Here is a 57671-nt window from a genome sequence, read left to right on the forward strand (position 1 = left end):
AATTGACCGAAGTCGCCCGAATTCCGTCAACTGGTTTCTAAGCGGTCGTCGTTACCGCTGTCGTTCCGGGTCCCTCCGGCAAGTTGACAATGCCCTGCTCCTCACCGATTTGCATACGCCCTGTCCTTTTTCGGCAATGCCGGTGGTGTTGCAAGGGTTTGCACCTGGCTTGTGATAAACGAATGGAATGGCTTTAGCGCGAGATTTGATTGGATTTTTGGGGGAAGCGATCCTATTTTGTAGGTTGCTAATGCAGCGGCACCCGCGCTTGTGAATCGCGAAGAGACGAAGCCGAAACAGACATCGCCGATGCCTGGCGCGCGCGCTTCATTAGTGCGTCATTTCGATTCAGGCGGGATGCCCGGCGCATTCATCACTTCGAGCTCTTCTTCGATAGAAGGTGTGCGGAGTGCAAGTGATATGCGCTGTTTTTCTCAAACGAAGAAGCGTACTTCGCCAACCGCGAAAGAGACGCTATAAGGCGATACATCGACAGGAGACAATAAATGGAGCAATCATCCCCCCTCGTCCGTCCATTAGAGCAGGACGCCGGTGTCGGACAGAACGTCGTAGGCGGTGAGGCGTCACCGAGAGTCCGGCGCATTCAGCGTACCGCGCTTGCCCTGCTCCTGCTGAGCGGAATCGTGAACTACATCGATCGGGCAACGCTATCGATTGCGAACCCGCTCATTCGGCACGACCTTGGACTCTCGGTTGGAGAAATGGGCCTGCTGCTTTCGGCCTTTCTGTGGGCCTATGCATTCGCGCAACTGCCGGCAGGTGCACTGATCGACCGCTTCGGGGCGCGGGTCATGTTGGCGGTGAGTCTCGCCATGTGGTCGGTTGCGCAGGCATTTGGCGGTGCCGTCAACAGCTTCGGACAATTCTTCGCCGCCCGCATGGTCCTCGGCGTGGGAGAAGCGCCGCAGTTCCCGACTAGTGCCAAGGTCGTTCGCGACTGGTTCGGCAAGAAGGAACGGGGCGCCGCGACTGGTATCTGGAACAGTTCGTCGACCCTAGGCACGGCAATATCCGCGCCGCTACTGACGGTCATCATGCTGACTGTTGGCTGGCGATGGATGTTCGGCATTATGGGGATCGCCGGGCTCGCGCTGGCAGTACTCTTCTACCTCGTGCATCGTGATCCGCATCAGGTCAAGCTGACACAGTGGGAGCGTGAGTATCTGTCCGACGGCGAGGAGGAAGTCACAGCCCGGCCGACGCTGCGCGACTGGCGCCGCCTGTTCGGATTCGGAACCACATGGGGCATGGTTTTAGGCTTTTTCGGCACGATCTACGTCCTCTGGCTCTACAACGCGTGGTTACCCACGTATCTCCAGATGGAGCACCATCTGACCATCGCAAAGACGGGCTGGGTCGCCGCGGTGCCATATCTCTTCGGCGTGGTGGGCAGTCTCTCTGGCGGCAAGGTGTGCGATGTACTCGCGAGAAGGGGCGTCTCCGCGATCAATAGCCGCAAGTATCCCATGGCAATTTCGTTGCTCGGAACGTCCATCTTCACCGTACTGACCGCTCTGACACACAGCGCTACACTGGCCGTTACCTTCATCTCGATCTCGATGTTTCTGGTCTACGTATCGACGAGCGCGGCTTGGGCGATGGCATCCGTTGCGGCGCCAGCCAACTGCACCGCGTCAATCGGGGCGATGCAGAATTTCGGCGGCTACTTCGGTGGCGCGCTGGCGCCGGTGATCACCGGCTTCATCGTGCAAAAGTCCCAATCCTTTCAACCTGCGCTGTTCGTGGGTGCGGCGGTCGCCGTAGTGGCGGTGATCGGCTACTGGATTCTTGTGCGTGAGCCGATACCGCCGATGGCACTTGAGGGCGACGAATAAGCGCGAACGGTTTGCGTTGACCACAGCGTCACGAATATCTCGTACGGATGGCATGTGGTGCCGGGACTTGCGGGGGAAGCGCCACTTTCCCTTGGCCCGGAAGCGGTGTCAGACTGAAGTCCGGCACCGCTACTCTGAGAGGAGCTTCCATCATGGACATTGCGACGATCGGGCTGGATCCGGCCAAGAACATTGTCCAGCTGCACGCACTGGATCGGACCGGCGAGACAGTGCTTCGCAAGCGCCTGCGACGCGCGGACGTGCTGTCCTTCTTTGCGCGGCAAGCACGGCGACCCGCATCTCAGAACGCTGCCGATTCATGGCGCGAGATCGATACTGATGCCTACTGAGGCGCGCCATCCCGATCCCGATAGCGGGCTAGGCCGGCGCCTCTCACGCAAGCACCGCGATGTGACTATGGTTGCACTCGCCAACAAGAATGCCAGACGGGCATGGGCGCTTCTCAGGCAAGATGGAGGTCGGTTTCACTCGCGCCGCGATCGGAGATCACACCGGGCTTGCCCGAGCAGGCCATCGTGCCACGTTCGATCTCGTTGACGTAGGGGCAAGCAATGCGAGACCATGCGTATCGTGCCCCATCAGGTCGCCGTCGATCGGCGTGCTAGTGACGCTTTCCGCCAGCCTATCTGTCCGGCCCGCGGCGCACAGCAAACCCTGCGGGAACGTTGCAGTTCGGCTGCGGAAAATCGGACGTTTGTGTTCATCAGTCCGAGTTCCATACGTAAAAAGATTGAATGGCACACGTTGCGGCGGGAGTCCGGAAGACTGCCATGCGACTGCAATCGCCCCAACGGTTTTCTTGCCGCTATGTGATCGCGCCGATCTGCCACGGTACAAATTCGTTTTGCCCGTACCCGTGAAGTTCGCTCTTGGATGCCGCACCCGAAGCGGTGGCAAGCATCAGATCAAAGATTTCGCGCCCCAGCTCGTCGACGGTTTTCTCGCCGTTCAGTATGGAGCCGCAATTGACGTCGATGTCTTCTTCCTGCCGCTTCCACAGCGCGGTGTTGGTCCCCAGTTTCAACGATGGCGACGGTGCGCAGCCGTACGCCGAACCGCGGCCGGTGGTAAAGCAGATCAGGTTCGCACCGCCCGCTACCTGACCAGTCGCTGAGACCGGGTCGTACCCGGGCGTATCCATGAAGACGAGGCCGCGCGCGCGGACCTGCCCAGCATAGAGATAGACGTCAACAAGATCGGTCGTCCCGCCTTTCGCCACCGCGCCCAGCGACTTCTCGAGGATGGTCGTGAGACCGCCCGCCTTGTTGCCCGCCGAAGGATTGTTATTCAGATCCGCGTTCGAGCGGGCGCAATACGCCTCCCACCAATGGATGCGCTCTATCAGCTTCTCCCCGATGGCACGCGATACTGCCCTGCGCGTTAACAGATGTTCGGCACCATAGATTTCCGGCGTTTCTGAAAGAATCGCCGTACCACCGTGTGCGACTAGCCGATCGACGGCTGCGCCGAGCGCGGGTTTGGCCGTGATGCCCGAATACCCGTCCGAGCCGCCGCATTGCAAGCCGACCGTCAGATGCTTCGCGTCAACCGGTTCGCGCCGAACGTCATTCGCCTCTACGAGCATTGCCTTCACGGCATCGATGCCCGCAGCGACGGTCTTTGCCGTGCCGCCGGTTGCCTAGATCGTCATCGTTTTAAGCGTCTCGCCAGCCGTAAGCCTGGTTCTTCACGAGTGCATCGATCTGGTTGGTTTCGCAGCCGAGCCCGACGATCAACACACCCGCGAAGTTCGGGTGACGAGCGTACCCGCTCAGCGTGCGCCGAAGCAATTCGAGCGCCTCGCCCTCCGAATCAATTGCGCAGCCCTGTCCGTGCGTGAGCGCCACCACCACATCCACGTTCGGAAACGCCTCCAGCGCTTGCGGACGGACATCGCGGCGGAAATAATCGGCGATAGCGCGAGCCGCAGTCGCCGAGCAATTCACGGAGGTCAGCACGCCGATGTAGTTACGCGTGGCAACACGGCCATCAGCCCGCACAATGCCCATAAAATGTACGGTCGCACAGAGCTTCGGCGAGCCCTTCGCATCGGGGCTGAACGCATAGTCGCGATCGAAATTGCCCATCGAAAGGTTGTGAGTGTGAACATGTTCGCCAACCTCGACCGCACGCGACGCCGATGACCTGTCCATAGCGCCGCACCGGTGCGCCCGCGGCGACAGACCGTCGCGCCACCTTGTGACCGGCCGGAATCAGCCCACGCACGGAAAGGTTGTCACCGATACGCATGCCAGCCACGAGCTGATGGCGTGCGATGACGACATCGTCGTCCGGATGCAGCCGCACAATCGGCTCTGCCGCCGAGCCAGTACCTCCCGGGACGGCTACCGCCGCATTATCAGGGTCGAACGTCATGATGTTGCCTTATGGATGGATCACCGTTCAGCTCGCGTCGTGCGTCATAACGCCATCGATCGCAGAAAACAAGCCTCCAGGATTGCGTTGCTTCAGTTGAAGTGAGCGTTGGCGCCGCCGTGTTCGCTGCGCGACGATGCCGGTTCACCCGATTGTCGTTGACGTCCGCGGCGCGAACCCATACCGACGCTCATGAGCAGCAGCACACCAGCCACGCCCGCGAGCGCGAGCGCAAACATGCCGGCGCGCTGACTGTGAAAGCTCGTCTCGACTGCCGTCTTCAATGTGGGAGCGATAAATCCCCCGAGGTTGCCAAGCGAGCCGATCAATGCGATACCGCTCGCCGCCGCCGGGCCGCTCAGATACGCCGTCGGCAATGTCCAGAACAGCGGCTGAACGACGACAAAGCCTACCGTCGCGATAGAGAACGCGACGAGCGCGGGCGCCAGGTGATGCCCGAGCGTCGACAATGCGATGCCCGCTGCGGCGATCGCCAGCATGGCAATCGCCAACTGCCGATGTTTGCCCTTCGCGTCCGCATACCCAGTGATGAAGCGCAGAGCAACAAGCGCACAGAACCATGGAATGGCTGCCAGCAGGCCGACCTTCGCGCCGATTGCGGCGCCGGTCAATTCCGAAATCCGGGTCGGCAGATAGAAGATGACGCCGTACACGCTCACCTGTATCGCGAAATAGATTGCGACAAAGCGCAAGACGTTCCAATTGCGCAGCGCCTTGAGCGCCGTCGATGGGCCGTGAGCGACTTTGTGGCCGTCTTCCTCAGCGATGGCACTTTCCAATGCCGCTTTCTCGTCAGGCGTCAGCCATTTCGCGTCGCGCGGCTTGCTGACCAGATAGAAGAATGCGATGACGCCAATGACAGAAGCCGCGAGCCCTTCGATCACGAACATCCACTGCCAGTTGCGCAGCCCGAGCAAGCCGCCCATCGCCTCCATCAGAAAACCGGACAGCGGGCTGCCGAGTACAAGGGCAACAGGTAGTCCGAAGTAGTAAATTCCCAATGCCTTGCCGCGTTCGCGTGCAGGAAACCAGTACGTCGTGTAAAGAATCACGCCCGGTGAGAAACCTGCTTCGGCAACCCCAAGAATAAAGCGCAGCAGGTAGAACGAGGTTTCGTTGTGCGCGAACATCATCGCGGCAGACGCGAGCCCCCACGTCACCATGATGCGGCTCATCCAGATCTTTGCGCCGACCCGGTGCAGGATCAGGTTGCTCGGAATTTCGAACAGTGCGTAGCCCACAAAGAAAATCCCAGCCCCCAGCGCGAACGCCGCGCTACCTATGTTCGAGTCGACCTGAAGGGCTTGCTTGACGAAGCCGACGTTTGAACGGTCGAGCATCGAGATCGCGAACATCAGCGCGAGAAATGGCGCCAGTCGCAAACGCGACTTGCGCACTGCACTCGCCAACGACTCCGACGTTGCGGGTTGAGTCTGCAGCATTGGCTTGTCTCCTGTAGAAGCCGCATGCGCCACGCCACGACTGCGAGGCTCTTGCGGCCTGACGCGGACTGGCACTGATCCCGGCGACGCGGCTTCGAACGCCACGCATTCGATACGGGGGGCGCATGCGTCGATCGGGTCAGCCAATACTCTAAGAGGACTTCCGATAAGCGTCTAATTGCAAATTGGGTACAATCAATTCCATCTGGTTATGAGGCGATCTGCGTTTACCCTTATGTCCCAACACCCCGTCGTCTCTGCCACAAACGTATTGACGAGGCTGCGCTTCAGACATCTGCAACTGCTCGATCTGCTTGGCCGCACCCACAATTTGCGCATGGCAGCCGAACAGATGCATATCACGCAGCCGGCGGCGACGAAGATTTTGAGCGACGTAGAGGCAATGCTGGGCGCCCAGCTCTTCGAGCGGTTGCCGCGCGAAATGCGACCAACCGATCTCGGCGCGCTGTCCGTGCGCTACGCGAGCACCACGATGGCCGACTTGGGCAAGTTCGCGAGCGAGTTCGCAACGCTGCAAAGCGGCGGCTACGGTCGTCTCACTGTGGGTGCGATTTCGGCTTCGGCCGCACAGGTGGTCATCTCCGGCGTCAAGGAAATCCAGCGTCGGCGGCCGCGGTTGATCATCAAGCTGGTCGAACAGAGCAGCGATCAACTGGCGATGTGGCTGGAAGAGAAGCGGGTCGATGTGATGGTGGGCCGCCTGACGGAACCGCGCCAACGGGCGCTCTTCGACGTAGTGGATCTGTCCGCGGAACCGGTACGCGTGGTCGTCGGACGGCACCATCCGTTGCTGCGACAACGCCGCGTTGAGATCGCTGATCTGGGCACATGGCCGTGGATTCTTTATCCGCAAGCCACAGCGATCCGGCAACTGTTCGAGGAGACATTCGCTGCCGCGGGTATGGTCGCCCCGGTCGGCATGGTGGAGACATCTTCGATCTTTTCGACTCTGGAACTCTTGCAGGCCACCGACATGATTTCGCTGCAACCTCGTGCCGCGGTGGAAAAGTACGTCAACAATGACCTGCTCGGCTATCTTCCGGTGACGATCCGGCGCAGCATGACGAACTACAGCGTCATCACTCGCAAGAATGAATTGGCGTCTCAGCCGATGGAGGAATTCATCGCGATCCTGCGCGCGATCGCCGGACAACTTGACGATCGCGCGCTGCCTACGTCCACGGATCACAGCGCCGAAGGCGGCCTGTGACGCGGTTCTCATGATCGGGCACTCGAAAGTTCAGCACCCGACCAGACAGCGCGTGACGCGCTGATTCAGGTGTTTATCAAGGGTTCACATAGGCCGACAGCCATCGGCATCCCACCGCCGGAAGGCGCTATAAATGCGCGTGTGGTGAATTTCAGGACGACCTTCGTCGTCCTTTTCGATCGGCAGCTCCTTCGACTGACACCCCATATAGAGCAGTCGCAAAATGTAGTTGAAGATCTTATGCAAACCCAGCTTCGGTGCGGGACGACGGCTGCCTCGGGAAAGATGCGGCAAGACAAATGCTTCGAACTGCGCAAGGCTCAATTGCGTTGGAATCGCTTGCCTGCGTTGACTTCCAGCCATTCTGGCCATCCAGAAAACTGGACAATAACCTATTCGGTGTCAGCGGCTGAAAATCCAGGCCTGTAGCGGCTTGCAGACAAATTCGCCGGTCTTGAAAAACCCGCAACCGGTGGAGGCAAGAGCAACTGCATCACCCCCCGTGCTTACAGCGGCTTGATACTGGCCGCCTGCTTGCCTTTTGCTCCCTGTTTGACTTCGAAGCTGACCTTTTGGCCGTCCTTAAGAGACTTGAAGCCCTCTGCCTTCACTTCCGAAAAATGAGCAAACAGGTCTTCTCCGGCATCGTCCGGGGTGATGAAGCCAAAGCCCTTCGCATCGTTAAACCACTTCACAGTACCGGTTGCCATGCTCATTCCTGATTGATTGGTTGGACATCGCGCGAGACCCTTCGCGCGCACGGAAATTCACGAAAGGTGGAAGAACAACTGGAGAAGTATCGCCGGAAAGTCGAATACACAAACAGCCAATACTTGCAACTTGAAGCTTGAATTGACGCTATCGAAATTTATACGACGGCACGCCGTGAAGGTCAATCAGCGTTTGTCCATTCTGGCTCCCACTGCGAGGCGAAGTCCTCCGCCATCCCCCCAGAGCCACCGTCCGTCCAGGCAACTGCAGTGACCCGACTGCCAACGGCGTTGTCAGGTTGTTTGTGTCGGTCGCGTAAGATGACGTGATGAAGAAATCGAAATCGCTCTATCACGGTCACCGTTTTGCAGCCGGAGTCATTAGCTGCGCAGTGCGCTGGTACTTCCGCTTCCAGTTGAGCTTGCGCGACATCGAGGAACTGCTCCTGGAGCGTCAGCCAGCATTCGCTGTGGAGGAAGTCTGTCCCCGGCTTGAACCGAACCCGCCCGGATGGCTAGTTCGATGGCATCGACCAAAGCCAGGTACGCGGGGCCGGCCCACGGGGCGAGCTGGAAAATGGATTTGTTCATGCTGGCCTTCCAGGAATAACGACTCACTATCGTTTTATGCCTACGGGCATAACGGATTTTCTCGACGATCGCCACGGTGGTGAACGCTCCCAGTCGCCGATCGCCACACTGTTCTTGCCGTCAAGCAAAACCCGTTCGCAGTATGTCCACTGGAACGGGTTCCTCGAATCGACGGATTGCCGCGCGCGGCGATGCGTGGCCTACCGCCACGCGCAGCTCATGCCGATCAGAACGGCATCGCCCCTTTGGCGCCGCTCGGCTCGTCAGCATTCGCGTTGCCGTTTTGCTGGTTATCGCCGCCGTGACCATGACCCAAATCGAAATTAAACATGTCGAACAGGTCGCCGAGCGCCGGCGCATTGACAGGCACGTACGGGTTGTTGTTCCGCTGGACCGGGTTCGGCAGGTTGTCGCGGCTGCGGTCAGTGATCGGCGGCAGTCCCCAGTTGCGTTCGATGAACTTCGCCAGCGATGCGTGGTCGGCATAGCCGTGCGCGACGCGCCCGCCCTGCGAATATGGCGACACCGCGATCATCGGAATGCGTGGGCCATCGCCGAAGAAGTCAACTGGCTGGATATAACCCGAGTCGTAGTAGCCGCCGCCTTCGTCCACGGTAATCAGGATCGCGGTACTGGCCCAAAGCTTCGGATTGCTCTGCACTGCATCGACGATCTTATGCACGAACGCCTCATACAGGCCGAACTTTGACGATGTCGGATGCCCGTCGAGCTTGCCACCCGGCTTGACGAACGATACTGCCGGCAGGTTGCCCGCGCTGATGTCCGCATACAGGTCGGTTGTGTCGGCAAGGTGCGTATCGCGGACGTCCTTGTTCGTCATAATTGACGTTTCGTAGAGGAACGGATTGCAGATGTTGCAATAGACGCTCTTCTGCGGATTGCTGACGAACGTGTTCCAGCCTTCGCCATAGTACTTCCAGGGAATGTGACGTTCGAGCAAAGTGTCTCCGATCGTGCGAACCGGTGACGGCGGGATCGTGAACGGCGACTTCGTCCTGTCGAGCACGGTGCCGTCGCCGTTGTAGCCCGGGTTGTAGTTGTTCAGCAGGTAGTAGTGTTGCGGCGCGCAGTTCATCTTCGGATGGTACGAGAGCGACGCCAGATACTTGCTGATCGGCCAGACACCCGCCTGGCTCGTGTCCGAGCAGTCGCTGTAGCTACCGCCCGAATAGCCGTCCTGCGTGTACCAGTTGTTCGTGCCTGCCAACGGGTTCGGATTCTCGATCTGGTTCGACGGCGGGACCGTCGCGTGGCCGTTGCCGTCGGTGTAATAGTAGGCATCGGCGGCGCCGACCATGATGCTATTCGCGCCCGTGCCGCCCATCACCGGCTGATGATAGTTGTCGCTGATCGTATAGGTGCGTGCGAGCTGCATGAAATACGGCATGTCGCCCTTGCTCGCGTTGTGAAAGCCCAGCGCGTTTGAACCTTCCTTCGTGGTCTGTTCGCTGAACGGCGTGGGTTGCGCACTGCCGTTGCTGCCCGCGCCGATGGTGGTCTCGACCCACGCGAACAGGTCCATCAGACAGCCGCTCGGATTATCGCGGGTGGCGTGGGACACGTCGCAGTCGGACTGCTGCCAGTTTTGATAGAAGCGGTGCACTGGACCGCCCAAGTACGCGTCATACAGCGATGATTGCTGCGGCGTTTGCAGCGGGTAAGGGCCGTTTTGCAGTGCGTTGTAGTTCGCGACGCGCGTATCCTTCGCGCCCGCTGGCAAGCCGGAGGCACCGGTCAGCAACTGACCGATATCGGCCGTCTCGAGTTCTGCGCCCTCGGCCTGTGCGGCCGCGTTGTACGTTGCGTACGGAGCACCGGTCGTGTCGCTCGCCGCGGTAGCCGTGCCACCGGTGTTCGGCGAAGGCAGCGTGCTGTAGGGGCTCTTGATCGATGGCGCCAGCGCGAACTGCGTCGTTCCCGTCACTGTGGCCTGGTACTGGCGCGCCTTCGCAAAGTTCGGCCCCGGCGAGCCATCCGCGTTGACGATGCCTTGCGACAGCAGGTTTTGCACCGACTGCCCGTTGGCCGGCTTGTACGTGCCGAACACGTGATCGAACGTGCGGTTTTCACCGACGATCACGATCACATGTTTGATTGGGGATTGCGTCGCAGATTCGTTGTCCTGACCTGCCACCGCGGCGTTGCCGGGCGACGCCGCGAATGCAAGGGCGGCTACGCCAGCGCATGCCGCGACAACGGCTGGGACCTTTGAAAGATAGCGTCGTTCTGACGCTTGGTGCTTTTTCATCTCTCATCCATCAGTAAGGTTAACCTTGCACAACCTTACCAATGGCACATGACTGCGGCGAGACAGTAACGCTTCGATTACCTTTCTACCCGCGCAGTTCGACGCGCAGTTCCTGCTCATCCGTGGCAAGCGATCAGGTTCGCTAATGCCGCCAAACCCTTGAAACTGCAGGCTGAAAAGGATTCGGCTGTGCCGGGCACGCGCATCATATGACCATCTTTGCTGTTTGGGTCAATTCAGTTTTTACCAAAAGGACGCTAGCACAGCGAAAATCCTTCCCTAAACATCGGTGTGTCAACGCGTCTGACGAAGTAATCGGTCGGTTCAAGCGTTTCAGCATGCGTATCGACGCGGGGTTTTAGCGGCGTTGTCAGGTTGTTTGTGTCGGTCGCGTAAGATGACGTGATGAAGAAATCGAAATCGCTCTATCACGGTCACCGTTTTCCAGCCGGAGTCATTAGCTGCACAGTGCGCTGGTACTTCCGCTTCCAGTTGAGCTTGCGCGACATCGAGGAACTGCTCCTGGAGCGTGGTGTTATCGTGACCTAGGAGACGATCCGATGCTGGTGCGCTAAGTTCGGTGCGAGCTTCGCTCACCGGGTGAAAGCGGTGCGATGCAAGCCCGGCAGTACATGGCATCTCGACGAGATGTTCGTCACGCTGCGAGGCGAACCATACTTGCTGTGGCGTGCGGTCGATGAGCACGGTGCCGAACTCGATATTCTGCTTCAGAAGCATCGCGACAAGGCCGCCGCCAAACGCTTTTTCAAGTGCTTGCTGCGCTCGAACCCGGTACCGCGCAAGATCGTCACCGATCAATTGCGTAGCTATCCGGCGGCAAAAGCCGACATCCCGGAACTGGCTAGCGCGAAGCACGTGTTCGTCAAAGCCGCGGCTCGGCTAAACAACCGCGCAGAAAATAGCCATCAACCGACGCGCGAACGCGAGCGTCGCATGCGCGGTTTTCGCGACCCGAAACGTACACAGGCATTCCTGTCTAGCTTCGGGCCGATCCGGCAACACTTCGCACTCAAGCGGCATCTGCTGCGCGCTTCGCTTCATCGCCAGCAACTCGTGGCCCGCTTCGCCGCCTGGTACGAATTGACCGAAGTCGCCCGAATTCCGTCAACTGGTTTCTAAGCGGTCGTCGTTACCGCTGTCGTTCCGGGTCCCTCCGGCAAGTTGACAATGCCCTGCGGAATCATTGAAGTCGGAAGCGTTAGAAAAGGGCGTGTAGCAAATACCGCGGTCCGGGTGGAGGAATTCACGAGCACCGGATTGCCGAACCCCTCCTCGTATATAAGCCTAGCTCGACTGCGTAACCCGGTACGCGTCCAGCTCCCGCTTCTTCGGCGGCACGATCATTTCGATTCTGCCGACGAGGAAGATATACGAAAGGATGCCCAGAACGGCGACGATCGAGACGTACCACATCGCATAGTGGAAGTTATGCGTGCGCTGCAGGATCATGCCGAAAACAATGGGCGTAGCAATGCCGGACAGATTGCCGAACAGATTCAGGAAGCCGCCCATCGTACCAATGAAATTGCGAGGAATGACGTCCGTAAATACCACCCAGCCGAGATTCGCGACGTTGTTTCCGAAAAAGGCCAGCGAAAGGATGCCGATCGCGATGACGGGCTGGTTCTCGAAAAAATTGACAGTGACGATCATGGCCGTCAACACGAGGCCAACGATCACCGGCACCTTGCGCGCGACCGTGACCGATTTACCCCTTTTCAGAAGGCTGTCACTGAGGAAGCCGCCGGCCAGCATGCCGACCATCGCCATGAGATAGGGGATGGATGCTCCCAGTCCCGCTTTGGAAAGCGTGAGATTCAATGCCTTTTCGAGGTAGACGATGAACCATGTCATGAAGAAAATCAGCGTCGAGTTGTAGGCGAACTGCGTGATGAACAGGCCCCAGACGGTTTTGTTCTTGAGGAAGTACAGGACATCCTCTCTCTCGACCACAGTGCTGACCGTGGATTGATCGTGAGATCCGTAGCCACCACCGGCCTTGATAAGGTCGAGCTCGGCCTGATCGGTTTTTTTGCTGTCTTTGGGGTCGCGATAAACGATCAGCCAGCAGACCCCAAAGACGATCCCCACTCCACCCGTCGCATAGAACACCATTTGCCAGCCGTAACGGCTCGTCAGAAAAGTCAGGACGGGCGTGAACAATGCGAGACCGATGTATTGCGAACTGATATAGGTCGCCGTCGCCCGTGCGCGTTCGTTCTTCGGAAACCAGTTCGCGACGATCTTCGTATTCGAGAGATACGACGGCGCTTCAGCGAGGCCAATCAGGGCGCGGCAGACCAGCAGCACCGCAAACGAGGCGCCCACGGTCGCGAAAAGATGATGTGAAGCAAAGCCCATCGCGAATGTACATGAGCTCCAGATGACAATTGCACTGCCGTATAGAACCCTCGATCCGATTCGATCGAGGAGATACCCGACGGGAATCTGGGCGGCCGCATACGTCCACGTGAACATCGAAAAGAGCAGGCCGAGCTGGGTCGGCGAAAGGCCGAATTCCCCCTGGATCCGGCTTCCTGCGATCGAGAGGTTTGCACGGTCCATGTAGTTGATGGCCGTGACTACAAACAGTAAAAAGACAATGAAATATCGGGTCTTTGTTGCTTTCATGATTTCGCATTCAAGATGCCATCTGGAGGCTCGCCCAGACATGCATTACCGGCACGGAATACCGGCGATTCGTCTTCCTGCTCAGAGTGGGAGTTTCACAACCGCATTCTTCTGCGTGCTGCGATAGATGGCTGTGAACAGTTCTACGGTCTTCCGGCCGTCCAGCCCGTCGATCAAAGGCTTAGTGTCGTTGCCGACAGCAGTCAGGAAATCATCTATTTGCCGCTCGTGATAGAAGTACAGGGAATCCGCGGAATTGAAATACTCCGCATCAGCGTTTCTCCACTCGGCGAGCATTCCTTCTTCGCCTTTGATCGTCCAGATATCGTTGTAAGGCGGTTCTGTGATGGTCGAGACGCCGGCGATGAACATCGCGCCGCCGTCCGTCTGCACGCCGACCGACGCGCCGTTCTCGCCATGAACGTGGACCTTCCCGTACAAAGCCGGATTCTGTGAGTTGCTGACCAGAATGTTGGCAATCGCGCCGCTTTTGAACTTGATGATGGCCGCCGCGGTGTCTTCGACTTCGATGTAGTCGTGGTTGACGTTCTTCCACACCCCGTAGACCTCATCGATATCGCCCATATACCAGAGGAGCAGATCGAGCTGATGAGGTGCCTGGTTCACAAGCACGCCGCCTCCTTCGCCAGCCCACGAGCCACGCCAGGGATCGCTTTCGTAGTACTGGCGGTCGCGCCATCCGAGCATGACAACGTTGCCGATGATAGGGCGGCCAATCTTGCCCGCATCGATGGCCTGCCTGATTCGCATCGCGGACGGATAAAAACGCCGCTGGCACACGACGCCGACCGTACGCCGGTGTTCTTCCGCACATGAAAGGATGGCATCGCAGTCTTCGAGCGACGAAGCGAGGGGCTTCTCTATGAGAACGTGGCTGCCGTTTTTCAACGCGGCGATTGCGACGGGAGCATGCTGAGGATGTGGTGTGCAAATGCACACAACGTCGACCTGTGCGGCCTGCACCATCTCTTCGACGCTATCGAACGCACGCACGCCGTATTGTTTGCCGAAGGCCTCTGCTCTATCGAGAGAGGTGCTGCATACAGCGACGAAGTCCGAGTTCCCGAGATTCGAGAGCGCCCGGGCATGGAAATGACCGACCTTTCCACAACCGACGATGGCAGTTCTGAGTTTTTTCATGGTGATTCGGTGTTACGTCGCTAGTTTGAATGCGAGCGAGGCGCTGCCGCCACCGGTCCGGTGGCAGCGCACGATATCGATCGCGGATTGCGTGACGCCAGGAGTGAAGGGAAATCCATCGGCTTGATTGCGCGGCAGGCTCATGACGGCGTGCTGCGGTCAAGAGAAGTCGCTGCAAGCGCAAGCCGACTTCGCGATGGAACTACTTGCCCAAGGGCGAGGCGGACACCTGTGTATGGCGGGAGATCTTTCGGGGCGGCCGGGAGTCGATGTCGGCCGGATCACCCTTTACGCCTTGAGATGCGGCCCCAGCAGCGACAGGTCCGCGGCTGAAAGACGATCGTGCGCGGTCTGCACCTGATGCCAGTACGGGTAGAGCAGCGGCGGCGCGCTCACCTTGTCGACCCGCTCGCGCTGTTCGGCGGTCAGCCTGAGATTCGCCGCGCCGAGGTTGTCGAGCAGTTGCTTCTCGTTGCGCCCGCCGATGATGACCGACGTGACGGCGGGGCGCCCGAGCGTCCATGCGAGCGCGACCTGAGCGGCCGAGACATTCTGCTCGCTGGCGATCTCGACAAGCGTGTCGACAATCGACCACAGTCGTTCGGCGTCGCGGATCGGCGGCTCCGTCCAACCGGCGAGCTGGCGCGTGCCCTCGGGCGTCGCGTCGCGGCGGTGCTTACCCGACAGCAGGCCGCCTGCGAGCGGGCTCCAGACGAGAATGCCCATGCCTTGATCGAGCGCGATCGGCGCGAGTTCGTATTCCGCTTCGCGTGCTTCGAGCGTGTAATGGATCTGCTGGCTCACGAAGCGCGGCAGACGATCGCGTTCGCTCACATGCAACGCCTTCATCAGGTGCCAGCCTGAGTAGTTCGAGCAGCCGACATACCGGATCTTGCCATGCCGGACCAGCAGGTCGAGCGCTTCAAGCGTTTCTTCAAGCGGCGTGAGTCCGTCCCATTCGTGGACCTGGTAGAGGTCGATCACATCAGTCTTGAGACGGCGCAAGCTCGCCTCGCAGGCTTCTATCAAATGATGCCGCGACAGACCCCGGTCGTTCGGGCCGTCACCCATGGGAAAGCGGGCTTTCGTCGCGATCAGCACGCCGCCTTTGCGCTTGCCGCCGAGCACCCGGCCGACGATTTCCTCCGACGCACCGTTCGAATAGACGTCCGCAGTATCGATCAGGTTGACGCCCGCGTCGATGCACATGTCGATCTGTCGGCGGGCCTCGTCGAGGCCAACCTCGCCGACGCTCGCGAATTTGCCTTTGCCGCCCATCGTCATCGTGCCTAGCGTGATTGTCGACACCTTGAGGCCCGAACGGCCAAGTTGACGGTAGTCCATGATGAAGCAATCTCCATGTATGTTGCGAGGATTCACAGCCGGCGTGCGGTCGTTAAGTCGCATTGCGCCCGCATTTCGTGCCCAGTGTTCCTTGGCGTCCCCAGACGTCCGACGATAACGGAGATTGAATTACCATTCCAATAGAAAGATATGATCAAATTGTGCGGTTTTCGTGATTAATCGTCTCTGCAAGGAAAGAGTGCCAACGTGGACTTGAAGCAGCTGGAACATTTTGTGGCGGTCGCAGAAGAACGGCATTTCACGCGCGCGGCGCGAGAGCGTGCAAAAGTTGGGGAGGTGCATTTCGTCAGGCGGCCATGGCTTACGGCATGACTGCACTGACTGTTCTGTCCGTTGGCCGGCGCCCGCCTGCCGACGTTGGCCCGATGCATTTCCCGTAACGCGAGTCGGCAATTTTGAGCGCCAGAATGCGATGGGACGAGAATTCCCCGTTCAGAACCGCGACTCTGACCTGTGCCATGCAGTGCGCCCCTTCGTCAGTCCAGCGCATCTGTCGCTTCTTGGCCATACGGTGGCTGACGACCTGGTTCACCGCGGACTCGGCAATGCTGCTGCTGATCGGGAGACCTTTGCGATGCCGGGCGCTGTAGTTGACCAACGTGTGCGCGTTGTTCCTGAGATAACTGGAGACGGTGTTCAGATTCCACCACAGCGTTTCGAATTCGTATCCCTCTCTCGCCAGCAGCCGACTGTCCAGTGCCTTGATCCGCTCCACCGCCTTGCTGCCCTTGCCATGCCAGACCAACCACTTCGCGTGGGTGATTTCGGTCTCCACCGACTCCTGGTCTATCGAGTCGATCATCTTCCTGCCGAACACGGAACGCTGCGCCGCCTGGAACTTCATCGCGATGTGGAACCAGTCCAGGATCCGGCCGCGAGCCAGCTGACTGCCCTCGACGGTCTTTGCAAATTCACCAGCGTCGTCGCTGATCACGGTCACGCGTTCATCGCTCGCCACACCGTTCCGGCTGAGGAACTGATCGAGTCGCGCTGCAGCCGAGGCGACTTCCCTGTGCACATACGCATACAGTTTTGGAGGACCATCGGTGAACGTCGCCCGCCCGGCGACGATATTCACGTGGCGGCCAGGGCCTCTCCCTGAGTCGCAATTGCGCAGCCACGCCGAGTCGACGCTCACGGCCGCGACATGGCTGGATTCGCGAACCTGCACGTCTGCAACGGCTTGAGGTAGCTTCGCGATGTCACGCTCGATATCAGCGTCGAGCTGTTTTCCAATGTCGAGAATCCGGTTCCGGATGCCGCTGGACGAAATGCCCTTGTCCAGCGGCAGCACTTCCTTGAGCATGGCCGCGGCCTGCCGGTATGGCAAATGAGCGGCCCACTTCGCCTGGAGGTATTCCAGCTCCGGAGTGACGCGCCAGCTTAGGTCTTTGGACAGGGGATGCACCACATGCTGTGGCGTCCGCGCAGTCCGCTGGCAAGCACACGACCACAGCCGCGGACTCATCACCGTCACTTTGCCGTAGACGGTGCGCAGCACCGTCGAGCGACTGTCCTTGTGCCTCAAAGCCGCACCGCAGCTCCGACAATGGGTCTGGCTTGAGAGCCACGACTGCACCTGTTTCGAAATGAGCTCGGCCTGCACCTTTGCCAGCAGCGACCGCCCTTCCGCGAGAGTCAGGCCCAGTTCGGCAAGACAGCAGTCAGGGCGCTCAATCACCGCCAGAACTCCGTCACCTTCCTCGACCGTATCATTGTCTCCGTCGGCCAACCTTGCTTCGATGATCAACCGCATGGCTTGCTCCCACCGTTGCGAGACCGATCAGCCTACTCCAGACGAAACCGATGCCGCTAACGGAAGCACAAGCGGCCCTCCTTGGGAGCCTCCCCAACTTTTGCACGCTCTCGGCTGCCCAGTATCAGGCAGCGCAAGCTCAATAAAACGTCGCGGCTTGATGTGCCCAGTGGGACCAGAGAATCGCTGTTCCACCGGGCAACTGACGACTTTGTTCAGGTCGTCGAGCCGACGCCAGACCCGACTGTAGCGGACGAAGCGGTCACTGCCGCCTCCGACCTCGGCGCTTTATTTGCTTATGCCGTCTTGCTTGCAGCCTGCACCGCCTTCTTTGCCGTCGCTTTCTTTGCAGGTGCCTTCCTTGTCACAGGTGTCCTTGCACTCACCGTCTTCTTGGCGGCAGCTTTCTTCACGACGACCTTCTTGCTCGTGACCTTCTTTACAGTCACTTTCTTCGCCGCTACCTTCTCAGCCGCAACCTTTTTAGCGGCAACCTTCTTGGCCACAGACTTCGTATTGCTCGCGACATCCGCGTCAGCCACCGCGTCGACGCCTGCAATCAGAAACTTCGTGCGGTCTTTCGCGTCAGCAATCCATCGCGGCGGGCGCGCATGACCGCTCCACGTGGCTCCCGTTTTGGGGTCGCGGTATTTCGGGGGCAGTTTGCTCTTCGTTGCGGCCTGGCTTGCGGGTTCCGCCACGACCTTTGACTTGCCCGCAACACTCGCGGAATCCGGGGCGCCGGCGCCTGCAATCAGGAATTTGCTGCGGTCTTTCACGTCTTTAATCCAAGCCGGCGGACGCGCATGACCACTCCATGTCGCGCCAGTCTTGGGGTCACGATACTTTGCCGGCAGTCCGCCTTTCCTGGCGACGGCCGCCTTGGTCTTCACATTGGCAACAGGAGCGACAGTATTCTTGCCTTGCCGGCGAGCTTTCGTTTTGGCCTCAATGTCTTCAGTCGTTAGACCATGCTTCAGCATGATGTCGCGAATTTGGTCCACGGCCGCCTGCGCCTTCTTAGCAAGCAATGCTTCAGCTTGCACCTGCAGGTGCTTCATTTTCGCCTGAATTTGTTCTAGTGTTGCCATATGCCTTCCTTTGTTGTTGATTAACTGAGCGCACTATGCCACGTGCATGCATACTACGGCTATGAGTTCATAGGTTGCCGAAGGTTCTGTATCAATCCAGACGCCCAAATACGACATTGCAGAACCGGTTTCTTGATTCTCCAATCAGAACCGCCGCTTTCGCCTGCTCCTGCGTTTCCCGGGTGGCAGCCTGTGCCTCAGCATGACTACTTCATTACATCGGCGCAATGCGCGTACGGTGCGATTCACAGCAATCGGCGTTCGATGAACGCTAGGCAATTGCCTTAACGAAGGAATCTTTCATGGACGAACGTAAGCGGCGGTTGTCAACGTAGTTGTCGCGTCACTTCATGCGAACTGCTTTAGTTCTTCCGGCTGCATGCGCTCCGGATTGAGCCAGACTTCATCCTTCAATTTCCAGTTGCGCGTCGATCGGGACCAACGCCGTGGATTGCGCTCCCTGGCATCTGCGTAAACGGCTTCACGTTGTGCGAGCACTGCGGCGGCTACGCCGTTATGGCGCTGCGCCGGCGTGACGAATTTCAGTAAGCGGTGAAATAAGCGCACATGGTTTCCTGAGGCTTGATCGCGCAGCATATGTCCACCTCATTGACGGGTGGACATATGACGCAGAATCCCTCAGATCCGTTGAAGCTTGAGCCCGTCGGGGTAAGCAGTGATGGCCGACGGCGCTACTATGACGAAGAGGCCAAACAGAAGCTGGTCGAGGCCTGCCTGCAGCCGGGCGTGTCTTTGGCTGGCATGGCGCTCAAGGCTGGTGTGAACGCGAACCTGCTGCGCCGGTGGGTCAGCAAGCACCAGGAGAAACGCGACGGCACCGTCGCGATGGACGTAATCGAAGGTACGCCGTCGGCGTTCGTGCCGGTCGTCGAGATCGGCCGCACCGACGCGCAGTCGAGGCGATCCGGACCGCAATCGGAACTCCTGCCGGCGCACGGCGAATCCGTGCGCAGCTCGCTGCGCCCACCGGCACCGTCACGGCTGACGGTGGAAATGCCCAATGGCATTACGCTCAAGCTCGAGTGTAGCGGGCAGGACACGACGTTGGTGTCGGCGATGATCGAAACGCTGGGGCGCTACCATGTTCCGGCTGGACGCTGAGCTGCGGGTCTACCTGCACCGCGACGCGGTCGATTTTAGGAACGGGATTAACGGTCTCGTTATCCTGGTCGAGCAGTCCATGCAGCTTGACCCATTTGCCCGTGCGGTCTTCGCCTTCCGTAACAAGCGTGCGAACCGCATCAAGCTGCTGTTTTACGAGCGCTCGGGTTTCTGGCTGATGATGAAACGGTTAGAGGTTGACCGTTTCGTCTGGCCACGTCGACAGCAGGCGGTGATGGAACTTACGAGCGAGCAACTTCACTGGTTACTCGAAGGCATCGACATCGACGCGGTGCGTCGTCACCCTTCGAGGCAGTACCGACACGTGAGTTGAACGTTCAGTAGCCGCGCGCCGGGCGTGGTGCGCGCGACGCCCGGCGCGATTGTTACACTTTGACGTAAGCCCATTCGTTGTGCAGCTTCGCTATCGTGGAGCACATGAATACCGACGCCCGCTCCCCGTCCGCTGAGGACGATCTCAAACAGCTCTCCCCCGAGGCGCTGATCGAGCGCATTCTCGAGCTTCAGTCCCATAACCAGCAACTGGCGCAACGCATCGGGCAACTCGAGGAGTTGTTCCGTCTGGCGCAGCTCAAGCGCTTCGCGCCGAGCAGCGAGAAACTCAGGGATCGCGTGTTCGACGAAGCCGAGCAGATCGCCGCGGCCGAACCCGGTGACGATGATTCGGATGACGCATTCGCGCTGCCCGATACGGGACTGCCGGAGGTTGGCAAATCCGAGCACGGTAAGCGGGGACGCAAGCCGCTGCCGGCCGAGCTGCCGCGCCGGCGCATCGAGTACGATCTGCCCGATGAGCAGAAGATCTGTGCGTGCTGTCAAAATGCGTTGCACCGCATGGGCGAACAGACGAGCGAGCAGTTGGACATCGAGATCAAGGCGTTGGTGCTGCAACATGTGCGCTTCAAATACGCGTGCCGCCACTGCGAGCACAACGCCGAACGCACGCCGATGGTAATCGCGCCGATGCCCGTGCAGCCGTTGCCGGGTAGCAGCGCGAGCGCGGCGATGATTGCGACGGTGACAACCGGCAAATATGTTGACGGCACGCCGCTGTACCGGATGGAAAACGCGCTGGCCCGCGCGGGCATTGCGGTGAGCCGCGGCACGCTGGCGAACTGGATCATCAGGCCTGCCGAGATGCACTACAGCCGGCTGTACGAAGCGATGCACCAAACACTGTTGTCGCAGCCGCTGATTCACGGCGACGAGACGACGGTGCAGGTTCTCAAGGAAGAAGGCAAGACGCCGCAAAGCACGAGTTATATGTGGACGTACAGAAGTGCCGGGGACAGCGAGCAGCCGGTGGTGCTGTTCGACTACCAACGCGGGCGTGGGCAGCAATATCCGCAAGCGTTTCTCGCTGGCTACGAAGGCATGCTGATGACCGATGGATACAGTGCCTGGCGAACGCTCGAAGGCGTCACTCACTTCGGCTGTATCGCCCATTCACGGCGCATGTTCGTCGACGCGCACAAGGGACAGAAGAAGAAAACGGGTGGTCGCGCGCTGCAAGCGCTTGAGTACTTCAAGGCGCTCTATCAGGTCGAGACGCTTGCTCGCACGGGACTGCCCAATGGCGAGGCGCGAGCCGACTACACCTACCGGCTGCGGCAGCAACACAGCGTGCCGTTGCTAGAAGCGCTCAAGACATGGCTGGATACGCAGGCGCCCCAGGTTCTGCCTGAGAGCCTGTTGGGCAAGGCGATCAGCTACACGAGAAACCAATGGGAATATCTAAGCCGCTACGTGATCGATGGGCGTGCGCCCGTGGATAACAACATTCTGGAAAGAGACATCAGGCCATTTGCAACAGCGAGACATTGGTGGCTCTTCTCTGACACAGTTGCGGGCGCGAAGGCGAGTGCCATGGTCTACAGCCTCGTGCTGACGTGCCGGGCCTGCAACGTCGAGCCCTATGCGTATCTGCATCATGTGCTGACCGAAATGCCACAACGGGCATCGGACGCTGACATCAGCGACCTGCTGCCGTTTAACTTCGCCAAACGAGTGCAGCTCGCTACAACCCACCCCTGAAGCACCCCGATCTGGGGTCCAGTCCGCGTTCTCCACGAGCTCCGGCATAGGTCGATCATCGGTCGGCAACGTGCGCGTGTTCGCTATCGCAGCGCGGGCGCCAGCGCGTTGCAACCGCGACCTCGGCTAAAATAGCGGGGTGCTCGCTCTCGCATCAACCAGCGGAAATCATCCCATGACCAGGACAAATCTCAGGTCCATCAGCATTGCTCCCGACCATAACAAGTCTCATCTGTCGAAGGGGCAAAAGGCGTTCAACACGCTGATCAAGCAGATCGAAAAGCGGCGCGCCCGGCTGAGTGCCTGGGAGGCTGCAATGCCTGCCTTCCATCGGAAATATCTAAGCGAGTTCGCTCCCCTTGAGCAAACTTCCATCGACTTGCGCGCCAAGCTCGTGCATCGCCTGGACCAGGCGTACGGTCAGAAGGGGCTGACCAAATCCGAGCGGCGCACGATTGCAGACCTGATCAGCGACCTGGCAGGTGAGCTGGTCGCGCAGAGTGATGATCTGGAGCTGAAAACGATTTACAACCGATATAGCGAATCTGACTTTGACAGTGAAGCCGCCGCCGAGTTGGACGACATGAAATCGGCGCTCGAGGCCATGCTCGGGGTCGAGCTGGGCGACGACGTTGATATGAGTTCTCCCGAGGATGTACTGCAGCGCGCCCATGCGCAAATGGAACAGCTGCAGGCACAAGATGCACTCGAAAACCAAGCTCGGGAAGCGCGCCGCGCCAAACGAAAAAAGACGCCTAGGCAACTCGCAGCAGAGGCACGAGAACAAGTTGAGCAGGCCGAACTGAGCTTATCCATCCGCGAGGTCTATCGCAAACTGGCCAGCGCCTTGCATCCCGACCGCGAAACCGATCCGCAGGAGCGTGATCGGAAGACCGCTCTGATGCAAAGGGCCAACCAGGCATATAGCAAAAACAGCCTGTTGCAATTACTTGAGTTGCAGTTGGAGCTGGAACATATCGACCAAAGCGCCATCAACAACATCGGCGAAGACCGGTTGAAACACTACAACAAGATTCTGAAGGAACAGGTCGGTGAACTCGACCACGAAATCCTGCATGTCGAGAACGGATTCAAGCACAGCTACGGAATTCCGCCCTTCATCGATGTGTCGCCCAGCACCATCATGCGCAATCTTGCCGCCGATATCTTCTCGCTGCAGGAGAGCCTCCACGCCCTTGAACGTGACCTGCTCGTATTCGACGACGTCAAGCAACTTAAGGGCTGGCTAAAGTTCGTGAAACGGTCATTAGCCACGCCGCGTTTCGACGATATGCCGTTCTAGGGGAGCGCCGCTCCTCATGCTTCTTCCGTAGTGTGGAGAAAACACCGCTTACGAATTTCAGGCCGCTGTGTTTGTGCTCATGGTTGTACCAACGCACGAACTGCTGCGTCCAGGCCCGTGCCTCATCAATGCTGCCGAACGGCGTGCGCGGGTAGTCGGGCCGGTACTTGCAGGTCCGGAACAGCGACTCCGCGTACGGGTTGTGGTTACTCACACGCGGCCGGCTAAACGAGGCCACGACCCCCAGATTCTCCAGGGTGGCGAGCATCGTCGCGCCCTTCATCGGGCTGCCGTTATCCGAGTGCAGCACCAGAGGGCGTCCTGCCAGGCCCTCGGCCAGACTGGCACGTCGCATCAGCAACGCGGCCAGTTCCGCCGATTCGGCTTCATGCACTTCATGACCAACAATCTTGCGGCTGAACACGTCCAGCATCATGTACCAGTAGTAGTACTGGCCCTTGACCGCCGCCGGCATCCACGTGATGTCCCACGACCAGACCTGATTTGGCGCCGTCGCACAATGACTGGTCACCACCCGGCCCGAGGGCTTGCGTGCACGACCCCGGTGGTGCTGCTGCGAGGCGCTGCGCAGCACGCGGTAAAAGCTCGATTCCGACGCGACATACACGCCGCGATCCGCCAGCCTCGGCACGATCTGGCTGGGCGGCAGGCTGGCAAACTCCGCACAGTTTGCGACCTCCAGAATCTGTTGCCGTTCGGCCTCACTCAGTTTGTTGCCCGGCGGTGGCCTCCCGGTCGTGGTGCGGCCATCCGCGCGCACCGCGTCGCCGTCACCCACCCAGCGCTGGAACGTGCGCAGGCTCACGCCCAGCTCATCGCAAGCCTTCTCCAGCCGGCAGCCTGACTGCGCCGCCTCGCGTATCAACGATATGCATAACAGGCGATCCGGGACGTTGATCAATCGTCCTCTTTGTTTCCCCAAAGTCGAGTAGCCCGGCGGAACTTCCCCGCCAGGCCCTCACAGATCCGTACGTGAACCTCTCGGTTCATACGGCTCTTGTCATCCAGCCGATGGCAATACCCCCAGCGTCCAGTGGTACAGCAGATCCGGCTCACGCTCGGCCATCCGCCTGAGCCAGGTCCGGGCCTTGGCACGACTCCGTTTGAATCGGCGATATTTGCGTACCGCCCATTTCCCCAGAATGTCGTTGAGGTGGGCAATCACGCGCTTGAACTCGCTCATGTAGAACGCCGCGTAATAGTTCCACCATCCTCGCAAGGCTGGATTGGCCTGCGCGGCGATATCCTCGATCCCAGCCTCCGTCCAGCGACCGATATTCCACGTCCGCATTTTCTCGCGGATGCGTTTCGCGGCCTTGCCGCTGAGGGCAGGACTGAAACTGTTGAAGTAAACGCCCCGCTTGCTTTTGGCCAGCCGGCCACGGAAGGTGTATCCCAGAAAGTCGAAACTCGTGGTGGGATAGTCTTTCTTGCGATTCCCATCCCGGCAGTACACGATCCTCGTCTTCTCAGGATGCAATTCCAGACCACAGGCCGTCAGACGTGCACCGATTGCCTCCTGCAACCGTCTGGCTTCGGCTTCGCTTTTGCAGTGGACCAATCCATCGTCCGCATACCGCACGAACGACGTGTCCGGAAAGTGCCTCGCCATCCAGGTATCGAAGGCATAATGCATATAGAGATTAAACAGTACCGGGCTGACGACACCACCCTGCGGCGTGCCCTGCGTCCGCGACACCATTTCCTGCCCCCTCATCATGGGCGCCTTCAACCAGCGTTCCACGTACAGCTCCACCCAAGTGCAACGGGCATGTTGCCGCACCGCTTTCATCATGAGTTCGTGATCAACGTGGTCAAACGCACCTTTGATGTCAAATTCCAGTACCCAGTCGTATTTCCAGCATCGACCCCGGACAGCAGCAATCGCATCCAGCGCCGACCTGGAAGGACGGTAAGCATAGGAATCCGGATGGAAACAGGGCTCTACCTGCGCTTCAAGATAATTGCGCACAACCGCCTGGGCAACGCGGTCCGCCACGGTCGGAATTCCCAACAACCGCTTGCGGGTCCTGTCATTTCCCTTCGGGATTTCCACGGCACGCACAGGTGGCGGAAGGTAGCTCCCTGAAGACATCCGGTTCCACACCTTGTACAGATTGCGTCCAAGCTGCTGTCCAAATGCCTCGATGGTTTGCCCGTCCACACCATGCGCTCCATGGTTCGCTTTCACCTGAAGCCATGCTGCCCACACAGACTGCTTCGTTATTGCAAACGGCCTGGCGCGACTCATCGGCTCATCCCATTGTCTGGTTGGCCCACAGGTCTTGCCGGATGACGCATTCCCTTCGCTCCACCCCAATTACGAGGCTTCACCGCTACTACGGAATGCTCCGCCCCTGTACCCCGCATCGGTACTCTCACCTTCTTTGAGTCCTTCAAATCAAGCTTCTCCCTTCGCATCGGGGTGACAGGTTCCTATGTTCCGTTCAATCGCCTGGAGTAACGTCACGCCGTCTTTATGCCGGTCGCCACCAAGCCAGTCATCAGGCTCCCGCTTGGTTTGTCCCAAGGTCAGGCGAGGACCTTGGTTTTGACGACGAGTGGAAAAAGCTATCGACACCTCATCGACGGTTCGCTTGCGCTCGTCTCGTTATCCCACACCTGACGCATTCACTGCGCCTTTTCTTCAACGCTCACCACCACGGCTCTTTACCGCAGCAGCTTGAAGTGGTTTGATGTCTTCTCCTGAAAGACGACATCGAGGGGCCTGCCCTCATCGATCAAACAGCTTTCATAGCACACTCGCCTGGGCTTTTTTTCTCAGAATCAGCAGCGCAGCCGCTTCCGCCAGCGCCTTCTCCTTGCGCTGCAATTCCTTCTCAAGCTGCTGGATGCGCTTCTTATCGTCCTTCGACTGATGGCGCTGCTCGCGTGCCTGCTCCGTGGCATTCGCATTGGCCGACCGGCAAGCGGCTCGCCAGGCCGATATCTGCTCCGGATAAAGACCTTTTCGACGGCAATACTCGGCCAGCTCCGCTGCATTGAGCGGCGCTGTCTCCAGCACTACTGCAAACTTGTCCTCCGAAGACCATGCTTCAGGATTCTTTCCATCGCCGGGCACGGCCAACCCTTGTCCCTTCGCCTGTCGGCGCCACGTGTACAACGTCTGTTCGGTAATTCCCGTTTCTTTGGCCAGCGCCGAGACCAGCGTGTTTTCCGGCGGCATCATGCGCCGCACCAGCGCTTCTTTTCTTTCTGCTGAGTAGGCTTTCATTCACTCTGATTTTACCGCCCCCGGACCATGTCTATGAGAATCAGGCAACGCGACATCTAGTCTGACGCCGGGGGTAAGCGGGACAGCATGATTGCTTATCTCCGCCATCGCATGGAGGAGTTTGGCATCAGACCAGACGACCTGGCTTCAGCACTGGCAAGTGAGCAATCAGAACAGACGAAAGCGCGCTATCGTAGTGCGACGGGAGACACGTGGAGCGGTGAAGGAGAAATGCCACAATGGCTTAAACAAGCGACTAGCGCTGGCCAATCCATTCAACATTTCGAATTGTCGTCAAAGGTGGCGGCACCGCAAAAAAATCGAGAAGCTGTGGATTGGCGCAATGACCCGTTTGCGGGCGGTCCGCTTGCACGCGGTCAGCGCCAATAGCGAGCCTCAGTGTCGTCGCCTGCCAGTTTTAGAATACCGGCACCTGCAAGCAGTGCGCCCTCGTCCTCACGGAGAACTGTACTCGCCTTCACGTCCGCCCCGAGCTTCCCTACGCAGCTTTGATATTAATCGTCATGGTCGCTATGAGGTGCGCGCCTTAGCTTTTGCGCTGCCGACGTTCCCCCGGAGGCTTTTTTGACGGTGCGCAACAGGTGCCGCTGACGACGATGACTCGAGGCAGAAATTGATGAACGCCTCAACTTTCGCAGCTCGATGGCGCCGGGACGGAAAGAGCGCATACAGCGGAAATCTTTCGTCCGACCAGTCGGGGAAGAGGTCCACGAGCAAGCCGTCATGCATTACCTGCTCGACGCCAATCTCCATCACCTGGGCGATGCCGGCGCCGGCGATACACGCGCCGAGCATGGTTTCCACGTCCGACACGAGGAGGCGCCCCTCCGCAGGTATCTCCGTGACCTTCTTACCCCGATGGAACTCCCACTCGAAGGGCTTGGCCGTCACCGGGTTATAAAACATGATTCGCTGATGTTTGCTCACCTCCTCCGGTTTTCCTGGCTGTCCGTGCTCAGCCACATACCGTGGAGATGCGACCGTAATGATGCGCGTCTCGAATAGCTTGCGCGCGACCAGTGTTCCCATCGGCGGCGGTCCAAAGCGCACCGCGAGGTCAAATCCATCTGCCACGAGGTCGCCAACGTCGTCGCGCATGATGAGTTCGAGCGAAAGGTCAGGATGACGTGCCAAAAAATCCGGCAATCTTGACGCCAGCACCGTCCTTGAAAAGAACGGGTCGACGTTAACACGAAGCTTTCCCTGCACAACGTTCGCTGAACCCGACGCCGCCGAAGCCGCCTCTTCGATGCCTGTCAGATGCGGGCCAACCGCGTCATATAGACGCCTCCCTTCGTCGGTCAACGTCTGCGAGCGCGTCGTACGGTCAAGCAGCCGCACGCCTACCCGCTTCTCGAGGCGTGAAACAGCACGGCTAACGCCCGATGGTGACAATCCCAGGGCGTCTGCCGCGCGCACGAAACTGCCGCTCTCCGCGACTGCGGCGAGTACAGTGATGCCGGAAAACAGTCGACCATCAAACGTCATGACCTCTCCAATGCTCGTCTTATTCAGATAGTTTAGTCACGAGTGATTTGAACAGCACGTACTTTATTCAACGATCAAAAAATGAGAAATTGTCCTCCTGAACGCCGCAGCGGTTTGCGCTGCGGAGCTGAACCAGCTTGGGAGAGCATCAATGGAAGCCTTGAAGACACAGGGAATTGAACTGCCCCGCCTCGGATTTGGCACCTACCGTATGCCGGATGGTGGTTGCCAGCCGGTCGTCGAGAGTGCACTGGAGCTCGGATATCGACACATCGACACCGCCGAGATGTATCAGAATGAGGAAGCAGTAGGCGCCGCGATTGCCGCCTCGGGTCTCGCACGGAAGCAACTGCATCTGACGACAAAGGTATGGCACGAGAACCTCGAGCCGGAGTCCCTCCGTCGCGCACTGGGCGCCAGCCTCGGAAAGCTCGGTGTCGACTACGTTGACCTGTACATGGTGCATTGGCCGTCGCGTGACATGGACCTCGGCGCCGTCATGGAGACAATGCAAGGTTTTCTGCAGAACGGCACCGTTCGCTCAATCGGTGTGTGCAATTTCAACGTGACGATGCTGCGAAAAGCCATCGAGGAAATCGGCGCACCCATCGCCTGCCACCAGATTGAATACCACGCGTTTCTAGACCAGTCGAAAATGCTGAGCTACTTGCGCGAGAAAGGCATTCCACTCGTCGCCTATGCCCCGCTTGCACAAGGCAGGGCAGCGCGCGACCCCGTACTTCAGGGAATCGGCGTCAAGCATGGCGTGACCGCTGCCCAGGTTGCACTTGCGTGGCTTCTGGAACAGGACGGGGTGGCCGTTATTCCTAAGGCTCAACGCCGCGAAAGTCAAAAATCCAATCTCGACGCGCTGGCGGTGAAACTCGACGATGATGACCGGCAAGCTATTGCGGTGTTGCCGAAGAACCACCGTTTCGTCACTCCGCCGTTCGCGCCGGAATGGGACGCGTAACCGTTGTCTTCGCACTGCAGGCAGTCCATCCGCTAGTCATCGCCGCAGCGCTAGCGCGCAATCGACGTTGATTCATCGACATCCATAGAGGTGGCTTCGAGAATTCGGACAGTTCGTTGAGTGGAAAAGCTGGGGCGTGAGTCGGTCATAATGGCCGGCAACAAGGAACCAGAAGATGACAAAACGAAACCGACGGACAGCGTTTCTATCCATGGGGCCGTGGAATGCCGCGATCGCTGTTTTTTAGAAAGCGCGCTCAGCAAGGCGGGACTGCTGGGCGTAAGGCGATGATCGATCGTGATCACGCCCTGCCGGTGACACAGCAGGCCCGGCTGGTAGGCATCAGCCGGTCGAGCGCCTATTACCAATCGCGTGGAGTCAGCGAAGCGGATCTGAAATTGATGCGCCGGATTGACGAGCTTCACCTCGAGCATCCATTTGCAGGGGCGCGAATGCTGGCACGGCTGCTGCGTCGCGAAGGCATCAAGGTCGCGCGCAGGCACGTCGGCACCTTGATGAAGCGCATGGGCATCGAGGCGTTGTATCGCAAGCCAAACACGAGCCGCAGCACCCGACGACTCGCCCAGTACACCGGGTGGCGATCACGCTGGAGAGTTGCCATGCTGTCGAGGCGCTGGAGGAGGCGTTTGCGAAATGCGGCTTACCCGAGATCGTCAACACGGATCAAGGCAGCCAGTTCACCGCAACCGAATTCACCGACGCGGTACTCAGCCGGAATGTTCTTCTGTCCATGGATGGAAAGGGTGCCTGGCGTGACAACGTGTTCGTCGAACGGGTGTGGCGCAGCGTCAAATATGAAGAGGTTTATCTGAAAGCATATGACTCGGTCAGCCACGCCCGCCGCTCAATCGGTAATTACCTGAACTGGTATAACCAGAACCGGCCTCATTCCAGGCTGGCCGATCAGACGCCGGATGAAGCATACTTCGCCACGCTGCCAGCGATAAAATCGGCAGCTTGATTGCCTCAGCGATTCCACTTAAAAACTCGCAGATCCTGTTCGAACGAACGAAGCCACCTCTCATTCAACAGAACTTCAGACTTTCGCGTGAACCGCCGTCGATTGCGGCAATCAATTTTCAACTCACGCGAAATACCCAGCACCTGCGTCGCCGGGTATCTGACTCGGACGTGAGGCCGAGAACGCGCCGGTGCCGCCGGTAATGTCGATGGCCCCTGCAAGACCCTCGAAGCAGCTGCTTCGAGGGTTGAAATGGACATCAGGTTGCTTCGTCTGGTCGCCCCTGAAGTCAGGCAGCGCATAGCGGCACTATGCCACGGGTCGCGTTCATGTGACAGAAAGTGGTCTTTCGGGCAGCGCTCCCCGTTCGATTACTTTGTCGCGATTCTTCTAGGCGCCACGCTCAGCCGCATTGTCGGCGCATCACCGGTGGTTGGCACGGTAGCCGCCTCTCTGGTCATCGTCGTCATCCATCGCGCTCGCGCGGGCTTGCGTGCGCTCGTCGTGGCTTGAGACGTTAGTGGTTGGCGTTGAAAGAGCGGTGTATCGAGACGGGAAATTCAACAAAGCGCAGATGGACGCGTCACTCACTCATCACGTGGGCTGATATTTTTGAGAGCGCCCGAACGCAACTTGGGTCGCGAGACCGCTCCCAAGGGTCGCTGATTGCCAACTTGAAGTTAAAGATGGATTAAGTGCAGCAGCGTTTTTCGGGACGTTGGGCGTTCTAGTATCAGTCAAACGTTAAATACCTGGAGACGAATCAGGAGGGCTTATCACATCGCAGCCTCCCTTTCTCGGGCCACTCCATGTATTTCCTAGCCGCCTTCGTAGTCAAGCTTGCCCATGGCAAGACCTTTCAACGCTCCACGTCGAGCGCTCCGACCACGAAGAGGAAGTCGCGATTTCCCTGGCTTTGACATCCCGTTGCCCACGGCTTGCACTGCACCAAGTGGGGCTGGCGGCGCGCCGTAGCAATTCATGTCCGGAGGAGCCGGCTTAAAGTGCGACACCGAGGGCACTCAATTTTCCGAGAATGGAGTTACGACAGCGCAAAGCTCGCTGTTCGGCCCGCCGACAACATCGCCTTTGGGCCCGACTGGCTCCCTTTTTTAACGTCTTCAAGGAATCATCGTGTCAGCTGTTCTGCATAACTGGATATATATCGGAAGCAACGCGTATGCGGAGTACACGTTCGTGCCGTGGCCTGGCAGGAACATCTATCGCCGTACCGTCGATCACTCCGCAATATGCATCCAGCGCGCCATGAAGAATGATTGAGGCTATCTCCCCGGAAAGCTTGATTTCAGCGATGTTGACACTCTGCGCGTTTCCTTCCGTGGCGATGCGGCGCGTTCACTTCGCAATCTTCCAGGCACCAATGCCGTCGTAGGAGCGATTACTCGAGCCCTGCGCTAAACTGTCGGCGCATCGCAGTTGCCTGAGGCATTGCATCGCTCGTCTAACACTTCCTTACAGCCACCTGGATTTCCATGAAACACGTTCTCAAGAAAGCTCTTTCTGTCCTCATCGTAGCCGCGTTCGCTGCCCCGGCGGTGTCGTTCGCTGACATGCACCGCGACGACCGGCACGCGCCTGTGCGGCACCATTATCAACCTCACCATCATCAGCTTCACCAACACGACCGCTCGCACGGGTAAGCATCGCGCGCGAACAACGCAGGCTCCGCTAGAGAACGGTTTGCCCTGCGATGGGCAAACCGTTTGTCGGCTTTACCGTCTAGGTCTATACGCGCACCGCCAGGTCTAGCTCTCGCTCCTGGTCACTAACTAAGGCCAACCATTCACTTTTTCGCAGCGATGCGGGTGGCCGCGCCTCGCATCGAGGAGTGACCATGGACGCGCAGATGACAGAATCGTAATCTGCCAGTCAGCACACGGTCAGTTTGAAAGGCCAATATAAGGACATGTCCTTGTGGACTGGGGTGCCGACCTATGCCGGTCCTGCACTGCCACCCCATTCCGGGTAGAGACATCATGAAACTCGTTGCATGCAAACGACATTTTTAACGAGCCAGGCATACGGAGGGTGAGCATCGCCTTGGTGCTGGCCGACTCGGTGAACTGCACAGTCTGGCCACAGGAGGTTCGACATGAAATTAGACGCCAGCACGTTTGTGCGACTGCGCCGTCTCGCTCCCGTTCTCGATGACGTACTCAACGCGCGCGAAGTCGAGCATGCAGACCAAGCCGTGGACCTTGCTTCACTTGCCCAGCTATGCCTGCAGCTGTTCGACGCATATCATTGCCACCACCCCGGCGAGATTGCGCAAGCACGACTCCAAGCGGTTGAGTCGCTGTAACACACCACCTCGGGACTGGCTCGCGGCTTCAGGTAGCCACGAGAAACCTACGCTCCAGCGAAGGGGGCTCTCGCAAAAAAGTCCCATCCAACTTATGGTTTTATATGTCGGAGGAACTCTTCGATTGAAGAAGATAAAGACATATCTGAACGGGACCGCAAAAAGATAGTTGATGGCAGCGAGCGAGGCCGGAGAATCTAAGTCCTTGAGATAGAAGGCACGGGCACGTCGGCGAAGAGGTATTGACCGCCCGTCATGAAGTCAATGAGCGGTGCCCGAATACTGGCTTATCGTCGCGCCCCTCCGGGGGCTGTCTGCAACCCGACTGTATCTGGAGAGACCAACCAGAGCGTCGCCCCCGCTGTATGCTTACGATGAACTGCCGCGCATGGGTTCGGCAGAACGATTCCGGACACCGCCATGGGCAGACCGGCGAGCTTGAGCAGCGAGATAGCCTCCGCGACACGGACGACTCCAGTCAGCGCAGTCGCGCTGCGTCTGTGCCTGCCCATGCGGCATTGGCTCTGCCGAGTTCAACCCGGTCGGTGGCGAGTGCCATCAATCAAATTGCAGTTATGTAACAGACATGAAATCGCCGGGCGGCGTCTCCCCGCTAAACAGGCAACGGCTACTGCATCACCCCCGCGCTTACAGCGGCTTGATATTCGCTGCCTGCTTGCCTTTTGGTCCTTGCTTGACCTCGAAGCTCACCTTTTGCCCCTCCTGAAGAGATTTGAATCCCTCCGCCTTCACTTCCGAAAAGTGAGCAAACAGGTCTTCGCCGCCATCGTCCGGCGTAATGAAGCCAAAGCCCTTAGCGTCGTTGAACCATTTAACTGTACCCGTTGCCATGCTCATTCCTGATTGATTGGTTGGTTCGACATCACGCGATGCCCCTCGCGCGCACGAGAATTCAAGGAAAGTAAAAGAACAACCGGATGGGCATCGCTGGAGAGTCGAACACACGAACGGCCCATACTTACCACTTGAAGCTTGAATTGACGTATGCAATTTATACGTCCGCTCGCCGTGAAGGTCAATCAGCGTTTGTCCGTTCTGGCTCGCACCGCGAGGCGAGGGTCTCCGTCATTCAGAGCCAGTCCGTCCAGACAAGTGTCGTTGACCCGGCTGCCGACGGCACTCAGCCATGCGAAATGGCGCCGCGCCGGAACAGGGTCTCGTCATAACGACGGCCGCGAACTCCCGGACCAGACAATCCACGAGATGTTCTGGCGGCTTCAGCCGCTAGAACATCGAATTGTCGGGCGGGCATCCCACGATTCGCCTGTCGCCCCGCCCCCTTTAACCCATGTGCAAGCCGCCGTTAAGCGAGAAATCCGCTCCAGTCGCGAACGCCGCTTCGTTACTCGCGAGCCACGAGACGATTGATGCAATCTCCGAGGCTTCTCCGAGACGACGAATCGGAATGCTCTGGACGATTGCATCCAATACTTCGGGACGTACGGCACGAACCATGTCTGTTCCGATGTACCCGGGTGAAACCGTATTCACCGTGATGCCCTTTGTTGCCACTTCCTGAGCAAGTGACATCGTGAACCCGTGAATACCCGCCTTGGCAGTTGAGTAGTTGGTCTGGCCGAACTGCCCCTTCTGGCCGTTCACAGACGAGATGTTGATTATCCGGCCCCACTCCCTGCCGACCATCCCCTCAATAACCTGCTTGGTCACGTTAAAGAGGCTCGTCAGGTTCGTATCAATGACATCGTTCCAGCTCTCCCGCGACATTTTGCGAAACACGCCGTCCCGCGTAATGCCAGCATTGTTCACCAGCACGTCAATCTCACCGACCTCTTTCGTCACCTTCGCGAAGGCGGCCTCCGTCGATTCCCAGTCGCCGACGTTCCCCTCCGAGGCTGTGAAGGAGAATCCAAGCTCTGCCTGCTCGGCTAACCATCGTTCCCGTCGTGGCGAGTTCGGTCCGCATCCGGCCACGACGGTTAGCCCATCCTTGTAAAGCCGCTGACATATCGCTGTACCGATTCCACCCATACCTCCGGTTACGTAAGCGATTCGCTTTGACATGTTCTACCTCGGTTGTTGTTACGGTTGAGGACCAACATCTTTTGCCTGATAAGCCAACCAGCGTTGCCGACGCGCCCGGTTTATACGACTGTCGCCTTGATGACCAACGGTAATCAGGGCATAGTGGACGGCTGACGCGCAGCCGAGTCATCCGTTCCGTTGATGCTGTCTGCCATACCATTTTTTACGTGACCAACGTTTTTTCTTGCCGGCGGCAGCGTCGCCGCATCCCTGTACCCTTTCTCGTCTTGCTCCTTTCCTTCCGCGCAGTCAACGCCTCTGCTCAAACAGACTACGTTTCCATTTCAGCGCCGACTGGAGCACCGACACGAAGCCTGCGACCTTGTTTGCCGATGCGGACCGCGTCAGACGAGGCTCCTTTCAGCCGCGCATCCGATGGCATTCAAGCAGCTTTGGCCGTTGCACGCGCCTTACCCATCGATGGTTGAATTCCTCGCAGACTTTGGGCGCCGCGCTTCCGACCAGAATCAGGTCCGTGCGGCGCGCCGGATGTGGGCTCTGGCAGACGGCCATGCTCTATAAAGTCGTGAAGCACCTTGACTGCCTCCGGCTTGCCGCGCTGCTGCAGTTTCCCGAGAAGGGCATGCGCGAACGCCTTCACGTCATGATGTCTGTGACATGCCTCGAACTGGAGAAGAGTTTCCCTGACCGCTAGCAGCATGCTGTGCTCATAAAGCATGCTCGCGATATGCGAAGCGCCTCTCGCCAACTCCATGTCGCAACCATCCAGGCGCCGGACGTCATCCCACAACAGTTTTCGTTTAGCTGCCTTCACATCAATTCCCCGGTTTTGCGGCAAGTGCCTGCCGTTTCGAATTACAAACGCTCGCGGGCGCGTCGTCACGAGCGCCAGTCCCACCGAGTTGATAACGATGAACTGAATGCGCGGCCCTCTCCAGACTGCGCTGTCTCCACGAGTTGCGGATTAGGTGTACCGAGCCTGCCCAGTGCAAAGCCAGTGAACGTCGAGATTGAGGACGGCGGCGAGATGCGTACAAGCGTTCAGCGGCGGAACGGTGATTCCGCGTCGCCAATATTGCACGTCGTATTCACTCACGCCCAGCCACCTCGCTGCGCGCGCCGAGCTGATGTCGGCCCGTTTGAATGCCCTGTCGAGGCGTGCGGCCAAGGCCCGCCTGAGGCGGTCGTTCTCGACGCTACGCTCGAGGTGACCGATTTCCTGGGTATGTCGATTCATCATATTTAACGTCTCTCAGCTTATATTTCTTATGCAATTCGGCGGCCCGCAGCGTCGAATGAAGTTACGTGTTCGTCATGACAGCATTGTGACCTCATGCTGTGCCCCTACGTCAATTTGCAAGAACCCGAAATTGCGCGTTAGTTGTGAGAGCAACTATTCCTCCGCGTGCGCATTGGTGTCAAACGAAAAATAATTTTTGGGAAATCGTCGCACCGCATTTAACCCGTGCTTCGGTTTTTCGGTCGGCAACTGTGCCCAGCCACACAGACGATTTGAAGCCGTCATTATCCGGCAGTGTGAATGAAGGAACCTGCTCGAACTTCTCTAATGGTCCGCACACCCAAACAGGGTGTGGTCGATAACGTTTGCAGCCGGGCGGGCACCGTGGGGTTCACAAACACCGTTTCGCACTCCGGTCCATCCAGCTGCCGCGAATCCAATGTCCCCATCATCGGCGCGGCAATCGTCTGATGAAACGCTCACTTCTCTATCGAGTTGAGGCTAAGCCGGTCAGCAGGGTTTCCACTTACAGGTCGGCTGCACCCCACTGCCATCATGGTATTGCGTGCCACTCGGACGCGACGCGCGTCGCAACAGTGGTTGACATTGACACGACCCTCCCTAGAATAGTGACTCGCTGCGCCGCAACAAAACTTCCTGCGCGTACCCACCCCTCTATGGAGTTAGTGATGAACGGTCTTGTCCCGGAACAACTACTCGCTGCACAGAAAGCTGGCGTCGAATCGACATTTGGTTTCCTGACGAAAGCTTTCGAAGGCTTGGAAAAGCTTGTTGAGCTGAATGTACAAGTCGTCAAGGCGACCCTTGCCGAAAATCAGGAAATCGTTGCCAAGGCGTTTTCGTCCGGAGACCTGCCGGGGTTGTTCGCTCTGCAGACCAGCCAGGCACAACCTGTTGCAGAAAAAGTGCGGTCGTACTGGCAACACGTGTACGAAATCCTGTCCAGCACGCAAAGTCAATGTGCAGCCGCCGCTGAAACGCATTTCAAGCAGTTCCAGAACGAAGCACAAGGGTTCGTCGACAGCATCACGAAGAACGCACCGGCAGGAAGCGAAACCACCGTGGCCGCATGGAAGGCATTCGTCACGACGGCCAGCGAGACGTATGAAGCTGCCAAAAAAGCTACGAAGCAAGCGGTGGAGATTGCCGAAAGCAACGCTAACGTTGTCGCTGCGGGCGCGAACGGGACGGCTAAACGGGCCGTCGTTGCACGGGTCAAAGAGGCCGAGACCAAATCATCCGAGTGATGTTGGCGATGGCCTGAAGCTGTGTGAAGCGAGCCCTGCTCGCTTTTTTTATGTGAATTCCGACAGCTGCGGTCACCCTCGGCGGCCGACTCCGTGGCCATCCCGCGTTTCTTTGACGATATGGCGCACGTCTCGCGCCCGTCATCATTCCGCGGCCCGACCGATGTGAGCGATACTCTTCTAGGCGTACGGTCGGATGATTTATGATGAGACCGGTATCGACGCGAGTCCTTTCAGGGACGGCCCATCGACCAGGTCAAGAAAGAACCAATACCGCCATGGACAGCACCCTCACTGCAGAAGCCAGCGTTTCGTCAGACGGAAAACTTGTCGTTTTCGTCGTCTTTGCCCGTGGACGTGCGGTGCAATGTTCGATTACCCGAGACGTACTCGAACAGTATTTCTGGGCGCCCATCGGCGCAAACGATGCGCGTCTTCTAAAATCTTATACGGACGGACACAGGCGGATTGCAGCTGCTGTTGAGCGAAAGGTATTGAGAGTCCCGGGCGAGCCAATAAGGCTAAACGCTGCAGACTTTTCCCTTTGATGGACTCACGTGTCATGTCTCTCGCCGCGAGAGACAAGCCATCGCAATCGGGAGCGCTTTAATTGCCGTACGCCCGGTTGCGTGAAGACCCCGTCATCCCATGCGGGTATGGTCAATCAACGACGTGGCTCTGGGTTGCCTGCAACCAGGACGTCGAACGCTTCGCGTGCGTCTCGCAGTTCCTGCATGGCGGCGGCGAATCTCGCGAGCTCCAGTGTGGACGGTTGCCGACTTCCTTCCTCGCCAAAGCGCGCCTCGAGTGCTGTTGAAGCCGCGTATACCTCTCGCGCGGCACTGACGACGCGTTCAAGGGCCAGCGCCTCATGTGACAGAGTTTTTTCCTTTGCCATCGTTCTACCTTCAGCGCCAGTCGTTGGCGCGCACGTATAGTGGTAGACAACGGAAGTATGCATCGGTTCGAGTGTTCAACGCTGAGAGTGTTCCTGCGTGCAGTCGACCAAGTGTGGACTAGCGGTGACTATTGAGCGGTTTTCAGCACGCTTTGCCGCGCAGCTTGGAGCATGCGCCCAGCGCACGGATGCGTGCGATAGCGGCTGCCCTGACGGCGAGGACTGCTCTGCGCAGCGTCGTGAATGCTGGTCAGTTTCGCGCCGACGCTTACAAACGGCACATAGCTGAAAAAGAATGGTCCGCTTCGGCGCACCATTCTTTGCGCGACAGCGAGTGCGCTTAGGTGTCAGATTGGTTGAATGTTGGTCGCCTGCTTACCCTTCGGTCCTTGCTTGACCTCGAAGCTCACCTTTTGCCCCTCCTGAAGAGATTTGAAGCCCTCCGCCTTCACTTCCGAAAAATGAGCAACAGGTCTTCGCCGCCATCGTCCGGCGTAATGAAGCCAAAGCCCTTCGCATCCTGGAATAGTCCAGTGGCTATACGTGTCGGCGTACGACGCCGCGTTTGGGCACGCGCCCGTAACGAGAGGTATGGCGACATCACATACTTTCACTTCCTGGCCATGCAATCAAAGGAATACTGTCCTACCTCCCTGTCGCCCTCATGTAACGTCAGGTCAATTTCGCATGTCCCCCCGGCTTGGGGCGTCACCTGAACCGACGATACGGCTTTGGGCTGGCCGTGCGACACGGTTAACGTGCCCCCTTGCGAAATGCTCGAACTGCCGCTCTTGCCAGTGTTGACCACGTTCAGTTGATACTGGAGCCGCACGTCTCGCGCGGACTTCACGTAGGGCACTACCAGGACCTGGCTCTGATTCGGGCTTACATCGAACCAGACGTTCAGGTTGACGTCAGCTGTCACCATGACTCACCTCACAAGCCATGCCACAAACAATCAGAAAGGCAGGTTGCTCTGGAATTGTCTGCTTGAGGCGTCTATTCAACAGCGAACACCGGGTACAGTGACCACGCCCGCTTCTTCGATATACATGTGGTCAAACGATAGCGCCATGCCGAATATTGAAGCTGGCCGTTGGCCGCTGGCTCCCCAAAACTCAACCCGTCCGCCCTGGCCGACGACAATGACTTCGACGGCACCCCCTTCAAGATAAGCATTGACCCTACGGCCGATGTCCCGCGCTCTGTCACTATCGAGAAGCACCTCAACACAAAGGTCAGGTACGAACGGCACTGGGTCGTCGCGGTCGAAGCTTTCCCACTTTTCGCACGGCATCCAGACAACGTCGGGGATTCTGATACCAGATGAGGAGGTGATGACAGCCATCTACATTCCGGCAAGGTGACCGAGTTGCTCGGTCAGATGACAGAAAATATCGGTAAGTACTATCTGACGCCTCGCCGAGGGGCGCGAGTTCACCACCGCTCCACCGTACTGGTCCAACTCGTACGGCTTCCGCTGACCAAATTCCGCCCCTGTGGCCAGGTGACGCCACGCGGCAAGCAATCCATCGCGGTCCAGAAGAGCGGGCACGTCCATAAGCTTCTCGCTCGGAGGTTAATTAAGCGTATACCCTCTCGCCACGATTTAACAATTATGTATGGGTGCAGTGCACAACTGGCGCGACTTGCAGGGGGACGTGCCTGCTCGTGCATGGTTGCGGCGAGCCAATCTCTTGTCGGCGATGCCCGCGAATCTGCTGGTGTTTGCGAACGAGTCCAGTCGGGCGTGAGGAGTCTTTGAAGCCTGGATGCCAGATTCGGACGTTCACCGAATGGCGCCTAATCGACGCGCAACAACGACATCTGATTCTCGAGCAACGCGCGAAGCTCACCCAGGTCTGGTCGTGTTCCCCAGTTGCGAGCGCCAGCGACTGACGCGATGGTCATCCATGAATTGGGGGGAAACCATTCGCGCAGACGAACTCCCTCGTGGAGGATGCGAAGACGGCCGGTTTGCTCGCAGTACTCTGCGCACATCTCCGCGTCTCCGAATTGTGCAGTCACTGAAGGCTGTGGCATTTTTGCATTGAATCCTCCCGTGGTGGGGTAGCCCCTGCGTCGGCGCGTGCCATGACCGGAGACCTAGACTGCGGCGTCGACTTGCAGCAATGCCCGCCGTTGCACCTGCTTTGACATTCCCTACCGGAACATGGTCAATCGTCACGCAAGTTCAGCCTTAACGGCCCGGGAAGGAAGTCTAGGGAGGTCTCGCATTTACAGGGGAAACGGCGTGAGAGTTTGGTAACGCGGAGTTACCGTGCCCACAATATCCTTATTGCTCTGCAATCCGAATCACACCGTTGTAGACGATAGGCGCCGGACTACACACGGGCTAGAATGGAAACCAGCGCCAAGTGACCGGAGAATCGTATATGTCTTGGGCGCTGTTGGGAAAAGCCGTTAGTCTTCAGGCGCCTGGTGGTTCAGGCGGCGACAGAGATGTGTGAGGCTCACCTACGTGCTTCGCCTCAGTCGGTTTGAACACCTTGGCGATACAGGTGTCGATGAATGTGCGGAAAGCGCCGTGGCGAGGCTCTGCAAGAAGGCCGGCCACAACACGCAGCACCTCGGGGTTGTGGACCATGCCCATGTGACTTACGTTGTCGACCTCGATATTGCGATGATGCGCGGATTCGGTGCCGATACATCCCTGCCATCCCACGATGCCGTCGGATGGCGAGTACACCGATGTGCAGGGCACCGCAGGGTCGATGCTTAACTGCTTGAGTAGCGCTTCATCCACCGGCGACACGCCCCCGTTCAACAGGGTAAAGAGCCATCCGGCATGGGTCGAGTTTGGCTGGTCCGCAAACGGCGTCGCGAGGGTGATGACCTGTCGTACCAGTTCCGGGTGCTTCTTGGCCAGCTCACGGGCGTACACCCCACCGAGACTCCATCCAATCAACGAAACGGGATGTCCGCTGCGTGCATATATCCGCTTCAGATGGTCGCCCAATAACAAAAGCAACTCTTCGAAATCGGCGTTGGGCCACTGGTTGATGCCCTGTTCCCAGTCGTGAACGTCGTAGTCCAGCGCCTGCAACCGCTCACGCAGGCCGGCAGTCGCCGCCCCACTGGCACCCAGACCCGGGAACACGAGCACCGGATGGCCGTCACCGCGCGGCAGAGGCTCGACCAGAGGAGCATGGCCCGCGACATAGTCTGATATTGCCCGAAGGGGTTCCAGGGCAAGAAGCACCGCCGGGGGCGGCTTACGTTCCAAGGTATCCATCACATCTCCAAAGGCGCACCGAGGTGCGGTTCACCCAGTATGGGCTTAACTTGCTGCATCGCAACAAATTCTTGCCGCAACGTGGCCAATTTGCAGGAAAATGTGCAAACAGGCTTGGGGGTTTACCGCTCGAGGCAACATGAATCGCTCGCGTTACCGAAGAGCGCCAATATTCACGAGGCGCTCCTGGAATCGCAGTCTCTTGACGGCACCAATCGCGCCGCGCAAAAAAAAAGCGAACCGAAGTCCGCATTCAAAATTGCCAGGGCGCTGCCGCCCCGCCAATAATCGTTACTTCGCAGCAGCGACTAGGTTATGCCGCTTCCTTCGTGGCCTTGTTAGCCGGTTCGGAGGCCGCGCTGGCCGTCGCAATGGCCGATTTCCATGCAGTTACGGCAGTCTCACTACCGAGCGGCGCGTGCTTCGCGAGGTTCTCGACTAGCCCTTGTGCGTCACGCTGATACTGTTGGAACTGCGCCTGCGTGGCCGAGGAGAGTTCGCCCTGCATGGCCGACAGGATTTCATAGACGTGACGACTGTACGACGCCACCTTTTCGGCTGCAGGCTGCACGAGGCTCGTCGACAGCGCAAATAATTCTTCCGGCTTGGCCGACACCGCCTTGGTCATGATTTCCTGATTCTCGGCGAGGGTCGCTTTGACGACTTGCAAATTAAGCGCAACCAGCTTTTCGATGCCGTCGAAGGCCTTGGTCGCAAAAGCGAACACCTGTTGTACACCGGCGCTCTGCGCGTTGACTAATTGTTGGGGGATAAGAGTGCTCATCACTGCTCCAGATAGGGTGAGGCGGCGAGTGCGAGAGAACTCTGCATCAAAACACAAACCACGCGCCGCGAGGGCTAATTGCTGCAATGCAACAAAATTCATTGTACAAGCGATTTTTCGGAAGTCAATCGTTTCTTCGCGGGTGTCGGCGCAAAGGCCGTCAGCGCCAAGTTGGGATGCGTTCCTCCGTCGCGTCGTCCTCTCAAGTTCCCGCCGCGAAGACGGCTCGGAACGACTAAACCTGGTTACCGTACGACGCGAGCTGCCTCAGTTCGCGCCAGGGCCACCGCGGAAACTCGTCTTCCACGCATGCAGAAATGGCCGGTCTGTAGGAGACGCCGAGCTCCGCGAGCGCCACCGAGTGGCGGGTCAATGGGTCCATGCGCGACCGGCATTTTTGCCGTGGCTGCGATGGCACGTTTGTAGGAGAAGCTATTCGCTGAAGTGATTGGCTGAAGCCTCGCAATACGGAGAAGAAGAGGTGCGATTGGTTGGCTGCGGCCTGCTGTTGCTGGCGTGCATATCGACCGCGTTTGCGGGTGAGGGCTATATCGAAGTCTGTAATCCGCCCGAAGCTCCAGGCGGGACGCATCAAGGCAAGAGTGCTTCGAAACCATCACAACCGCTGCGTCGTCCTTCGCATGGAATGACCAGCGTTGCACGACGGCCCACAAGCCTCACGCGAACGAGGGGTTCCACGTCTGGGACTCACGACGAGATGAGTGACGTACACCATCGCGTTCACGAGGAACGTCCGTATCGGCAATGGCGTGATGACGGCAGCAGCGTATGCTACAGGGAGTGTTCAGGAGACGACCATGAGCCTTGCCGGCAAGACCATATTCATGTCTGGTGGCAGTCGCGGCATCGGACTCGCCATTGCACTCAGAGCCGCACGTGACGGCGCCAACATCGTGATTGCGGCGAAGACCGGCGACCCGGACCCGCGTCTCGAGGGCACAATTTATACAGCGGCGGCGGCTGTTGAAGCCGCTGGCGGCAAGGCGCTCCCGCTTGTCGTGGACATTCGCGACGAGGAACGCGTGAAAGCCGCAGTTGCAGAGACCGTCGGGTTATTCGGTGGCATCGATATCCTCGTGAACAATGCCAGCGCCATTCGATTGACTGGCACACTTGACACACCTGTCAAACGGTATGACCTGATGCATGGAGTCAATGGCAGAGGCACGTTCGTATGCGCACAGGCCTGCCTGCCTCACCTCCTCAATTCGTCGAACCCGCACATCCTCACACTGTCGCCGCCATTGGTCAGCGACGCGAAGTGGTTTAAAGATTTTCCGGCATACACCATCGCAAAATACACGATGAGCCTGTTCACGCTGGCGCTTGCTGGCGAGTTCAAGGACCGCGGTGTCGCGGTCAATTCACTATGGCCCAGAACTGCCATCGCAACTGATGCCGTGCGAAACGAGATTGGCGGCGCGGACATGATTGCGGCATGTCGCAAGCCGGAAATAGTCGCCGACGCGGCCCACTTTATCCTGACGCGCCTCGCTAAAGAGTGTTCGGGAAATTTTTTCCTCGACGACGAAGTCCTGCTGGCGGCGGGCGTGCGGAACTTTGCACAGTACGACATGCAGACTGGAACGGCATTGCAAGCAGATTTCTTTGTAGAAGCGTTGCCGGGCATGCTACCGGCGGACAATATGGCGAAGCGAGCCAAGGCACAGTGAGATTTGCCGACCACACTGTAGCTCTTACGTGCTATCGCCTGTCACCCGGTATCGCTAACCCAGCGTTGCCAGCAGCTTGATGAAGTTGCGCTTGGCGCGATACATCTGGCGAACGGTCTCGAGCTCATCAACGAACTGTGAGTGCTCCTTCAGCTCTGCCCGCAACTTCCCTATGGTGCGCACGATGCCGAACGCTTCGTCATATCGGGCGTTTCGTGTTCCGCTCTCGGCCGCAATCGGCAGCAGTCGGTGATACAGCGCAATGACGTCGTGCGGATGCGTCTTACCGCGCACGGCCGCCATCGTTGCCCACATGTTTATCGCCACGGGACCTCCGCAGAACGCTTCCCATGCGGTCTCGCTTTCGCACTCGGCAAGAAAAACTTTGACCAGTTCGGTGCGACTCGGCGTTTGCCAGTGGCTGCGCTTCGCTTTGGTCGGCGCCTCTTCAGTGCGGACAAGCGCCCACAGATGGTTAAGTGCGCGCTCGCGCGTTGTATCGTACCGACCGGTTGCCGTGGCGACATCCAGTAGCGCCGTGAACGCTTCGGCAACGGGGCGTGACTCGAAGCGCCGCCAGGCGAATGCATCGGCCTTCTCAAACTCCTCCCGCCGCAAGTACTCAGTTATGCAGAAGTCAAGCAGACGCACATCGGTATTTTTCCCGGATTCTGCAAGTGGCGCGAACGTCGTGATTGGCGCGGGTATTGAAACGACATCGGACAGCGCCGCATCCGAAAAATTCAACCTCTGAGTATCTTTGAATGAAAGCTAGCTTGATAAGAACCGCCTTGATTGCAACAACGCTAGTCTTCGCAACGGCAGGCACGGCAAACGCCGCAGGTTGCCTCAAGGGCGCGGTGGTGGGTGGGGTCGCCGGGCATTACGCGGGGCACCACGCCGTCGTTGGTGCGGTCGGTGGCTGCATGGTCGGCAGACACCTTGCGAAGCAGCACGCTCAAGAGCAGGCTCAACAGCAAGCAGCCCAACGTCAAGCAGCGCAGGCGCAATAAAACGTCGTCGGCTTGGTGTACCCGGTGGAACCAGAAAATCGCTGGTCCACCGGGCACCTGAAAGTTACGTTCAGGTTGTCAACTCGGCGCCAGGCTCAACTGTTGCCACCGGAACCGTCACGGCCACGCTCTTCCGTGGTGCCGTCTTCGCGGGCGCTTTCTTAACCGAAGCCGTCGCGACCTTCTTCGCAGGCGCTTTCTTAGCCGGTTCCTTCGCGTTCACCGCCTTCTTTGCAGCAGTTTTCTTCACCGCAACCTTCTTCGACGGTGCGGACTTTGTCGCTGCGACCTTCTTGGTCGTAGTGTTCGGTTTGCTCGCGGCACCCGCATCCGCCGCCGCGCTGGCGCCATCAATCAAAAAACTCGTCCTGTCCTTGGCACCAGCCAGCCACGCTGGAGCCGGACCGCGTCCGCTCCAAGTCGCGCTGGATTTCGGGTCGCGATACTTAGCCGGCTGCGGACCTTTTCGCTGTCCATTGCCAGAAGTTGCACCGACCGTCTTCGAAGCTGCTTTGACCGCGGTCTTGGCCTTGCTCGCTGCGCCGACCGGCGCCGCAACAAGGGCTTCATCGCCCCCTGCAATCAAAAATTTGTTGCGGTCTTTGGCTTCAGCAATCCACGCCGGCGCGCGGCCGCGTCCACTCCACGTCGCGCCCGACTTTGGGTCCTGGTACATCGCCGGCTGCGGCCCACGGACATAGTTGCCAGCAGCCTTCGCTTTGCTGACAGAAGCCGGTTTCGTTGTCGCCGTACTTCCATCAACCAAGAATTTGTCTCGGTTCTTCGCGGCGGCAATCCAACCTGGTGCCCGGCCGTGTCCGGTCCAGGTTGCACCACTCTTCGGGTCGCGATACTTGACCGCAGCAACACTGCCTTTGCTCATGGTCTTAACAACTGCCTTCGCGGCGCGCCGCTTGCCGTCAGAGTGCGCCTCAATGTCGGCAGTGGTCAGGCCGCGCTTCGCCATCAACTCGCGAATCTTTTCGATGACGCCCGACGATTGCTTTGCAATCAGCGCATCCGCCTGCGCTTGCAGTTTTTTCATCTTCGCCTGGACTGCTTCCAAAGTTGTTGCCATCAGGTGGCCTCCTCATAAATGTGGTACCAATATGCCACGGTCGCGCTAGAAAAGGCTAGTGCATTGACTAAAGCGGCGTATCACCAAAAATCACAACACTGCGTCGCCGCGCTCCATGCCCTTCAATGCGGTCCGCTCAAGGCTTGTCCTTGCCGCGAACATTACTTGGTGGTTCCCCGGTGCTTGCGTATCATCCAGGCCTCCTTCCGGTTGCTCAAGCCAGTCTAGCGCAAGTGAGGCGTTCCGCGACGTGGCGCTGAAATGCAAAGTGCCTGAGAGAGCAGGCGCCTTGGTTCGTCGGGGTGCGTCAGTAAGTCAGTACGCAACAATCACGACGACGCTGCAGCCTATGCCACGACCACCGATGTTCGCCCGGCCACTCACTATGCCGCAAGTCGATGCTCATAGTACGGCCGGTCTCTGTCATCAAGTATCGCGTACATTGCCTTCAGGTTTGAACTGTGCAATGTGGGTGTCCATGTTGGGCCATGGCCCCAAATTCTCAGGACACTTGCTGGCCGAGAAGGCGAGATAAAGCGACGGTTGCACGCTTGAGCAATTCTCCGAACTCCTCGACCCGCTGCTCGGTGACCCGGACGCTCGGACCAAAGATGCATAGCGACCCTGCGACCTGATTGGCCCCGTTGAAGAAAGGTGCCGCCACGGCGACAGCGCCATCAATCAATTCGTGGTGACTTGTACCAAACCCTTTTGAACGGATTTGTTCGATGTCTTGAATCAACGCCGACACATCCTGGGTAGGGTCGACGAGATAACGCGTTAATTCGTCTGGTGTCAGTCGCATCTGCGAAAGAATGGTGCGGCCGCTAGCGCCGCGCACAAGCTTTTCGCGGTAGCCGACACCGCGTCGAAAACTAAGCGGCTGATGACTCTCCAGTTCTGCCACGCAAAGTCGATACGTGTCATCTGGAACAAACAGAGCCACGGTCTCGGACGTCGCCTCCCATAGGTTGCGCAGCACCGGCTGCGCCAGCTCGGCGATTCTGTGTTCGCTCAGCCAGACGTGGGCTAATTGAGCCACCGAACTTCCCAGGTGGAACCGCTGCGGTTCACCTGACGATGCGAGGAACCCGGCCTGCTCCAATGTGTTTAGCAGCCGATACAACGTCGGACGGCTGAGGTTCACTCGCCCAAGCAACTCAGCGACGGTCAGAGATTCATCTCCTGGCCTGAACGCCAAAAGTATTTCCAAAGCTCGCTCAACCGCACGAACGCTCTCGTGCCCCTTTTTTTCTTCCATGTTCCGCTGTCCCCTTGGGCGATGCCGTCTGCGCCATTGTAGAGAAACTACCTAGTCGGCGATGCTTGACTTCAAATCTCGTGTCCGTAGAATGAGAACATAATCTCATCAGACGGACAACCCCACATACGATTTGGAGTTTGAGCATGGACAAGAACATGTCGGAAACGCTTGTGCGCACTGATCCCGGCACAGCAATGGGTAACCTGATGCGGCGCTACTGGGTGCCGATTCTGCTGGTAAGCGAAATTGCGGAGCCAGACTGCCCGCCGGTGCGCGTGCAAATCCTTGGAGAAAAGTTGCTGGCGTTTCGGGATTCCGACGGCAATGCGGCGCTGATCGACGAGTTCTGTTCGCATCGCGGTGTGTCCCTCTATTTCGGACGCAACGAGGAGAACGGCATCCGCTGCTCGTATCACGGCCTCAAATTCGACCGAAATGGAAACTGCGTCGAGGTGCCGTCCGCGCCGCAAGCGTGCAAACACATGAGCATCACGGCATACCCGTGTATCGAGCGCGCCGGCATTGTCTGGGCTTACATGGGCCCTAAAGACAAGCAACCGGCACCGCCGGACCTCGAATGGTGCAACCTGCCGGCGGACCACGTATTCGTTTCCAAACGTCTGCAAGAGTCCAACTATCTGCAGGCCATGGAAGGCGGCATCGACACGAGCCACGTCTCGTACGTGCACCGCTACGAAGTCGACGAAGACCCGATGCACCAAGGCACCAAAGCGCTCGAGTACATCAAGGCGGATGGCAACGTCATCTTCGAAATCGAGAAGCAGCCGTTCGGCCTCACGCTCTTCGGGCGTCGCAATGGCGAGCCCGATTCTTACTACTGGCGAATCACGCAGTACCTCTTCCCGTGGTACACGCTCATTCCGCCATTTGGCGACCACTCACTAGCAGGTCACGTCTGGGTGCCGATTGACGACCACACCTGCTGGGCGTGGAGTATCAACTTCCGTCCGGACCGTCCGTTGTCCGAGGAAGAGATGAGCGACCTGACCGCAGGTAAGGGCATTCACTGCGAATACGAGCCGGGCACGTTCCGTCCGAGGGCGAACAAGAACAACGACTATCTGATTGACCGTCAGGCCCAAAAGGACAAGCGCGCATATTCAGGCGTCTTCGGCTTCGCGATGCAGGACGCGTCGCTGCAGGAAAGCATGGGCCCCATTCAGGACCACAGCAAAGAGAAGCTGTTGCCGACGGACCGCGCCATCGTAATGGCTCGACGCATGCTCTATGAAGCAGCTACCGCTTTGCAGGTTGACACCGACCCGCCCGCAATCGATGCAGACCAGCAGCGCGTGCGCGCGGCCGGCGCCTTGCTCCCGCGCGACCAGAAACCGCAAGAGTGGGCTGTCATCCATCTCTCGGATGGCAAGGGCCAGCCGATTTACTCCATCTAAACGAGCTCATCGCTCATTACTCAACTCTGCATAAGGAGGCCGGCACCGCGCCGGCGTGAGATGCAAGGTTCAAGACTAAGAGACAGGGTCGCTCTGATTACGGGCGGCGGAGGCGGCATTGGTGCTTCTACCGCGCGTGTGTTCTGTGACGAAGGCGCTGCAGTCGTCCTCGTCGACGCAAATCCACAAGCGCTCGCGAACGTCGCAGACGACTTGCTCAGCCGGAATGCCGCAGCAAGGATTCAAACGTATGTCGCTGACGTGGCGAACGCCGACCAAGCTGTTGCAGCCGTCGAGATTGCCGAACGTGTGTTCGGCCAGCTTGACGTGCTCGTCAACAATGCCGCGATGCGTAACTACAGCGCGCTCGCCGACGCGACACCGGAAGAATGGCAAAGCATGGTGTCAGTGAATCTGGTGGGAACCTCGAACTACTGCAGGGCTGCTTTGCCGTTGTTGCGTGCGGCGGGTTCGGCGAGCATCGTCAACGTATCGTCCTGCTACGCGGTCACCGGCCGCAAGGGCATGGGCCTCTACGATGCAACTAAGGCCGGCATGCTCGCTATGACTCGCACACTTGCCTTCGAAGAGGCTGCACACGGTGTGCGTGCCAACGCAATATGCCCAGGCTCGACGCTGACTGATTTTCACGTCAATCGGGCGCAGGCTGCTGGAAAGAGTGTAGAGATGCTCAAAACACAAAGGCAAGACACGTCGTTGTTAGAACGTTGGGCGTCTCCTGAGGAGGTCGCATGGCCGATTCTATGGCTTGCGAGCGATGAAGCATCGTTTATCACCGGCACCACGCTGATGGTCGACGGCGGCTTGTCGATTATGTGACGGTGGTGGCCATGAAGAATTCCACGATGATGGTGCGAGTTGCGCGGCGCAATATCGAGGCTGACGGCATCGTCAGTTTTGAATTCGCAAGTTTAGACGGTCGGGATTTGCCGGCGTTCGATGCTGGCTCACACATCGATGTCCACTTGCCAACGGGGCATGTGCGGCAGTATTCGCTTTGCAGCGCGCCCCACGAGCGCTCGCGTTATCAAATTGCCGTGTTACGCGAAGAGCACTCGCGAGGTGGTTCGGCAGGTATGCACGACGCAGTTAAAGAAGGGGACGAACTGAGCGTCAGTATGCCTCGCAATCACTTCGCGCTCGCGTCCATTCCTGCGAAGCACCTGATGTTGGCCGGGGGCATTGGGCTCACTCCGTTGCTTTGCATGGCACAGCACCTCGACCGTATCGGTAAAGATTTCGAGCTGCACTACTGTGCACGCTCGCGTTCGCGTGCGGCTTTCCTCGAGCGGCTCGCGGACGCGTCTTGGGCTGAGCGCGTTCACTATCACTTCGACGATGAGGATGAGCACCAACGGCTTCGTCTTGATGCGCTACTCAAGGACGCAACCCCGGACACGCATCTCTATGTCTGCGGGCCGCAAGGCTTCATGAACGCGGTGCTTGATGCGGCGCGTGCGAGCGGGTGGCCAGAGAGTCGAATGCACTACGAGTTCTTCTCGGCTCCCACCGTCGACACGTCGGCCGATGGCAGCTTTGAAGTGAGCCTTGCACGCACTGGAAAGACGGTGACCATCCCCGCAGACCGCACGGTGACGCAGGCGCTCGCGGACGCTGGAGTTGACGTACCCGTTTCGTGCGAGCAGGGCATTTGTGGAACCTGCCTTACCCGCGTTCTCGACGGCGAGCCGGAACATCGAGACCTGTTTCTATCTCCGGAAGAGCAGTCGCGAAACGACCAGTTTCTACCGTGCTGCTCGCGCTCGAAGTCCAGGAGACTTGTGCTGGACCTGTAACGCTGCAACCCCGCAACACACGCCCGGCGCGCCTTAAGTGCCGGATGTCAAAACGGAAGAAGAATACGGGCGGCGTATGCACGCCCTGCATGGAGGAGTCGTGGGAAAAAACCTAACGTCATCGAGTGACGCATCGGGCGCGGACTGGGCCGCGTCAAGCGTCGGTGAAACGGCGGCGAGCCCCTACCGCTGGGTTGCTCTGTTTATCGTGTGGGCAGCATTTCTTCTCAGCTACGTCGACCGCGTCGCATGGAGCACGGTCGCAGCGCCTGTTGGCGCATCGCTCGGTATCAAGGTGTCGCTCCTTGGTGCCTTTGTTACGGCGTTCTATGCCGGATACGTGGTTGCAAACATCATCGGAGGCATGCTGACCGATCTTCTCGGCGGTCGGGCCATGATGACGCTCGCCCTGCTTCCGCTGGGTGTCTTCACGTTCTTCTTTGGTGAGACGACCTCGTTGACGGTGGGCATTCTGATTCAACTGGCAATGGGCTTTGCAGCCGGAGCTGACTATTCGGCCGGGATGAAGGTGATTCCTGCGTGGTTCACGCGAGACCGCGGTCGAGCCATGGGCATTTACACCACGGCAACATCGCTCGCCGTGGTCCTCGCCAATGCAATCGTGCCCACTATTTCCGCGCAGTACGGCTGGGCCAGCGCGTTTCGCATGCTCGGCATTGCCACGTTCGCCTGGGGCATCATTTCCCTTCTGTTTCTCAAGAATCGCCCGGTTGGCGAACGAGCTCCGGCTCGCAACAGTGCGAAAGAGATGCTTAGTCTCTTGCGCAATCGCAATCTGATATTTCTTTCCATCGCTGGTTGCGGCGGTCTCTGGGCGACTGTTGGCTTCGGCGCATGGGGAAATGCGCTGATGACGCGGCAATACGGCCTTTCTCCCGTCTTGGCTGGGTCGATTATCGCGTCTTTCGGCATCGGCGCGGTCATTGCGAAACCCACGCTCGGTTGGATTTCCGACCTGCCGGGAATCTCGCGTCGGCTCATGTCCATTTTGGTTCTGGTCGCGTTTGCCATCACTCTTGTGGTGTTCGGCATGTGCTCGACTGTCGCGCAGTTTTATATCGTCGCTCCGGTTCTTGGCGCGTTCTCATATGGTTACCTGCCGGTGCTTATGGCACAGGTGAGCGACGCATCCGGAAAACGTCTGGCTGGAGCGAGCGCTGGTTGGACGAACGCCATTTGGCAAATGGGCAGCGCTGTGTCTCCTCTGGCTGTCGGACGCGTCTATGGCGGGACGCATTCAATCGTGCTTGCCGTTCTTACGCTTGCCATCGGGCCGGTCATCGGTCTTGTAGCGATGCTGTTCGTGAGCAAACGCATCGCACAGGTTTAATTCGGTCCGCGCGATTGGATGCAAATAGAAAAATCGATGTGTCGCTTTAGTACTTCATTAGTATACCTACTCACAATAAGGAGACTAGCTTGAAATCGAATCACGGTACGCGACTTTTGAGGACAGTTCTCGCAGCTACGATATGTTCGTCTGCAACTATTGCAGCTCACGCTCAGTCCTCGGTAACGCTTTACGGTATTCTTGACTCTGGCGTCGAGTACGTCACCCATGCAGCCAAGCAAGGCTCCGGTAACCTGTTTCGTGTTAACACCGGCAATCGCATCAATTCTCGTTGGGGTTTCACTGGCAAGGAAGACCTTGGGGCAGGTCTGCGCTCGATATTCACGCTCGAATCGGGCTTCGCAACGAATAATGGTACTTTGCAGCAGGGAGGACGGTTGTTCGGCCGCCAGGCGTTCGTTGGCCTGGAGAGCGATAAGTTCGGTGCGGTGATGGCTGGCCGGCAGATGACGCCTATGTACCGCTTCTTCCTGGCGCTCGACCCTCTCAACTACTCCAGCTATGGCTTGTCGGCCCAGGATGCGCAGTTTGTTGGACGGGCCGATAACGCGCTCGAGTATCTGGGGCACGCCGGTCCGTTCGAGCTGAACGCGCTCTACAGTTTTGGCTACGATTCGACGATTGCGAATGGTGCCCAGGTGCCGGGAGAGTTCCGCGTTGGCAAGCAATTTGATATTGGTGGCCGGTATCGCCAGGGTCCATTTAACCTGACCTTCGTTTATGAGCAACGCCAAGGGACGAGTGTTGCCTCGTCCGGCGACAGCGAGCGGCGCTATCTCGCGGGCGGTTCGTGGACTATCGGCAATGCGACCCTGTACGCTGGTTACGAACTCCTTCTGAACGACATTGCCGCTACGTTCGCGGCGTCACCGCCGCAGACCATGGCATTTGGAGGCCTTCGCTATAAGATAACGCCGGCGTTTCAAGTTTCGGCGGGGTCGTACTATCATGCATTTCGGACGGTTTCGGCGCATGCCATCAGCTCAGGCGTCAACGCAGACTACCTGTTATCCAAGCGCACCACGCTGTACGCGGATGCCACGTACGTCATCAACAGCGCGAAGTCTGCCTTGAGTGCGACAGGGTCGACCACCCCAGTCGCGACCGGCGCCAACCAACTCGCGGTGGTAGTCGGAATCGCGCATGCTTTCTGAGTTGTGTGGGGCCAGCAGGACTACGCGGGCTGCGCATGAGGGCCGGTGTCGCTGGCGCGTGTCCGCAGCCTACGGGCAAGGTGGCGCTCACGTAGCCTTGGTGGGCGGTGCGACCGCCGCGGCGCTCCGCGTGGTTGTCGGCACTGTTCGCATCGTCAAGACGCAAGGAGCGCATTAGACGCGTTGCTGCTGACAGCTCGTGATGGAACACCTTAAGGTGCGTCGCTGTAGGAAAGACGTTCGACGAAAATTCCCTGTCACTCAATAGGACCCGGAGCCGTATCTTTGCATTAAGCAGCCAGCCGGTGCTCGTAGTAAGGACGGTCCCTGTCGTCAAGTATCGCATACAGTGCCGCCAAGTCCGACGCATCCGGACTCAGCCACGCATCGACGTTCTCTGGCTTTATTGGAATGATGCATCGGTTATGCCCCGCTGCCGCAACTTCCGGAGGCGGCTCATCTGTAATGGCAGCAAAGGACAACAAGTCAGGTTCACCCGGCGCGGACCAACGGGACCACAGGCATGCGATGAGCATGTCGTGCGCGGGAATAGGGTGAAACTCCAAAATGACATTTTCAGCTTTCTCGCCTTCAGCAAGCTCACGCCCTTCCATCTTGGCGCGGCCGACGTTTTCATAAAACGCGCTGGCTACAAGGATGCCGTGCGAGTAACCGAACAGAGGCTTCCAAAAACCTTCCAAGTTATCTATTCGGGCGTTGTAGGTTCCGGGGAATTTGACGTCATACGACGCCGGTTTGCCCGCAATGCGGCACTGATAGCGCATGGGCTTTATGACGCGCTGTCCGTTCTCCATTACCATCACTGGCGCGTAGTGCCCAGGGAAGATGCGCGAATCGGGGACCTTCGGCTCGGTCCGCTGTATGTCGTCAAGCTTGCCGCGGGCCCAGGCGATTTTGTCGGTGGCTATTCGCTGGCTTTCGGCGGCTGCTTTCGTCACCTTAGTCTGAAGTGAACGCTCGGCGTCCGCCAAGCGAGTGCGCTGCTTGAACAGGTCCTGCTCGAGCTTCGTCACCTGCTCCGCGTTAAACCGGTCGATGAGCGCCTTCACCTCGCGCTCGGCATCGGACTGAGGCTCCGAAAACGCGTCTTCCATAGCCTTCGGAATCTTCGCTTTGCTGCCCTCCGCTCGCTCGAAAAAGAGGCGCGCGAATTCCTTGAGGCTCATCGTCGCGCCAAACATCCGTACGAACTTGCGATAGTCAGCTTGAATCTGGGCCGAGTAGCACATGCGAACCTCCGGTTTGCAGCTCCATGATAATCCACCCTCGCGGGCCGTCGGCTCGACAACGAGTGACCGCAGTACGGCATCGTCTTTGAGTCGGCGAACCAGGATGTATTCGTATGTTGAGACGAATCGTGAAACGGCGACGCGTGCCCGGCGTCAGTCCCGAGCCCCGAATTCCGCAGTCAATGGAAGCTACGGCTCATTGATGGCAGCTCGCCGAGCAGATACGACATATCGATGAGGCGTTGCGCGACAAGGTGCCGTACTTCACCTTCACACTGCCATACGCCAAGCACTCCGAGTAGCGATACGCCAAGGACTTCCTTGCGCTGTTGTTCAAGCACTTTGGGCCAGACGATGACGTTGACGTTGCCGGTCTCGTCCTTGATGGTGATAAAAATGACGCCCTTTGCCGTCTCTGGCCGTCGACGCACGGTGACGATGCCGCAGCCGCGCGCGAGCCGACCGTTCCGATAGGTCTGCAACGGTGAGGCTGGCATAAGTTTGTTGGCAAGCAACTGCGGGCGCAGTAGTGCAAGGGGATGTCGCCCGAGTGTTAGCCAGTCGACCGATAGTCACCGATGAAATCTTCCGCTTCGGAGGGCGCACCCAGCTCTGGTGATTCTTCTTCAACCTTCGCAACCGAGAGCATGTCTTTGTCAGGCACGGAGGCAACCGACTGCCACAGTGCTTCGCGGCGCACGAAACCTACAGCTTCCAGGCCTACCGCACCCAGACTGCCTGCGGCGGCGGCACCTTCATTCTGGATGAAGGCTGGGGCCGCCGTCGCTTATGAACTGGGGAGAGCCGGGTCACTCTGCATGCGCCTTGGCTTCCTCAGGGCTTTCGTAGATATAAGACGCAACGCTTCGCTGTTGCAACGCATCCCCGAGCTTCATTCTGAGGAAGCTGCTGGTCGTATACCTGGTGACGCCGGAATAGAAGCGGTTCACCAAGTCCGCCACCATGTCTGAATACGCGTCGATAATTTCGGGACGGATGGAGAAGTTGTCGTAGTTGACTATGGCGTATGGCTTCACCCCAAGGCCCGACAAGTTTGACTCCACCTGTGACCGGATGGCCTCGACGTCATCCACGCTTCTAACCTCATGTCCCTCAAAGTTGATGAAGAACATATTCTTCGCGGAGTCGTAGCTGAATCGTTCGCTCAGCCGCAGGCTGAGCAGAACGGCCCGCAGGCCCATCGGCACGTCACGGAAGATGCGCGCGTCCATTACCCGAGGCGGCGTCTTGATGACCGGCGTGAAGCCCATCTGCGAAATGATGTCACCTTTGACGTCAATGCCCGGTGCAACCTCAACCAGCTCAACGCCGTCGCGAGTGAGATGGAACACGCAGCGCTCCGTTATATAGAGCACGGATTGGCCTCTACTTACTGCATACTCTCCGCTGAAGGTCCGGTGCTCAACGGAGTCGACGAACTTCTGACATGTACCCTCCCTGAGGATTTTCAACGTGCCGTTTTGAATGGCAATTTCCTGCTTCCCGGCGTTGAATGTGCCGACGAACACCACCTTCTTGGCGCTCTGGCTGATATTGATAAACCCTCCCGCGCCGGCCAGTTTGGGACCGAACTTGCTCACATTAAGATTGCCCTGCCTGTCTGCCTGGGCGAGACCAAGGAAAGCAATGTCCAGCCCTCCGCCGTCGTAGAAGTCGAACTGGTAGGGCTGGTCGATGATGGCGTGTGTGTTGGTTGCTGCGCCAAAGTTCAGTCCGCCTGCCGGAATGCCGCCGATAACGCCAGGCTCCGTTGTCATCGTAAAGAGGTCGATGACCTGTTCTTCGTTTGCAACGCTGGCGATTCCTTCGGGCATGCCGATACCCAAGTTCACGACGCCATTGGCCATCAGTTCGAACGCTGCGCGCCTCGCAATGACTTTGCGCTCACTCATGGGCATGGACGGGATGGAACTCGCTGCAACCCTCAATTCGCTCGAGTACGCCGGACTATATGGCTCGGCGAACGTCTGCCAATGGTTCTCAGTCTTCGCGACCACCACGCAATCGACCATGATTCCGGGAATCTTGACCTCCCGGGGACTCAAGCTGTTCGCGTCAGCCACACGTTCAACCTGCGCGATAACGATGCCTCCCGAGTTACGGGCCGCCATCGCAATGGATAGTGCCTCCAACGTCAGTGCCTCCTTTTCCATCGTGATGTTGCCGCTAGCATCGGCGGTCGTACCCCGGACAATTGCCACGTTTATCGGAAACGTCTTGTAAAACAGGTATTCGCTTCCGCCAACCGTTATCAGGCTTACCAGGTCTTCGGTCGTCCTTGCGTTCAACTTCCCTCCGCCGTGCCGCGGGTCGACGAACGTGCCCAGGCCAATGGTCGAAAGATGTCCAGGTTTGTGCGCCGCAATGTCCCGAAACAGGTGGGAAATCACCCCTTGCGGGAGGTTGTACGCTTCGATACGCCCTTCTATGGCCAACTGCTGCAAACCTGGAACAAGCCCCCAATGGCCGCCGACCACCCTGCGCACCAAACCGTCGTGGGCGAAATGGTTCAAACCTTTTGTCTTCCCATCACCCTGTCCGGCTGCGTAGACCAAGGTCAGGTCGAAAGCCGATGGAGCGCCGGCCACCTTGCTCTCAAGGAAGAGCTGCTCAAGTGCGACAGCCACTTCTTCCGCAAAGCCAATCCCCACAAAGCCGCTGGTGGCAACAGTGTCTCCGGGATGTATGAGCTGCACCGCTTCCCGGGCCGTCACAATTTTTCCGCGCTCGACACTTCGCGCGGACGCGGGGAACGGGTGTTGAAAACCTGCGCTCATGATGTCTCCGCTGTGCGCCTGAACATATCCGGCGCTGTCTGATTATTCGTCGAGCGCGGCGCGGCCCGGAAGATTCAGGGTCGAGCGCTTGCCCACGCGGTATTAGCCTAGCGCGAGACGAACACAAATGCTTGCTCCTTGACGACATTTTTCGGCCCGAACGCGGTGATGGTGCCGGAAGAACGAGCGAATGTTCAAGAGAGAGGAAGATGAACCACCGAAGCGGTCGGTGGCTACTCCTGTCGGACTCGACGGAATAAACGTGGGAGCCGCAACTACAATTCTGTTACGCGGGAGCGCACCGTGCGTGGTCACCGCCGTCTTCCCATTCGAGGAGGTTTCATGAACAACATACTGAATGATGACGGGCTCAATCTTTTGTTCCGTGAAGCACGCACGCATAGTGCGTGGCTGAACCAACCGGTCGCCGATGAAACGCTGCGGCAACTTTATGACCTCATGAAGTGGGCTCCCACCAGCGCCAACTGCAACCCCGCAAGAATCGTTTTCCTCCGCACGAAAGAGGCCAAGGAACGGCTGGTGCCAGCCCTCTCCCCGGGGAACGTAGACAAGGTGATAAGCGCCCCTGTGACGGCCATCATCGCTTACGACCTGAATTTTTACGAAAAGCTGCCCACGCTTTTTCCGCACAACCCCGGCATGCGCGACCACTTCGCCAGTGCGCCGGAACTGGTCGACACGACCGCGAGGCGCAATTCCGCTCTGCAAGGCGCCTATCTGATTCTCGCCGCTCGTGCCCTGGGGCTCGATTGCGGACCGATGTCCGGCTTCGATAACGCGAAGGTCGACGAGGAGTTTTTCGCAGCAGGGAAAAGCGACCGGGGCACCGACGAAGAGTTCTTCCCGGAAGGACACCTCAAATCGAACTTCTTGTGCAACTTGGGCTACGGCGATGCTTCTACTCTGCACCCGCGCGGCCCGCGCCTCGATTTCGACCAGGCGTGCACACTTTTATGACCCGGGACGCATCCGGAGGAACTTGCTCACGTCTGTGCGATTGTTGTTTCAACCCGGCGTACCTGACGCCGCTTACCTCACAAGGACCGCTTTCTAATCAGAGGAGCCAGGAAAAAAGCGGGGCCCATCGCCCCGCAAATCCTCCCCCTACCCGGAAAGACACGCCAGCACTATGCACCATTCCTCGCGATGGCATCGCAGTTGCGCTGCGGCTTTTTTAACGAGCGGCAGTGAAGTACGTGCCCGGCGATACGACTGCAAATTAACGGCGAGACCCGGAACGAAGTGATAGCGCATGCGCG

At 58.6% G+C, this 57671-nt stretch carries 44 protein-coding genes and 9 pseudogenes; 24 read left to right on the plus strand and 29 right to left on the minus strand.

Annotated elements, in window-relative coordinates; all coding sequences use genetic code 11:
* Window positions 1–506 precede the first annotated feature (506 nt).
* A complete protein-coding gene (locus P3T21_RS29595; protein ID WP_429259509.1) occupies window positions 507–1856 on the plus strand; it encodes an MFS transporter in 1350 nt (449 codons plus the stop codon).
* Window positions 1857–2008: 152 nt separating this feature from the next.
* Entirely contained in the window at window positions 2009–2206 is a 198-nt protein-coding gene (locus tag P3T21_RS29600) for a hypothetical protein (protein ID WP_429259510.1), read from the plus strand.
* Window positions 2207–2682: 476 nt separating this feature from the next.
* Here the strand turns inward: P3T21_RS29600 and P3T21_RS29605 are convergent.
* Together P3T21_RS29605 and P3T21_RS29610 are read right to left on the minus strand one after the other, a co-directional pair.
* Window positions 2683–4253: pseudogene (locus P3T21_RS29605) on the minus strand (UxaA family hydrolase).
* A 92-nt stretch (window positions 4254–4345) separates the two neighbouring features.
* The gene (locus P3T21_RS29610) at window positions 4346–5713 is read right to left on the minus strand and encodes an MFS transporter (protein WP_429259584.1); all 1368 of its coding nucleotides are present in this window, start codon (window positions 5711–5713) and stop codon (window positions 4346–4348) included.
* Between the two features lie 238 nt (window positions 5714–5951).
* Here P3T21_RS29610 and P3T21_RS29615 point away from each other — a divergent pair, with 238 nt between their 5' ends.
* Window positions 5952–6947 (plus strand): LysR family transcriptional regulator, encoded by a 996-nt coding sequence (locus tag P3T21_RS29615; protein WP_429259511.1) that lies wholly within the window; start codon window positions 5952–5954, stop codon window positions 6945–6947.
* An 84-nt stretch (window positions 6948–7031) separates the two neighbouring features.
* Here P3T21_RS29615 and P3T21_RS29620 read toward each other — a convergent pair whose 3' ends face one another.
* Window positions 7032–7310, minus strand: coding sequence for a hypothetical protein (locus P3T21_RS29620; RefSeq protein WP_429259512.1), 279 nt, complete (start codon window positions 7308–7310; stop codon window positions 7032–7034).
* Window positions 7311–7453: 143 nt separating this feature from the next.
* Entirely contained in the window at window positions 7454–7657 is a 204-nt protein-coding gene (locus tag P3T21_RS29625) for a cold-shock protein (protein WP_429259513.1), read from the minus strand.
* Window positions 7658–7986: 329 nt separating this feature from the next.
* Between P3T21_RS29625 and P3T21_RS29630 the strand changes: the two are divergent.
* Window positions 7987–8113, plus strand: a pseudogene (locus P3T21_RS29630) (IS6 family transposase); the annotation flags it as partial.
* A 361-nt stretch (window positions 8114–8474) separates the two neighbouring features.
* On the opposite strand, the gene P3T21_RS29635 reads toward P3T21_RS29630, so the two are convergent.
* Window positions 8475–10517, minus strand: a complete 2043-nt coding sequence (locus P3T21_RS29635) for an alkaline phosphatase family protein (RefSeq protein ID WP_429259514.1) — start codon at window positions 10515–10517, stop codon at window positions 8475–8477.
* 405 nt (window positions 10518–10922) lie between these two features.
* Here P3T21_RS29635 and P3T21_RS29640 point away from each other — a divergent pair.
* A pseudogene (locus P3T21_RS29640) lies at window positions 10923–11657 on the plus strand (IS6 family transposase).
* Window positions 11658–11822: 165 nt separating this feature from the next.
* Here P3T21_RS29640 and P3T21_RS29645 read toward each other — a convergent pair.
* The 7 genes and pseudogenes from P3T21_RS29645 to P3T21_RS29675 all read right to left on the minus strand — a co-directional run.
* Window positions 11823–13169, minus strand: a complete 1347-nt coding sequence (locus tag P3T21_RS29645; RefSeq protein ID WP_429259515.1) for an MFS transporter — start codon at window positions 13167–13169, stop codon at window positions 11823–11825.
* Window positions 13170–13250: 81 nt separating this feature from the next.
* Window positions 13251–14330 carry a Gfo/Idh/MocA family protein gene (locus P3T21_RS29650; protein ID WP_429259516.1) on the minus strand — a complete coding sequence of 360 codons (1080 nt, stop codon included), beginning with the start codon at window positions 14328–14330 and terminating at the stop codon, window positions 13251–13253.
* A 12-nt stretch (window positions 14331–14342) separates the two neighbouring features.
* Window positions 14343–14474, minus strand: coding sequence for a hypothetical protein (locus tag P3T21_RS29655; RefSeq protein WP_429259517.1), 132 nt, complete (start codon window positions 14472–14474; stop codon window positions 14343–14345).
* A 144-nt stretch (window positions 14475–14618) separates the two neighbouring features.
* Entirely contained in the window at window positions 14619–15674 is a 1056-nt protein-coding gene (locus P3T21_RS29660) for an aldo/keto reductase (RefSeq protein ID WP_429259518.1), read from the minus strand.
* Window positions 15675–15996: 322 nt separating this feature from the next.
* A complete protein-coding gene (locus P3T21_RS29665; protein WP_429259519.1) occupies window positions 15997–17451 on the minus strand; it encodes an ISKra4 family transposase in 1455 nt (484 codons plus the stop codon).
* A gap of 296 nt (window positions 17452–17747) precedes the next feature.
* Window positions 17748–18542, minus strand: a complete 795-nt coding sequence (locus P3T21_RS29670) for an H-NS histone family protein (RefSeq protein WP_429259520.1) — start codon at window positions 18540–18542, stop codon at window positions 17748–17750.
* A gap of 348 nt (window positions 18543–18890) precedes the next feature.
* A pseudogene (locus P3T21_RS29675) lies at window positions 18891–19097 on the minus strand (IS3 family transposase); the annotation flags it as partial.
* A gap of 69 nt (window positions 19098–19166) precedes the next feature.
* Between P3T21_RS29675 and tnpA the strand changes: the two are divergent.
* The 4 genes from tnpA to P3T21_RS29695 all read left to right on the plus strand — a co-directional run bounded on the left by tnpA (window position 19167) and on the right by P3T21_RS29695 (window position 23022).
* A complete protein-coding gene (gene tnpA / locus P3T21_RS29680) occupies window positions 19167–19664 on the plus strand; it encodes an IS66-like element accessory protein TnpA (protein WP_429259521.1) in 498 nt (165 codons plus the stop codon).
* Window positions 19645–19998, plus strand: a complete 354-nt coding sequence (gene tnpB / locus P3T21_RS29685; protein ID WP_429259522.1) for an IS66 family insertion sequence element accessory protein TnpB — start codon at window positions 19645–19647, stop codon at window positions 19996–19998. The genes tnpA and tnpB overlap by 20 nt, the downstream gene beginning before the upstream one ends.
* A 104-nt stretch (window positions 19999–20102) precedes the next feature.
* A complete protein-coding gene (tnpC, locus tag P3T21_RS29690) occupies window positions 20103–21719 on the plus strand; it encodes an IS66 family transposase (protein ID WP_429259523.1) in 1617 nt (538 codons plus the stop codon).
* A gap of 175 nt (window positions 21720–21894) precedes the next feature.
* On the plus strand, window positions 21895–23022 hold the full coding sequence (locus P3T21_RS29695) for a molecular chaperone DnaJ (protein ID WP_429259524.1): 1128 nt from the start codon (window positions 21895–21897) through the stop codon (window positions 23020–23022).
* A 46-nt stretch (window positions 23023–23068) separates the two neighbouring features.
* Here P3T21_RS29695 and P3T21_RS29700 read toward each other — a convergent pair.
* The 3 genes and pseudogenes from P3T21_RS29700 to P3T21_RS29710 form a co-directional block, all read right to left on the minus strand.
* Window positions 23069–23965 (minus strand): annotated as a pseudogene (locus P3T21_RS29700) (IS3 family transposase); the annotation flags it as partial.
* A gap of 78 nt (window positions 23966–24043) precedes the next feature.
* On the minus strand, window positions 24044–25294 hold the full coding sequence (gene ltrA, locus P3T21_RS29705; RefSeq protein ID WP_429259525.1) for a group II intron reverse transcriptase/maturase: 1251 nt from the start codon (window positions 25292–25294) through the stop codon (window positions 24044–24046).
* 522 nt (window positions 25295–25816) lie between these two features.
* Window positions 25817–26278, minus strand: a pseudogene (locus tag P3T21_RS29710) (transposase); the annotation flags it as partial.
* Between the two features lie 87 nt (window positions 26279–26365).
* Between P3T21_RS29710 and P3T21_RS29715 the strand changes: the two are divergent.
* Entirely contained in the window at window positions 26366–26668 is a 303-nt protein-coding gene (locus tag P3T21_RS29715; RefSeq protein WP_429259526.1) for an H-NS family nucleoid-associated regulatory protein, read from the plus strand.
* Between the two features lie 141 nt (window positions 26669–26809).
* Here the strand turns inward: P3T21_RS29715 and P3T21_RS29720 are convergent, their stop codons facing one another.
* Entirely contained in the window at window positions 26810–27787 is a 978-nt protein-coding gene (locus tag P3T21_RS29720) for a LysR family transcriptional regulator (RefSeq protein WP_429259527.1), read from the minus strand.
* A 151-nt stretch (window positions 27788–27938) separates the two neighbouring features.
* Between P3T21_RS29720 and P3T21_RS29725 the strand changes: the two genes are divergently transcribed.
* The 3 genes and pseudogenes from P3T21_RS29725 to P3T21_RS29735 all read left to right on the plus strand — a co-directional run bounded on the left by P3T21_RS29725 (window position 27939) and on the right by P3T21_RS29735 (window position 32065).
* Complete coding sequence (locus P3T21_RS29725; protein ID WP_429259528.1) at window positions 27939–28760, plus strand: aldo/keto reductase; 822 nt, start codon at window positions 27939–27941, stop codon at window positions 28758–28760.
* A 239-nt stretch (window positions 28761–28999) separates the two neighbouring features.
* Window positions 29000–29742, plus strand: a pseudogene (locus P3T21_RS29730) (integrase core domain-containing protein); the annotation flags it as partial.
* 2113 nt (window positions 29743–31855) lie between these two features.
* The gene (locus P3T21_RS29735; protein ID WP_429259529.1) at window positions 31856–32065 is read left to right on the plus strand and encodes a hypothetical protein; all 210 of its coding nucleotides are present in this window, start codon (window positions 31856–31858) and stop codon (window positions 32063–32065) included.
* 648 nt (window positions 32066–32713) lie between these two features.
* Here P3T21_RS29735 and P3T21_RS29740 read toward each other — a convergent pair.
* Both P3T21_RS29740 and P3T21_RS29745 read right to left on the minus strand, forming a co-directional pair.
* Window positions 32714–32917 (minus strand): cold-shock protein, encoded by a 204-nt coding sequence (locus P3T21_RS29740; RefSeq protein WP_429259530.1) that lies wholly within the window; start codon window positions 32915–32917, stop codon window positions 32714–32716.
* Window positions 32918–33367: 450 nt separating this feature from the next.
* Window positions 33368–34108 carry a 3-ketoacyl-ACP reductase gene (locus P3T21_RS29745; RefSeq protein ID WP_429259531.1) on the minus strand — a complete coding sequence of 247 codons (741 nt, stop codon included), beginning with the start codon at window positions 34106–34108 and terminating at the stop codon, window positions 33368–33370.
* Window positions 34109–34640: 532 nt separating this feature from the next.
* Here P3T21_RS29745 and P3T21_RS29750 point away from each other — a divergent pair.
* From P3T21_RS29750 to P3T21_RS29760, 3 genes are all read left to right on the plus strand, one after another.
* Window positions 34641–34784, plus strand: a complete 144-nt coding sequence (locus tag P3T21_RS29750) for a hypothetical protein (RefSeq protein ID WP_429259532.1) — start codon at window positions 34641–34643, stop codon at window positions 34782–34784.
* 1235 nt (window positions 34785–36019) lie between these two features.
* The gene (gene phaP, locus P3T21_RS29755; RefSeq protein ID WP_429259533.1) at window positions 36020–36598 is read left to right on the plus strand and encodes a TIGR01841 family phasin; all 579 of its coding nucleotides are present in this window, start codon (window positions 36020–36022) and stop codon (window positions 36596–36598) included.
* A 278-nt stretch (window positions 36599–36876) separates the two neighbouring features.
* The gene (locus P3T21_RS29760) at window positions 36877–37146 is read left to right on the plus strand and encodes a DUF1488 family protein (protein WP_429259534.1); all 270 of its coding nucleotides are present in this window, start codon (window positions 36877–36879) and stop codon (window positions 37144–37146) included.
* A 697-nt stretch (window positions 37147–37843) separates the two neighbouring features.
* Here the strand turns inward: P3T21_RS29760 and P3T21_RS29765 are convergent.
* From P3T21_RS29765 to phaP (P3T21_RS29785), 5 genes and pseudogenes are all read right to left on the minus strand, one after another.
* Window positions 37844–38097, minus strand: a pseudogene (locus P3T21_RS29765) (cold-shock protein).
* Between the two features lie 9 nt (window positions 38098–38106).
* A complete protein-coding gene (gene csgH, locus P3T21_RS29770) occupies window positions 38107–38424 on the minus strand; it encodes a curli-like amyloid fiber formation chaperone CsgH (RefSeq protein ID WP_429259535.1) in 318 nt (105 codons plus the stop codon).
* A 75-nt stretch (window positions 38425–38499) separates the two neighbouring features.
* Window positions 38500–38844: a Uma2 family endonuclease gene (locus tag P3T21_RS29775; protein WP_429259536.1), complete on the minus strand. Its 345-nt coding sequence runs from the start codon at window positions 38842–38844 to the stop codon at window positions 38500–38502.
* Between the two features lie 1083 nt (window positions 38845–39927).
* Window positions 39928–40752, minus strand: coding sequence for an esterase/lipase family protein (locus P3T21_RS29780; RefSeq protein WP_429259537.1), 825 nt, complete (start codon window positions 40750–40752; stop codon window positions 39928–39930).
* Window positions 40753–41065: 313 nt separating this feature from the next.
* Window positions 41066–41536: a TIGR01841 family phasin gene (gene phaP, locus P3T21_RS29785; RefSeq protein ID WP_429259538.1), complete on the minus strand. Its 471-nt coding sequence runs from the start codon at window positions 41534–41536 to the stop codon at window positions 41066–41068.
* A gap of 818 nt (window positions 41537–42354) precedes the next feature.
* Here phaP (P3T21_RS29785) and P3T21_RS29790 point away from each other — a divergent pair.
* Window positions 42355–43230, plus strand: a complete 876-nt coding sequence (locus P3T21_RS29790; RefSeq protein WP_429259539.1) for an SDR family oxidoreductase — start codon at window positions 42355–42357, stop codon at window positions 43228–43230.
* A gap of 54 nt (window positions 43231–43284) precedes the next feature.
* Here the strand turns inward: P3T21_RS29790 and P3T21_RS29795 are convergent, their stop codons facing one another.
* Window positions 43285–43881, minus strand: a complete 597-nt coding sequence (locus tag P3T21_RS29795) for a hypothetical protein (RefSeq protein WP_429259540.1) — start codon at window positions 43879–43881, stop codon at window positions 43285–43287.
* Between the two features lie 113 nt (window positions 43882–43994).
* On the opposite strand from P3T21_RS29795, the gene P3T21_RS29800 reads away from it, so the two are divergent.
* On the plus strand, window positions 43995–44243 hold the full coding sequence (locus tag P3T21_RS29800; protein ID WP_429259541.1) for a hypothetical protein: 249 nt from the start codon (window positions 43995–43997) through the stop codon (window positions 44241–44243).
* A gap of 70 nt (window positions 44244–44313) precedes the next feature.
* Here the strand turns inward: P3T21_RS29800 and P3T21_RS29805 are convergent, their stop codons facing one another.
* Both P3T21_RS29805 and P3T21_RS29810 read right to left on the minus strand, forming a co-directional pair.
* A complete protein-coding gene (locus tag P3T21_RS29805; RefSeq protein WP_429259542.1) occupies window positions 44314–45321 on the minus strand; it encodes an H-NS family nucleoid-associated regulatory protein in 1008 nt (335 codons plus the stop codon).
* A 502-nt stretch (window positions 45322–45823) separates the two neighbouring features.
* Window positions 45824–46582 (minus strand): IclR family transcriptional regulator, encoded by a 759-nt coding sequence (locus tag P3T21_RS29810; protein WP_429259543.1) that lies wholly within the window; start codon window positions 46580–46582, stop codon window positions 45824–45826.
* Window positions 46583–46728: 146 nt separating this feature from the next.
* On the opposite strand from P3T21_RS29810, the gene P3T21_RS29815 reads away from it, so the two are divergent.
* From P3T21_RS29815 to P3T21_RS29835, 5 genes are all read left to right on the plus strand, one after another.
* The gene (locus tag P3T21_RS29815; protein WP_429259544.1) at window positions 46729–48000 is read left to right on the plus strand and encodes a Rieske 2Fe-2S domain-containing protein; all 1272 of its coding nucleotides are present in this window, start codon (window positions 46729–46731) and stop codon (window positions 47998–48000) included.
* A gap of 60 nt (window positions 48001–48060) precedes the next feature.
* Window positions 48061–48840 (plus strand): SDR family NAD(P)-dependent oxidoreductase, encoded by a 780-nt coding sequence (locus P3T21_RS29820; RefSeq protein ID WP_429259545.1) that lies wholly within the window; start codon window positions 48061–48063, stop codon window positions 48838–48840.
* Window positions 48841–48851: 11 nt separating this feature from the next.
* Complete coding sequence (locus tag P3T21_RS29825) at window positions 48852–49817, plus strand: PDR/VanB family oxidoreductase (RefSeq protein WP_429259546.1); 966 nt, start codon at window positions 48852–48854, stop codon at window positions 49815–49817.
* 37 nt (window positions 49818–49854) lie between these two features.
* The gene (locus P3T21_RS29830; RefSeq protein ID WP_429259547.1) at window positions 49855–51168 is read left to right on the plus strand and encodes an MFS transporter; all 1314 of its coding nucleotides are present in this window, start codon (window positions 49855–49857) and stop codon (window positions 51166–51168) included.
* 89 nt (window positions 51169–51257) lie between these two features.
* A complete protein-coding gene (locus tag P3T21_RS29835; RefSeq protein WP_429259548.1) occupies window positions 51258–52343 on the plus strand; it encodes a porin in 1086 nt (361 codons plus the stop codon).
* A gap of 290 nt (window positions 52344–52633) precedes the next feature.
* On the opposite strand, the gene P3T21_RS29840 is transcribed toward P3T21_RS29835, so the two are convergent.
* From P3T21_RS29840 to P3T21_RS29850, 3 genes and pseudogenes are all read right to left on the minus strand, one after another.
* Complete coding sequence (locus tag P3T21_RS29840; protein ID WP_429259549.1) at window positions 52634–53593, minus strand: SOS response-associated peptidase family protein; 960 nt, start codon at window positions 53591–53593, stop codon at window positions 52634–52636.
* Between the two features lie 179 nt (window positions 53594–53772).
* Window positions 53773–54296 (minus strand): annotated as a pseudogene (locus P3T21_RS29845) (OB-fold nucleic acid binding domain-containing protein); the annotation flags it as partial.
* A gap of 106 nt (window positions 54297–54402) precedes the next feature.
* Window positions 54403–56391 carry an acyl CoA:acetate/3-ketoacid CoA transferase gene (locus P3T21_RS29850; protein WP_429259550.1) on the minus strand — a complete coding sequence of 663 codons (1989 nt, stop codon included), beginning with the start codon at window positions 56389–56391 and terminating at the stop codon, window positions 54403–54405.
* 342 nt (window positions 56392–56733) lie between these two features.
* Here P3T21_RS29850 and P3T21_RS29855 point away from each other — a divergent pair, with 342 nt between their 5' ends.
* The gene (locus P3T21_RS29855; RefSeq protein WP_429259551.1) at window positions 56734–57369 is read left to right on the plus strand and encodes a malonic semialdehyde reductase; all 636 of its coding nucleotides are present in this window, start codon (window positions 56734–56736) and stop codon (window positions 57367–57369) included.
* Window positions 57370–57671 lie beyond the last annotated feature (302 nt).

The sequence above is a fragment of the Paraburkholderia sp. GAS334 genome, assembly GCF_050436625.1.
Taxonomy (GTDB): domain Bacteria; phylum Pseudomonadota; class Gammaproteobacteria; order Burkholderiales; family Burkholderiaceae; genus Paraburkholderia.

What these genes read in the sequence shown, in the direction of transcription:
- P3T21_RS29670 (WP_429259520.1), bottom strand. Translation starts at nt 18,542, where the DNA reads ATGGCAACACTAGAACAAATTCAGGCGAAAATGAAGCACCTGCAGGTG.
- P3T21_RS29595 (WP_429259509.1), top strand. Translation starts at nt 507, where the DNA reads ATGGAGCAATCATCCCCCCTCGTCCGTCCATTAGAGCAGGACGCCGGT.
- tnpB (WP_429259522.1), top strand. Translation starts at nt 19,645, where the DNA reads ATGTTCCGGCTGGACGCTGAGCTGCGGGTCTACCTGCACCGCGACGCG.
- P3T21_RS29810 (WP_429259543.1), bottom strand. Translation starts at nt 46,582, where the DNA reads ATGGAAGAAAAAAAGGGGCACGAGAGCGTTCGTGCGGTTGAGCGAGCT.
- P3T21_RS29725 (WP_429259528.1), top strand. Translation starts at nt 27,939, where the DNA reads ATGGAAGCCTTGAAGACACAGGGAATTGAACTGCCCCGCCTCGGATTT.
- P3T21_RS29790 (WP_429259539.1), top strand. Translation starts at nt 42,355, where the DNA reads ATGAGCCTTGCCGGCAAGACCATATTCATGTCTGGTGGCAGTCGCGGC.
- csgH (WP_429259535.1), bottom strand. Translation starts at nt 38,424, where the DNA reads ATGGTGACAGCTGACGTCAACCTGAACGTCTGGTTCGATGTAAGCCCG.
- P3T21_RS29750 (WP_429259532.1), top strand. Translation starts at nt 34,641, where the DNA reads ATGCTCTATAAAGTCGTGAAGCACCTTGACTGCCTCCGGCTTGCCGCG.
- P3T21_RS29695 (WP_429259524.1), top strand. Translation starts at nt 21,895, where the DNA reads ATGACCAGGACAAATCTCAGGTCCATCAGCATTGCTCCCGACCATAAC.
- P3T21_RS29850 (WP_429259550.1), bottom strand. Translation starts at nt 56,391, where the DNA reads ATGAGCGCAGGTTTTCAACACCCGTTCCCCGCGTCCGCGCGAAGTGTC.
- P3T21_RS29780 (WP_429259537.1), bottom strand. Translation starts at nt 40,752, where the DNA reads ATGGATACCTTGGAACGTAAGCCGCCCCCGGCGGTGCTTCTTGCCCTG.
- P3T21_RS29650 (WP_429259516.1), bottom strand. Translation starts at nt 14,330, where the DNA reads ATGAAAAAACTCAGAACTGCCATCGTCGGTTGTGGAAAGGTCGGTCAT.
- P3T21_RS29665 (WP_429259519.1), bottom strand. Translation starts at nt 17,451, where the DNA reads ATGCGGTTGATCATCGAAGCAAGGTTGGCCGACGGAGACAATGATACG.
- P3T21_RS29600 (WP_429259510.1), top strand. Translation starts at nt 2,009, where the DNA reads ATGGACATTGCGACGATCGGGCTGGATCCGGCCAAGAACATTGTCCAG.
- P3T21_RS29800 (WP_429259541.1), top strand. Translation starts at nt 43,995, where the DNA reads ATGAAAGCTAGCTTGATAAGAACCGCCTTGATTGCAACAACGCTAGTC.
- P3T21_RS29660 (WP_429259518.1), bottom strand. Translation starts at nt 15,674, where the DNA reads ATGGACTACCGTCAACTTGGCCGTTCGGGCCTCAAGGTGTCGACAATC.
- P3T21_RS29620 (WP_429259512.1), bottom strand. Translation starts at nt 7,310, where the DNA reads ATGGCTGGAAGTCAACGCAGGCAAGCGATTCCAACGCAATTGAGCCTT.
- ltrA (WP_429259525.1), bottom strand. Translation starts at nt 25,294, where the DNA reads ATGAGTCGCGCCAGGCCGTTTGCAATAACGAAGCAGTCTGTGTGGGCA.
- P3T21_RS29735 (WP_429259529.1), top strand. Translation starts at nt 31,856, where the DNA reads ATGAAATTAGACGCCAGCACGTTTGTGCGACTGCGCCGTCTCGCTCCC.
- tnpA (WP_429259521.1), top strand. Translation starts at nt 19,167, where the DNA reads ATGACGCAGAATCCCTCAGATCCGTTGAAGCTTGAGCCCGTCGGGGTA.
- P3T21_RS29715 (WP_429259526.1), top strand. Translation starts at nt 26,366, where the DNA reads ATGATTGCTTATCTCCGCCATCGCATGGAGGAGTTTGGCATCAGACCA.
- P3T21_RS29825 (WP_429259546.1), top strand. Translation starts at nt 48,852, where the DNA reads ATGAAGAATTCCACGATGATGGTGCGAGTTGCGCGGCGCAATATCGAG.
- P3T21_RS29720 (WP_429259527.1), bottom strand. Translation starts at nt 27,787, where the DNA reads ATGACGTTTGATGGTCGACTGTTTTCCGGCATCACTGTACTCGCCGCA.
- P3T21_RS29740 (WP_429259530.1), bottom strand. Translation starts at nt 32,917, where the DNA reads ATGGCAACGGGTACAGTTAAATGGTTCAACGACGCTAAGGGCTTTGGC.
- tnpC (WP_429259523.1), top strand. Translation starts at nt 20,103, where the DNA reads ATGAATACCGACGCCCGCTCCCCGTCCGCTGAGGACGATCTCAAACAG.
- P3T21_RS29805 (WP_429259542.1), bottom strand. Translation starts at nt 45,321, where the DNA reads ATGGCAACAACTTTGGAAGCAGTCCAGGCGAAGATGAAAAAACTGCAA.
- P3T21_RS29855 (WP_429259551.1), top strand. Translation starts at nt 56,734, where the DNA reads ATGAACAACATACTGAATGATGACGGGCTCAATCTTTTGTTCCGTGAA.
- P3T21_RS29815 (WP_429259544.1), top strand. Translation starts at nt 46,729, where the DNA reads ATGGACAAGAACATGTCGGAAACGCTTGTGCGCACTGATCCCGGCACA.
- phaP (WP_429259533.1), top strand. Translation starts at nt 36,020, where the DNA reads ATGAACGGTCTTGTCCCGGAACAACTACTCGCTGCACAGAAAGCTGGC.
- P3T21_RS29615 (WP_429259511.1), top strand. Translation starts at nt 5,952, where the DNA reads ATGTCCCAACACCCCGTCGTCTCTGCCACAAACGTATTGACGAGGCTG.
- P3T21_RS29820 (WP_429259545.1), top strand. Translation starts at nt 48,061, where the DNA reads ATGCAAGGTTCAAGACTAAGAGACAGGGTCGCTCTGATTACGGGCGGC.
- P3T21_RS29655 (WP_429259517.1), bottom strand. Translation starts at nt 14,474, where the DNA reads ATGAGCCTGCCGCGCAATCAAGCCGATGGATTTCCCTTCACTCCTGGC.
- P3T21_RS29635 (WP_429259514.1), bottom strand. Translation starts at nt 10,517, where the DNA reads ATGAAAAAGCACCAAGCGTCAGAACGACGCTATCTTTCAAAGGTCCCA.
- P3T21_RS29840 (WP_429259549.1), bottom strand. Translation starts at nt 53,593, where the DNA reads ATGTGCTACTCGGCCCAGATTCAAGCTGACTATCGCAAGTTCGTACGG.
- phaP (WP_429259538.1), bottom strand. Translation starts at nt 41,536, where the DNA reads ATGAGCACTCTTATCCCCCAACAATTAGTCAACGCGCAGAGCGCCGGT.
- P3T21_RS29775 (WP_429259536.1), bottom strand. Translation starts at nt 38,844, where the DNA reads ATGGCTGTCATCACCTCCTCATCTGGTATCAGAATCCCCGACGTTGTC.
- P3T21_RS29745 (WP_429259531.1), bottom strand. Translation starts at nt 34,108, where the DNA reads ATGTCAAAGCGAATCGCTTACGTAACCGGAGGTATGGGTGGAATCGGT.
- P3T21_RS29760 (WP_429259534.1), top strand. Translation starts at nt 36,877, where the DNA reads ATGGACAGCACCCTCACTGCAGAAGCCAGCGTTTCGTCAGACGGAAAA.
- P3T21_RS29625 (WP_429259513.1), bottom strand. Translation starts at nt 7,657, where the DNA reads ATGGCAACCGGTACTGTGAAGTGGTTTAACGATGCGAAGGGCTTTGGC.
- P3T21_RS29645 (WP_429259515.1), bottom strand. Translation starts at nt 13,169, where the DNA reads ATGAAAGCAACAAAGACCCGATATTTCATTGTCTTTTTACTGTTTGTA.